Below are 56174 nucleotides of genomic sequence, written 5' to 3' on the forward strand. Positions count from 1 at the left end.
GCTCCCCAGTCCTGCGAGAGGCGCTCATTTCGTTGTGTCTTAATTCTTTCAGCCGTTCAAGTCTCTGTCAAATTGACCGGACTCGCTCGACCTGCGGGAATTTCGACGCCCCGCTAACTTACCAGCCATTCGGACAGCTTTGAACCGTCCGGATGTCTCGCCAGAGAGTGGGACTCGCCGGGCACCTCCGGAGCTTGATCAGCCCCTCGTCGCCCGCGCCTCAGCAACTCTAGCAGCCCCCAAGACCACCGTGGCCCGTCTCGGGTAATCATGACGTTCTTCCCTCCCCAGGCAACCGCCAAACCTCTCCACGCGCATGGCAAGGGTCGGCCCGGGGGCGCACCCCCCGGATCCGGCGGAGCGCGCAAGTGCCCGGCAAGTCATCCGCAATCGCTCCCAGGTACGAAGTACGTACGAGCAGACTGCGCTCTCGGAGGTATCCGCCATGACCCGCTCGGAGTTCGACGACATCCGCGCCTTCCTCGCCGACGACGCCACGCAGCCGGAGGATCTCCTGCGCATCGCGCGGACGCTCGTCGACGACCTTGAGCACGCCCGGATGCGCGAGGCCGTCATGCGCACCCACTACCTGCGGCTGCTGACCGCCGCCCGCGCCACGGTGGCGGCCGACTCGGTGGGGGCGCCCGAGCCGATGGCGTTCCTCACGCACGAGCTGGGCGAGCACGGCCAGCTTCCGGCGAACGGCGAGGCCGTGCAGCGCATCCTGTCCGACGCCCGCACGGCGGCGGCGCTGCTGGCCTGCCTGGAGCAGCATGCTCGGCCGAGGCCCCGCGCCGGCATCCGGCTGCGCCGCTGCGTCGGCTCCGTCCGTACTCTGCCGCGCTGACCCCGACGCGCCCCTTTCCGGACCGGTCGGGGAGGGGCGCCACGCCGGGTCGGTCAAGGGGGAGGCGCCACCGGGGGGCCGAGGAAAGAGGCGCCGCTGCTGGGCCGCACCGGATGAGAAGCGTGCGACCCGGCCCGTACAGCGGCGGACCGTAGAACGGGCGCGGGATAGAGCGCGTGTATCACCGGATGACGACCTGGGACATACCCGCGCTTGGCGGACGGCCTGGGAGACTGCGCATATGTGGCAACGCGGGATGAACTGGGCGGCAATCGCCTTTGTCGGGACATTCAGCGTTATGTGGCTGGGTGTCGTGGTGTACGCGGACGTGGCCTCTGCCTTTTGGATGCGCGCCGGTCAGGTGGTGTTCGCCCTGTTCCTGCTCGGATGGGCCGGGTGGAAAGCGGCCATCATGATCGGCAAGGCGTGAGTTCGATGAGCGAGCAACCGTACGAGGTCAGTCAGGACCTGGGGGACGACCCGCAGGCGTCGTTCGCGGCGATGTACCTGGACCGGCTCCCGCAGCGGCATCGGATCGACGAGATCGACGACGCGGCCGCCCGCGGGATCTCCCGGTGGACGCGCGAGGAGGACGTGCGCGAGTCCGACGCGCACGTCGACCCGCTCGCCGAGCCGGAGTGCTACTTCGAGTGACTACGGCGTGTACGGCGGCGCGACTCCCCAGCCCCAGTGGGGCACGGGCGCCTGGGGCGGAGGCGTGGCGCCGGGCTGGGAGTTGTGCCGGGCGATGCGGGTGCCCCATTCGATGTAGCCGAAGAACGCGGCCCTGAACTCGGGGTCGTCGGGCAGCGCGACCTCGTCGGCGGCGTCCATGAGCAGGCTGACCCAGCGCCGGCGCTGCGGCTCGGTGATGGCCTTGCCCAGGTGGTAGGAGAGCATGTGCGCGTATCCGCCGCGTTCGTCGGTGTAGCGCGACGGGCCGCCGAACACCTCGGCCAGCCACATGGCGACGTGCTTGGGGTGCCCCGGGTCCATGTGCGCGAACAGCGGCCCGATGAGCTCGTCCTTGACGACGTGTCCGTAGAAGACCTCGGTGAGCCGTTCCAACGCCTCGATGCCGCCGGCCCATTCGTAGAGCGTCGGCACGTTCTCTTCAGTCATGTAATCATGTAATCATTGATCAACAATGGCGGACAAGCCCATAATTCCGAGATGTTCGACCATAACGACCACTACCACGGCCTGCTGCTGAAACAGCTTCCGCAGGGCGCGCGGCACGCGCTCGACGTGGGGTGCGGCACGGGGGCGTTCGCGCGGGCCCTGGCCGCGCGCGGGCCGGCGGTGGACGCCGTCGATCCGGACGAGGCGGTCATCCGGGCCGCCGGTCAGGCTCCCGGGGTGACGTTCACGCACGGCGACATCACCGCGATGGAGCTGCCGGGCGGGCGCTACGACTTCGTGTCCTGCCTGGCGAGCCTGCATCACGTGCCGTTCGGCACGGTGAGCCGGCTGCGGGAGGCGCTGGCTCCCGGCGGGGTGCTGGCGGTGCTGGGCTGTTATCGCGAGAGCACCTGGTCCGACCGCCTGGTCAGCGGGGCGGCCGTCCCGGCGAACGCCGCCATCAGGCTGGCCCTGGCAGGCAGGGCGGCGCACTCGCCGGTGCGGGCGCCGGTCAGGCCGCCCGCGATGACGCTGCCGGAGATCAGGGAGCGGGCCGCCGAGCTCCTGCCCGGGGCCCGGATCCGCCGTCTGCTCTTCTGGCGGTATCTGCTGGTCTTCAGAAAGCCTCGCACGTGACGTACCAGCGGCCCGAGAGATGGTCGGCCGACGTGGCGCGGATGGTCCCGGTGGAGTAGGTGAGCCCGCAGAACTCCAGCCATCCCCCGGAGCCGACGACGCCCAGGTCGGTGCTGCCGACATGGCGTACGGCACGGCCGACGGGGAACAGGCCGACCCATTCGACGCCCAGCCCGGCCTCGACGTCGCCCACGGTGACGCTCTCCGGATGCATGGGCAGGGACCGTACATAGGTCGACAGGGCGTGCTCGGAGACGGCGAACGCGAACCTGATCGGCAGGTCGGCGGCCACGACGGCGAAGGTGGCGACGGCGAGCAGCGGGCCGACGGCGGACAGCTTGCGGTAGCGGCGCAGGAAGAACAGCACGCCCCAGGCGACGGCCGCCAAGATCCAGAACATCAGCGCATAGGACCAGATATATAGGCTGCCGCCGGGAAATATCGCCCCGATCACGCTCGCCGTGGCCGCGATGCTCGGTGGCACCACCAGCCACAACCACCGCATATCCCTACGCCTGACCGGTCCCCCTGGCCCATGCACACCAGGGACCATAGCAAGGCGGCTGCTGAAAGTTTCACCCTTCCGCACAGCCGAACAGCCTGTCCCGCCTGTGACTTTCGCCGGACGCCCTCGTCGCGGCCGGTGCGGACCCTTCTGGGAACGGCGACCGGCTCCCTACCATCCGAGTGAACCCCGTGGGAGCGCTCCCACATCACCGGACGGAGTATCCATGTCTCGCAGCAGGCCCTTGGTGGCCGCCATCGTCGCCGCGGCCGTCACGGCGGTGGCGGGGGCGGCCGTCTTCACCTCCTCCGCCGTCCAGGCCGCCGACTCCGCGTTCTACGTCGACCCGCAGACCAACGCCGCCAAGTGGGTGGCCGCCAACCCCGGCGACAGCCGCGCCGCCGTGATCAGGGACCGGATCGCGGCCGTGCCGCAGGGCCGCTGGTTCGCCAGCTACAACCCGTCGGCCGTGCGCGGCCAGGTGGACGCGTACGTGGGCGCCGCCGCGGCGGCCGGCAAGATCCCGATCATGGCCGTGTACGCGATGCCGAACCGCGACTGCGGCGGCCCGAGCGCCGGCGGCGCCCCCGACCACGCGGCCTACCGAGGCTGGATCGACCAGATCGCCGCCGGTCTGGGCGGCCGCCCGGCCACGATCGTGCTGGAGCCCGACGCGCTGGCCATCATGTCCAACTGCATGAACTCCGCCGAGCAGGCCGAGGTCAAGGCCTCGATGGCCTACGCCGGGCAGCGGTTCAAGGCGACGTCCTCGCAGGTCAAGGTGTACTTCGACATCGGGCACGACGCCTGGCTGTCGCCGTCGGAGGCCGCCTCGCGGCTGAACGGCGCCCAGGTCGGCACCAGTGCCGACGGCATCGCGGTCAACACCTCCAACTACCGCTCGACGCCCGGCCTGGTGTCCTACGCCAAGAGCGTGATCGCGGCGACCGGCGTCTCCGGGCTCGGCGCGGTGATCGACACCAGCCGCAACGGCAACGGCCCGGCGGGCAGCGAATGGTGTGACCCGGCGGGCCGCGCCACCGGCACCTGGAGCACGACGGACACCGGCGACCCGGCGATCGACGCGTACCTGTGGGTGAAACCGCCCGGCGAGGCCAACGGCTGCATCGCCTCGGCGGGACAGTTCGTGCCGCAGCGGGCGTACGACCTGGCCATGGCCGCGCCGCAGCCGACCGTGTCCCCGACCGTCACCGTCACGCCGACGGTCACCGTCTCCCCGACGGTCACCCCCACGGGCACGCCCGGCTGCACCGCCACGTACAAGCTGGTCAACAAGTGGCAGGGCGGGTTCCAGGCCGAGGTGACCGTGCGCAACACCGGCACGGCGCCGATCAGCGGATGGCGGGTCGGCTGGACGTTCGCCGGCGGTCAGTCGATCTCGCAGCTCTGGAACGGCTCGGTGTCCGGCAGCGGCGGCAACGTGACCGTCTCCAACCTGGGCTGGAACGGCTCGGTCGGCCCCGACGCGACCACCACGTTCGGCTTCCTGGCCAACGGGGACGGCACGAGCACGCCGTCGCCGATCAGCTGCACGACGTCCTGACGGCTACCTCCGGCTCACCGCGTGGGTGACGAGCGTGGTGAGCACGTCCTTGACCGAGGCGCGGTTGCGCGCGTCGCACAGGACGACCGGGGTGCCCTCGTCCAGCCCGACGGCCCGCCGTACCTTCGCAGGATCGTGACGGCGGGCCCCGTCGAAGCAGTTGACCGCGACCACGAACGGCAGCTTGAGCTGCTCGAAGTAGTCCACAGCCGGGAAGCAGTCCTGCAGGCGGCGGGTGTCGGCCAGGACGACGGCGCCCAGCGCGCCGAGCGCCAGCTCGTCCCACATGAACCAGAACCGGTCCTGGCCCGGCGTGCCGAACAGGTAGAGCCACAGGTCCTCGCGGATGGTGATGCGCCCGAAGTCGAGCGCCACCGTCGTGGCGACCTTGGTCTCCACGCCCGACAGGTCGTCCACGCCGACGCCGCGGTCGCTGAGCAGCTCCTCGGTGTGCAGCGGGCGGATCTCGCTGATGGTGCCGACCATCGTCGTCTTGCCGACGCCGAATCCACCCGCGATCAGGATCTTCAGGGCCGTCGCGGTGAGCGTCCCGCCGGAGGGCCGGGGGCGGTCAAAGCCTGCGAATTCCATGCAGTACATCCCTGTAAGTGCGTTCGTCGATCGTCTGGTCGGGAGGCTGCGGCGGGTCGATGTTCACCAGGCCCTCGCGCCGCAGGTCGCCGAGGAGCACACGGGTGATGTTGAGCGGCAGGCCGAGCTGCGCCGCCACGTCCGCCACCGGCGTCGGCCGGCGGCAGATGGCCAGCATGGCGTGGTGCTCGGGGTTCAGCCCCGGCAGCTCGAAGGGCGTCCTGATCGTCGTGACGATCGCGACCAGGTCGAACGCCTCCCCCGAGGGCCGCGCCCGGCCGCCGGTGAGCCCGTACAGCCTGATCAGCGGCCCCGGATCGTCGTCGGTCACGGTGCCGTCCCGTTCCAGACAGGCGCGGGCGCGGCTCCTCTCGGCTGGGTGGAGAGGTGCTCGCCGACGCGCTTGACGAGCAGCGCCATCTCGTACGTGATCAGTCCCAGCTCGGCGTCGGCCGCCGTCAGCACGGCCAGCCTGGCGCCCTGTCCGGCGGCCGAGACGAACAGGAAGCCGCCCTCCAGCTCGATGATCGTCTGGCGTACGCCGCCGAGCCCGAAGTGCCGCCCGGCGCCCACGGCCAGGCTGTGACTGCCCGCCGCGATGGCCGCCAGATGCTCGTGGTCCTCCCGGGTCATGCCCTGGGAGCCGCCCATCGTCAGGCCGTCGGCCGACAGCAGCACGGCGTGCCGTACGCCCGGGACCCGGTGGGTCAGGTCGTCCAGCAGCCAGCTCAGCTCAGATCTCGCGTCGGCCATGGTCATCCCTTTCATCGCGCATGTCACGGCTCTCCTCCGCCTCCCTGCGCCCCTGCCGCCAGCCCTCCTGCATGGAGGTCATCAGGTCGTGGAGCTCCTGCGGGGAGCGGGTGGAGATGTCGGGTTCCTGCCGTGGGCGCGTCTTGCGGAGTTGTGGTGCGAGGCTGGCCTGCCGTACCCGTACCGGCAGTCCGTCCAGGTCGTCGTCGGTCTCGTAGCGCGCCGGAGAGGGCGGCGGGGGCAGGGTTCGTACGGCGGAGGGCGCCGGGACCTGCCGGACCGGCGGCGCCGAGGCCGGCTCGAACAGCGAGACCGTGGTGTGCGGGCGGGCCTGCACGGGCTCGGTGAGCACGCTCACCGGGACCATCAGGATCGCCGTGGTGCCGTCGTAGGGCGACTGGCGCAGCGTGACCTTGATCCCGTGGCGGGCGGCCAGCCGGGAGACCACGAAGATGCCCATCCGGTCGCTGCCCGCCAGGTCGAACTCGGGCGGCGTGGCGAGCTGGGCGTTGAGCTCGGCCATCGTGGCGGTGTTCATGCCCAGGCCGCGGTCCTCGACCTCGATGGCGAAGCCGTTGGCCGCGGCCAGGCCGCGCACCTGGACGCTGGTGTTGGGCGGGGAGAAGGAGGTGGCGTTCTCGATCAGCTCGGCGATCAGGTGGATGACGTCGGTGACGGCGGCGCCCGCGAGCATCGGCGCCTGCGGCATCGGCTGGATGGTGACCCGCGTGTAGTCCTCGACCTCCAGCGCGGCGCTGCGGATCACGTCGTGGATCGGCACCGGGTCCCGCCAGCGCCTGCCGGGCGCCGCGTCGGACAGGATGATCAGGTTCTCCGCGTGGCGGCGCATGCGGGTGGTGAAGTGGTCGAGCTTGAACAGCCCTTCCAGCGTGTCGGGGTCCTCCGCCTTGCGCTCCATCGCGTCGAGCAGCGTGAGCTGGCGGTGCAGCAGCGCCTGGTTGCGCCTGGCCAGGTTGAGGAAGACCTGGCCGACGCCCTTGCGCAGCGTGGCCTGGCCGACCGCGGCCTCGACGGCGGTGCGCTGCACGGCCGAGAACGCCTGCACGACCCGCTCGACCTCGGCTGTCCTGGCCTTCTCCAGCTCGGCGGTCGTCTCGGCCGGGTCGACGTCCTCGCCCCTGCGCAGCCGCTCGACCAGCTTGGGCAGCCGGACCTCGGCCAGCTCGACCGCCGACGCCTGCAGCTTCCTCAGCTCGTCGATCATGGATCGGCCGAACCGGTACGACAGCACGATCGACAGCAGCACCGCCAGCAGGCCCAGGCCCAGCACCACGCCGATGCGCACCAGGCCCTCCACGACGCGGGTCTCGCCCTTCAGCGTGGCCCGCCGCACCTCCTGGCTGGAGTTGCCGCTCAGCCCGGCGAACGCCTCGGCCGCGTCGAGCCGCCAGGCCGTGGCGGTCACGGGCGGCATGCCGCGCGCGTTCCAGGCGTAGACGGCGTCCTCGGCCTGCTCGAACCGCTGGTAGGACGGGGTGGCGACGAGCCGTTCGTGCAGGGCGCGCAGCTCGGGGCCGATGTCGCGCAGCGCGTCGGCGAGCTGCACCCGCCGCGCCGTCATCGCCGCCACGAACGCCGCGTGCTCGGTCGAGGTCATCTGCCCGCGCTCCAGCGCCGGGGCCAGCACCGCGGCCTCCCTGGAGGCGTACTCGGCGGCCGAGCTGTAGGCCGACAGGCCGCGCAGCACCCGGTAGGAGTAGACCTCGGTGAGCCGCTCGGCGCCGCCGAACTGCTGGTTGGCGACGCCGATCATCACGTTGTACTTCTCGGTCGTGGTCAGCGCCGCCTCGTCGCCGAGATCGGCCGCCGCGCGCAGCCCCGCCAGCCCGTCCAGCGCCTCGAGCAGCGCCCGCACCGTCTCTGGCGCGGTGCCGGCCTGCGGCTGCTCGGCCAGCCCGGCCGCCACGTCCCGCACCCGCGCCACCGCCTGGTCGGTGACGTGCCGCTGCGTCGCGAGCTGCGTGTCACCCGCCGCCCGGCCCGCCAGCTCGGCGGTGAGCAGCCGCTCCCGCTGGAGCGCGATGATCAGCTCACGCGACGGCGCGCCGACCGCGTCCCACTCGCCCCGGCTCTGCGCGAACCCCGTCGTCTCCGACACCATGCTGTACGCGATGTAGCCCCACAGGCCGACGAGCGACACCAGAGGCACCAGGAGAATCCGCAGGATCTTGCGGCGGATCGGCGGGGCGGATCTCATGCGCTTCGTCCAATCCGCGCTTTCCTGCGCATAGTCGGTCTGCCTGGGGGCGGCAGTGCCTGAAGTGCACGCCGCGACGGATGCGCGCTGTGATCTGCACCACTATGCCGCTGTGGTCCCGCGCCGACAAGACGCCGTTTCAAAAGTTGATATTTCGATATCTCCGCGGCTATGCCGGAGTCCGCGCGGTGATTGCCAACATGCCCGGCACCGCACGCTCACCGGGCTCGCTCACTCTCGTGAGCACCAGCCCGGCGTCGAGGAAGGCGTTGATCAGATCCGGCAGCGGCGTGTGGCTCATGCCGACCCGGTCCCGGACCCCGCCCGCACGCCACCACGGCTTGCGCGGGTGCCGGCCCCGGTGCCGGTAGGTGGGGTGGATGAGGACGGCGCCATCCTCACGAGGCTCGATGTGCGGGCCGTTGAAGCACGGGTGCATGCCGTAGAACAGCAGCAGACCGCCCGGCCGTAGGACGCGGGCGGCCTCGGCCAGCAGGCCGGCGAAGTCGTCGACGTCGGAGGACACCCAGATGGCGGCGACGGCCGTGAACACCCCGGCGGCGAACGGCAGTCCGGCCGCGTCGGCCTGCAGCAGCGGGGCGGGGTCGCGGCGGCGGGCCAGGCGGAGCTGGTCGGCGGAGCGGTCGAGGCCGACCACGGTCCTGCCGGTGGAGCGGATCGCGTCCAGGTACAGCCCGGTGCCGCAGCCGAGGTCGAGACACGGCCCGTCGCCCGGGCCCAGCAGGGCGGCCACCTCGGCGGCGTTGGCGGCGGCGGCTTCGGCGTTGAAGTCGTCGTACCACTCGGCCAGGCCGTCGTAGCGGGCGGTCATGGGCGGTCGGCTGCTGCCAGTTCCGTCAGGGGGATCGGGCGGAAGGTGTCCAGCATGGCCAGCAGGGTGTCATAGGAGGCCGTCTCGCCCTCCAGCCGCACCGTGGTGCCGCCGCGGCTCGCGTACATGACCCTGTAGTCGTCCATCCAGACGCCGTCCCGCACCTGCCGGCAGTCCGCGCCGCTGTCGTACTCGCAGGCCAGGTACGGGCCGGTCAGGTCGGGCCGCAGCACCCTGACCTCGATCATCGTCCCCTCGCCCTCGTACGTGAGGTGCAGCTCCGGCTCGTCGGGATGGCCCGTGTAGTCGTCGTCGGCGTGGGTCAGGCGGAAGCCGTCGAGGCCGGGCCCGACCAGGGGCACGCCGGCGCGGTGCAGCCGCTCGGCCTGCGCGCCGGCGGCGATCAGGTCGTGCGGCAGGCCGAGCCCGAGGCAGGTCACGGCGACGAAGCCGGCGGCCAGCGACCTGGCCTTGGCCGGTCCCGGCATCACGATCGCGGCGGCGGCCACGTACCCGATGACGCCGAGCGCCATGAAGGCGGCGGTGCCGGTGACGGCGCCGAAGTCCATGGCCGTCGAGAGCGTGAGCCCGAAAGCGGCGAACGCCAGCATGAGCACGTACAGCAGGAAGGACGCCAGCGTCGACACCGCCCAGGACAGCGGCAGCCTGCCGAACCAGCTCAGGAACATGCCCAGCGGGAACGGCAGCAGGGCCATCGCGAGGACGACCGGTATCTCGTCGGCGTCGCCGAACACGTACAGCATGGCTTCGGCGATCCCGACCACGGCGCCCACGAGCGCGGCCCTGACTAATGCACTCATACACCGATCTTGCCTGATTAGTTACCGGAGTCGAAGGACAATGGGCGGATCCGCCGTTCCCAGTGGGGCCGGCCCTCGGGGGTCCCTCGCGTTCTGTCTCGGACCTGTCGCCAGCGGTCGTCGTCCCGGGGCTCCGGTGCGTGCGCGGGCCCGGCGACGCCGCACGCCGGGCAGACCCCGTCCGGCGGTCTCGACGTCGCGCACAGCACGTATGCGCCGGAGGGCGGGCCTGCCGGAGGCGTGGGCCTCGACGAGCCGCCGGATCACCGGGACGACGGCGACGTGCGACAGCCATACGCGGCGGGCGGCGGCCAGTTCGCCGACCGCCCGGACCAGTGAGACGGGGTCCCGTTCCACCTGTTTGGGGATGCGGGCGGTGAGCACCAGGTGATGCCAGGTCGCGCGGAACCCGTATCCCGTCAGCTCGGCCATTAGAGTAGGCTGTCTACATGTAGGTGGTCTACATATGGAGGAGGCTTGATCATGAGTGAGGCCCGGGAATCCGCCTGGCCGGCGGTGCGGCTCGTCATCCTCATGCTCGCGGGCGTCGTCGTCGCCAACGTGGCCCTCGCGCTGCTGACGACCAGGGACGAGGGGCTCGGGCTGGACGAGCTCGTCGCCTTCGGCGGGGGCGCGCTGGCGGGGCTGGCGGTGGAGTTCGGGGTCTTCCGCCGGGCCCGGCGCTGAAGGCTTTCAGGTGATTAAGTCGCGGAATTGCGCATACGAAAAAGTCCTCCAGGAGAAACTCCTGGAGGACTTTTTCTTTTGGTAGCGGGGGCAGGATTTGAACCTGCGACCTCTGGGTTATGAGCCCAGCGAGCTACCGAACTGCTCCACCCCGCGTCGGTGTGTGTCTAAAGACTATCCCTGACACGGGGCTTACGCAAACTGACTGACCTACGTCCCCCCGGTGGCCGTCGCCGTGGGTGAAGCCGTCGGCGTGGCGGGGGGTGAGCCGGTGGGCGTGGCCGACGGTGACGCCGTGGGCGAGGCCGTGGGTGAGGCGTTCGGCGCCGGCTGGGCGCCGAGCGACTTCAGCTTCTCCAGCGCCGCGTCGAGCCGCTCCTGGGCCTTGCCGTACGCGTCCCAGTCGGGCGGGCTGGCCTGCAGGGCCTTCTGGGCGTCTTCGTAGGCCGTCTGGGCCTCGGAGATGGCCGTCGCCAGAGCGGTGGTCTGGGCCGGCTGCTGTTGCTGGTTCTCCTCGGCGGGCTTGTTTTCGGTGGTTTCCTGCTGTTCGCCGCCGAAGACCTCGGCCAGGCCCTCCTCCAGCGTGCGGCCGACGCCGATCTTGCTGCCGAACGAGACCAGGACGCGCTGCAGGATCGGGTACGGCTCCTGGCCACCGCCTGCGGCGACCTGGACGTACACGGGCTCGATGTAGACCAGCCCGCCCGCGTACGGCAGCGTCAGCAGGTTGCCGTAGCGGACCGAGGAGGCGCCGACGCCGAGCAGGTTGAGCTCACCCGCGAAGCGGCTCTGGAAGGCGTTCTGCGCCTGGCCGGGGCCGGGGATCGGGGCGTTGGACGGCATCCGCAGGACGCGGAGCTGGCCGTAGTTGGGGCCGTCGGTGGAGTCGACCGCCATGAAGGCGGCCAGGTTGGGCCCCTGTCTCGGGACGAACGTGGTCGTCAGCGAGAACGTCGGCTGGCCGCCCGGCATCGTGGCCGTCAGGTAGTAGGGCGGCTGCTTGATGTTGCGGTCGCCCTGCGACGGGTCGTTGGGGACGTTCCAGAAGTCCTGGCCGCTGTAGAAGGCCGCGGCGTCGGTGATGTGGTAGCGCGACAGGGTGTAGCGCTGCACCTTGAACAGGTCTTCGGGGTAGCGGACGTGCGCCCTGAGGTCGGCGGACATCCGGTCCTTCGGCTGGATGACGCCGGGGAACGCGTTGCTCCACGTCTTCAGCACCGGGTCGTCAGGCTCCCAGGCGTACAGCGTGACCGTGCCGTCGTAGGCGTCGACCGTGGCCTTGACGGAGTTGCGCATGTAGTTGACCTGGTCCTGCGGCTGCTGGGCGATGACGCGCGAGCGGTCGGTGGCCGTGTCGCGGGTCATCTCGCCGAGGCTCTCGCTCTGCGAGTAGGGGTAGGCGTTGGACGTGGTGTAGGCGTCGACGATCCAGGTGACCCGCCCGTCGACGATCGCCGGGTAGGGGTTGGAGTCGAGCGTCAGGAACGGGGCGACCTTCTGGATCCTGGCGCGCGGGTTGCGCTCGTACAGGATCTTGGAATTGTCGTTGATGTCGCCCGACAGCAGGATGTTCACCTCGCCGTACTTGGCGGCGTAGAACAGCCGGTTGATGAACGAGCCGACGGGCACGCCGCCCTTGCCGGTGTAGGTGGTGTTCGCCTGGCCGGTGCCGCCCGTCTCCGGGTAGTCGAGCTCCTGCGGCCGCTGGGGGTTGCCGCCGGCGATCGCGTACTCGTTGTTGTTGGGGTGCTCGCCGAAGTAGATGCGCGATTCCTTGAGCCCGGTGGTCTGCGTCAGCGGGCCGGTGACGGGCATGTCCTTGGCGTCGTAGTCGGGCAGGCCGCCGGAGTCGACCTTGTTGCCCGGCGCGGCCACGATGCCGTAGCCGTGGGTGTAGACGAGGTGCCGGTTGATCCAGTTGTTCTGGCCCTCCGGCGGGCCGCTCAGCTCGCGGACGCCGACGATGTGGTCGACGGGCTTGCCGCTGGCGTCGGGGTAGCGGTCGACGTCGAGCTGGTCGGCGAACTCGTAGAAGCCCCTGATGCGCTGCGTCTGCTCGTAGGTGGCGGACACGAGCGCGGGGTCGAGGAGCCGCACGCCCGTCACGGACGTGTCGCCGGCCTGCTGCACCTTGGCGGGGTCGGCCTCGGCCGAGTATTGCTCGACCTTCACGTCGTCGATCCCGTACGCCTGCCGCGTGGCCTCGATGTTGCGCGCGATGTAGGCGGCTTCCTTGCCCTGCTGGTTGGGCTTGACCTGGAACTGCTCGACGAGCAGCGGGTAGACGCCGCCGATCAGCACGGCCGACAGCACGAGCAGGCCGAAGGAGACGCCGGGCAGCATGCCGCCGGGGCGGAAGATGCCGGCGAAGAAGAGCGCGGCGCAGATCAGCGCGATGATCGCGAGAATGGTCTTGGCGGGCAGCACCGCGTTGACGTCGGTGTAGGAGGCGCCGTGCACGAAGCCGCGCTCGGAGAAGACCAGCTCGTAGCGGTCGATCCAGTAGGCGATGGCCTTGAGCAGCACGAACACGCCCAGCAGCACGGACAGGTGGACCCGGGCCGCGCGCGAGGCGTGCACGCCCGGCGACTGCAGCCGGAAGCCGCCGTAGAGGTAGTGCGTGATCGCCGCCAGCACGATCGAGATGATCACCGCGGCGAACAGGAAGTTCAGCACCATCCGGATGAACGCCAGGTCGAACATGAAGAACGACAGGTCGATCTTGAACATCGGATCGGTCTTGCCGAACGTCTCGCCGTTGGCGAACTTCATCCAGGTCTGCCACTGCCCGGCGAAGGACGAGCCCGCGAAGAGCGCGAGCATCGCCATGCCGACGAGGAAGATCAGCTTACGGTGCGGGTCGAGCGCCATGCGGTAGCGGTCGGCCCCGCTCGCGCCGCCGAACATGGCGGGCCCGAACATCGGCTTGGTCCGGAAGGCCAGCAGCATGTTGCCGCCGACGATGCCCACCATGAGCACCGCGCCGATGACGAACAGCACGATCTCCGTCAGCAGCACGCCGGAGAACACCGGCATGAAGTCGATCGCGTTGAACCATAGATAGTCGGTATAAATCCCCGAAAAAAGGAAGAAAAGCGCCACAATCGCAACTAGTGCGATCGCGACAGGCAGAAGCAGTCGCGGTCGGCGGGGCAAGCGCATCGCCCTACCGGCTCCTGGGGTCCGGAAGCTCAAGGCCAACCCCTCGTCGTGATGAAGAAACGGTCCGTGTCTGGCAACCTACACCGCAGGGCCATCCGTACGGCTAACGCACGACCATCACAAGAAGTTTCATCCCGCGTCGCATGACGGCACTTTTCCCTTGCCGGTGCGCAGCGCGTCGAGCGCCTGCACCGCGCTGTGCAGCGTTTCGGCCTTGACCAGGCGCAGCCCGTCCGGCGCGCCCTTCACGGCCTCGGCGCAGTTGCCGGCGGGCGTCAGGAAGACGGTCGCGCCGGCCTTCCGCGCGCCGACCATCTTCTGCGCGATGCCGCCGATCGGCCCCACCTGCCCCTCGGGCGTGATGGTGCCGGTGCCGGCGATCTGCTTGCCGCCCGTCAGCTCGCCCTTGGTGAGCTTGTCCAGGATGCCGAGCGAGAACATCAGCCCGGCGCTCGGCCCACCGACGTCGCCCACGTTGATGTCGACGTCGAACGGGAACTTGTACTCCCGCTGCATGGTCACGCCGACCCGGCTCTGCCCCTGCTCCCCCTTGGCGGTCTGGAGGCTCACGTCCAGCTGGTCGTCGCCCCTGGTCACGGTGAACGTCACCGGTTCGCCGGGCTTGTGCTCGCGGACGGCCTTGCCGACCTCCTCGACGTCGACCATCGGCCTGCCGTCGACGGCAGTGATCTTGTCGCCGACCTTCAGCTTGCCGTCGGCGGGCTGTCCCTTCTGCACCGTGCGCACCGAGATGACGGTCGAGTAGGGGATCTTGAGCTCGTTGAGCGCGGCGGCGGTCGCGTTGTCCTGCGAGCTGGTCATCTCCGCCACGTTCTCCTCCTCGACCTGCTTCTGCGTGCGGTCGGGGGCGAAGATGGTCTCCTGCGGCACGACGGCGACCGACGGGTCGATCCAGCCGCGCAGCGCGGTCAGCAGGTCGATCTTGGAATTGGGGCCGCCCTGGTAGGCGACGGTCACGAGCCTCAGCGACCCGCTGGTCGGGTAGGTCTCCCGCCCGCTGATCGTGATCACGGGCTTCTTGTCGACCTCACCCAGCGTGTTCTCCGTCGGGCCGGGGCTCAGCACGACGTACGGCACGTCCACGAACGCCCCCACGATGCCGAGCGCGAGCACCAGGAAGCCCGATACGAGCAGGGTCAGGGCGCGTCGTGACATGGATCGAGCTTATTCGCAGGCGCCGACCCACTCGGTCGACCCGTCGGCGAACACCTGATGTTTCCAGATCGGCACCTGGGACTTGAGATCGTCGATCAGCCTGCGCGCGGCCCGGAACGCCTCGTCGCGGTGCGGGCACGCCACGGCCACGATCACGGCGACGTCGCCGAGCTCCAGGTCGCCGACGCGGTGGACGGCGGCCAGCGCGGTCACCGGGAAGTCGGAGGCCACCTTCTCCGCCACCGAGCGCAGTTCGCTCTCGGCGGAGGGGTGCGCGGAGTAGGAGAGCCTGGTCACGGCCTTGCCGTGGTCCTCCTCGCGGACGGTGCCCACGAACAGCGAGGTGCCGCCCGCCGCGTGGTCGCCCACCGCGGCCATCACCTCGTCGACGGACAGCGCGCTGTCACGAATGGCCAGCAACCGGATGACGTCCACGAAAAGAGACTACAGAGTCTTCACCCGCGACGCTTCTTGCGCACCTGCCTGACGATCGCCGCGGTGCCGATGACCGCCACGGTGGCGCCCGCCGCCGTGAGCGTCGCCTCCTTGACGGGCAGCCGCCTGCCGACCACCGTCGTACGGTTCTCGCGCAGCTCCAGGAGCTGGGCGAAGGCGGCCTCGTTCGTCCACACCGGCTTCCACCCCGCCTCGCGCAGCGCCGTGCAGTCGACGACCCACGGGTAGACCACGTAGTGCAGGTCGGTGGCGGGCGCCGGGGTGATGCCCAGCCGGTGCAGGCGCTGCGCGGTGCCGAACGTGAGCCCCGCCGGCAGCTCGAACCGGCGGATCCCGGACAGCTCCTCGACCTGCTCCTGCTCCAGCCAGCCGTCGGAGCCCACCGCCACCACGCCCGTGACCTGCCCGCGCGCGGCCAGCTCCAGCGCCGAGAGCAGGTCCTCGATGTGACAGAACTGCCAGCGCTGCTCGCAGCCCTTGACCGTCAGCAGCCGGGGCGACTCGAAGTGGCGGGTGATCACGGTGTCGACGCCGGGACCGACCACGGCCGCCGGCCGCACCACGGTGACCTCCAGGCCCGGATGGCTGCGCAGCGACCGGCGCACCAGCGCCTCGATCTCCAGGAAGTCACCGACCACGCCCGTGTCGGGCTCGGCCGCCACCGGCCCGTCCTCGGCCAGGGGCACCTCGTTGTCGGGCGCGGCCCCGTACACCATCGCGCTGGTGACGAGCACCACACGGCGCACGCGCGCGGCCGCGCTCGCCGTGAGCACGGTCTGGGCGGCGCGCAGGTTGTAGGCCCTGCGCTCCTTCGGGTCGGAGTCGACGGCGTAGTCACCCGCCAGGTGCACCAGGACGTCGATGTCGGAGATCCGGTTCGCCAAGAGCGGATCGCGTACGTCGATCACTCTCCAGGTGGCCTCCTGGATGTCGCCGCGTTCTTCGTCAATGGCCACCACCCTGCGGAAATCCGGGGCGGACACGAGCTTGGCGAGCAGCTCGCGGCCCAGACCGGAGGCGGCGCCGGTGACGGCTACGACGGGTTGGCGCGGGCGTTTCGAGGTAGGCACCAGGTCCTCACTTTGCACTGATCCGCCGTAGGACGACTAACGTGGCGGATGTGGACTCCTCCATCCTGCACGAGGTAGAGCGGTGACTGACCTGCCAGGTCGCGAAAACGACCCCAACGAGAACCCGTTCGCCATGTTCGGCAACCCTGAGCAGATGGCTCAGGCGATGCGCCAGTTCGCCGACATGCTGTCGGCGCCCCAGGGCTCCGGCCCTGTCAACTGGGACATGGCCAAGAACATCGCCCGGCACGCCGTGGTCGCCCAGGGCGATCCCAGCGTCATGGAAGGCGAGCGGCGCCAGATCGTCGAGGCGCTGGAGCTGGCCGACCTGTGGCTCAACGAGGCCACGACGCTGCCCAGCGGCGTGTCCAATCCGCAGGCGTGGAGCCGTTCGGAGTGGATCGAGAACACGATCCCCGTCTGGCGCAAGCTGGCCGAGCCGATCGCCGAGCGCATGGTCGAGACCATGGGCGGCGCGCTCGGCGGCTCGGGGCTGCCTCCCGAGGCCCAGCAGATGGCCGGGCCGCTCATGGGCATGCTCAAGCAGATGGGCGGCATGATGGTCGGCCAGCAGATCGGGCAGGCGCTCGGCTCGCTGGCGCGCGAGGTCATCGGCACCACCGACATCGGGCTGCCCCTGTCCGGCACCGCGGCGCTGCTGCCCGGCGGCATCGCCTCCTTCAGCGACGGGCTGGAGCACCCCGCCGAGGAGATCCGGCTCTACCTGGCTCTGCGCGAGGCCGCGCACCACCGGCTGTTCCAGCACGTGCCGTGGCTGCGCGGGCACCTGCTCGGCGCCGTCGAGGAGTACGCCAGGGGCATCACGGTCGACACCTCCGCGCTGGAGGAGCAGATCCGCGGCCTCGACATCAACAACCCCGAGGCGCTCCAGGAGGCGCTGAGCGGCGGCGCGCTGCTCAAGCCCGAGGAGACCGAGCGGCAGAAGGCCGCGCTGGCCCGGCTGGAGACGATGCTCGCCCTGGTCGAGGGCTGGGTGTCCACGGTGGTCGACCAGGCCGCCGCGGGCAAGCTGCCCTCCGCCGCCGCCCTGGCGGAGAACGTACGGCGACGCCGCGCGACCGGCGGGCCCGCCGAGCTGACCTTCGGCACGCTCGTCGGCCTGGAGCTGCGCCCGCGCAGGCTGCGCGAGGCGGCGGCGCTGTGGCAGGCGCTGGAGAGCGCCCGCGGGGTCGACGGCCGCGACGCGCTGTGGGGCCACCCCGACCTCATGCCGACGGCCGACGACCTGACGCACCCCGAGGTGTTCGTGGCGGGCGAGACCGCCTGGGACATCTCGCAGCTCGACAGCAAGCCCGACGACGAGCAGGGCGAGGACGGCAGGAGTTGAGCCTGCACGGCGACGCGCTGGCGGTGCTCTCCTCGTGGACGGCCCCGTCCGCCGAGGAGGAGGCGCTGCGGGAGAGCTTCGTCGAGCACCTGCGGGCGCACGACGACGCGATGCTGCGGGCGTGCGCGCCCGGCCACCTGACGGCGACCACGGCGGTGCTCTCGCACGACGGCCGGCGGGTGCTGCTCACGCTCCACCCCAAGGCCGGGATGTGGCTGCCGATGGGCGGCCACTGCGAGGCGGGTGACCGCACGCTGGCCGAGGTGGCGCTGCGCGAGGCCGTGGAGGAGTCGGGCATCCCCGGCCTGGAGCTGCTGCCCGGGCCGCTGGCGCTCGACAGGCACCAGGTCTGGTGCCATCCGCCGCACAGCTGGCACCTGGACGTCGAGTACGCGGCCGTGGCCCCCGCCGGGGCGGAGGCCGTGATCAGCAACGAGTCGCTGGACCTGCGCTGGTTCCCCGTCGAGGAGATCCCCGAGCCGTCCGACGAGGCGACCCGCCGGCTGGCGGCACGCGGGCGCGCGACACTGGCCACGCTGGGCTGACCCGTGGGCGTATCGGCGGAGAGCCCGATCGGCGGCACGATCGTCACGCCTGCCCGTCCCCGGCGCCGCGGGCGTACGGGGACCACGCTCACCTGGCTGGCCGTGACGCCGTTCGCGGCCTGGGCCGTGACCCGGCTGGCCGGCCTCGAACGCGGCTCCATCCCCACCCAGCTCATGACCGCCACGCCCTACGCGGCGGCGGGCTCACTGGTGCCGCTGCTGATCGCCGCGCTCGGACGCAGGCGAGCCGCCGCCGCGGTCGCGCTGCTCACCACCGCGGCGCTCGGGTTCAGCGTGCTGCCCCGGTGGTTCGGCACGGCGGAGGCGACGCCGGGCCGGCCGCTGCGGGTGCTGTCGGTCAACCTGCTGTTCGGCAAGGCCGACACGCGGTCGATCATGGAGCTGGTGCGCGCGTACGACGCCGACGTGCTCAACACGCAGGAGCTGACGCCGGGCGCGGTCGAGGAGCTCGACCTGGCCGGGCTCAAGGAGCTCATGCCGCACCGGGTGCTCCAGGCCGAGTGGAACGCCAGCGGGAGCGGCCTGTTCTCCAGATATCCGCTCCGGCCCCTGCCTGACGCGCTGCCGCCGCTGCCCGGACACCACATGCCCGTGGCCGCGCTAGCGCTGCCCGGAGCCGCGCCCGTCGAGTTCTACGACGTGCATCCCGTGCCGCCGCTGGGCGCCAAGCTGGCCGACTGGCACGCGGTCTTCGACGCCCTGCCCGCCGCCTCGGCCGACACCGTGCGCATCCTGGCGGGCGACTTCAACGCCTCGCTCGACCACGCGCCGATGCGGCGGCTGCTCGCCCGCGGCTACAAGGACGCCGCCGACCAGGTGGGGGCCGGGCTGATCCCGACCTGGCCGGCGAACAGGCGGATGCCGCCGATCATCACGATCGACCACGTGATGGTGGACGAGCGGGTCGGGGTCAGGGCGGTCAGCGTGCACGACGTGCCGGGGACCGACCATCGGGCGGTGTTCGCGGAGCTCAGCGTGCCGTACGGACCCGCGTAAGGCTCAGCGGGCGGCGAGGAGGGCGCGGGTGTTGTCCCAGCCTTCCAGGCCGGGATCCAGGCGGGCGGCGTCGTCCGGGACGCGCAGCCGGTGCCAGCCCGGGGTGGCGGCCACCATGCGGGGGCCGGGGGCCTGCGCGCGCAGCGCCGCCACCGGGTCGGCGGCGTCGAGGTCGGGATCGGCCCAGCCCGGCGCGGGCAGCCCGCAGGCCAGCGCGACCGCGCCGCCCCGCTCGGCCGGGCACACGGTGATCCGGGCGCGGCCCAGCTCGCGGAAGAGCTTGCCCACCAGCAGCGGCGGCAGATCCGGCGCGTCGCCCGAGATCACCGCGGCCTGCTCGCCGTCGAGCCTCTTGAGAATGTCCCGCAGCGGCTCGTCCTCGCCGATCGCGATCACCTCCGTGCCCGGCCAGACGATCTCCGACAGCTCCGGCACGCTCGTCAGCAGGACCGGCGTGACCAGCTCCAGCCCGGCGACCATCTCGTACGTGTCCTCGGCCACGGCCTCCAGCCACGCCCGGCCGTCGACGCCCGGCGGCGCCCCCTCGGCCATGCGCTGACGTACCAGGACGGCGGCGAGACGGGTCAACATTCCTCCGGTGCGGAATTGGCGGCGGCGGAGAATCCTTCGAGGAACCCACGGGCCCGCTCCGCCTTGGGATACTGTTCGACGAGCGCCCAGAAACGCGGGCCGTGGCTCGGCACCATCAGGTGCACCAGCTCGTGGATGATCACATAGTTGATGACCCACTCGGGCAGGCCCTTGATGCGGGTCGAGATCCGGATCGTGCCGTTCTCCGGCGTGCAGGAGCCCCACCGGTGCTGCTGGTTGTCGACCCAGCGCACGCTCGCGGGGACGGCCCGGCCGTCGAGATATTTCGCCGACAGCTCCTTGGCCCGCTCCAGCAGGGCCTCGTCGGTCGGACGTCGCCGGCGTTCCTTCGCCGCAAGCCGATCGAGCATCCGGCTCACCCATTCATCCGCGTCTTCGCCGCTCAGCCAGGCGGGCAGGAGCACGATCGTCTTGTCGCCGTCGCGGTAGGCGGAGACCGTACGCCGGCGACGAGAACTGCGACGGACCTCGACTGTCTCGGGGGGCACATATGCACGTTAGCCGAGACTGGCGGAATTCCACAGAGGGCGAGCGTTGTTTTCGCTGGTCAGATGATTAAGAGCCGGTGAATTTGGGCACACGCCTTTCCCGATGCGCCGCCAGGCCCTCGATCATGTCCGCCGAGGTCATGGTCACGGGCTGGGCCAGGGACTCCCAACTGAGCGCGGCTTCCAGGTGTTGGTGATCCTGTTTGAGTGCGGCTTTGGTGAGCCTGGTGGCAATGGGGGCGTTCGCCGCGACCTGCCGGGCGATGGTCATCACTTGTGCCAGCAGATCATTTCTTGGGAAAGCTTGATTTACCAGACCTTTATCTGCGGCCTCCGTTCCGCGCAGCGTACGGCCGGTCAGCAGCATCTCCCGCGCCAGCGCCGTGCCCGCGCGCCGGGGCAGCAGGTAGGTGGCGGCCATCCCCGGGTGCAGGCCCAGCGAGGTGAACGGGGCCAGCAGCTTGGCCTCGTCCGCCGCGTACACGAGATCGCACGCCAGCGCCACGCACAGCCCCGCGCCGACCGCCGCGCCGTTGACGGCGGCGATCGTCGGCACCTCCAGCTCCGTGACGGACAGCCAGGAACGGTAGAAGGCGAGCATCCTGTCACGCAGCTCGGGGACCGGCTCCACGCCGCGCTCGCCGAGCCAGGACAGGTCTCCCCCGGCGCAGAACGCCGTCCCCGCGCCCGTCACCACCACGCAGCGGACGTCACGGTCGGCGGCGAGTGCGGTCATGGCGTCACGCCAGGCGGCGGTCATGCCGTCGGTCATCGCGTTGCGCACGTCGGGGCGGTTGAGGGTGACCAGCACGACGCCGTCGTCGTGGCGGTCGATCAAGAGCTCGCTCATGCGGGAGAGCGTAACCCGGGGCGGCGGAGGTCGGTCGTCTGGAGATCTCCCGCCGTACGCGCGGTTGTCCTCAGGAGGGTGGGCCGGGGGCGGGTTGCCTCGGGAGGTCGGGGCGGGGGCGCGATTGCCCCAGGGGCGGGCCCGGTGCGGGGTTGGCCACAGGGGGTCGGATCGGGTGCGGGGTTGTCCACAGGGGTCGGGGCGGGTGCGGGGTTGTCCACAGGCGGCGGGAAAGCCGCTCGGGATCTTGACGCGGCGTGCGAATCTTCGCGGCATGAGGCCACGAGTGAAACCCGCCCTCCTCCGCATCGACCACGACGAGCGCACCCTCCAGCTCGGCGCGCACCCCGGCCGGGCCGTCGTGCTGCGCGACCTCACCCGGCGGGTCCGCAGGTGGATCGACACCCTCGACGGCACCCGCGACCTTGACCAGGCCCTCCGGGAGGGCGCCGCCGCGGGCGTGCCGGAGCCTGCCGCCTTCCTCGACTCGCTCACGCGTACGGGGGTGCTGCACGACGCCTCGGTGACGCCGCCGTCGTTGCCGCTGGCCGAGCTCGACCGGCTGCGACCGGACCTCGACGCCCTGGACCTGGCCTCCCAGACTCCCGGCGGCGGCGTGGAGGCCCTGCGCCGCCGGCGACGTACGCATGTCCGCGTCTACGGCGCCGGACGAGTGGGCGCCCAGGTCGTCGGCCTGCTCGCCGCGGCGGGCGTCGGCACGATCCGGGTGATCGACCCCGGCACCGCCCGCCCCCAGGACCTCACCCCCGGCGGGCTGAGCTGGGAGGAGGTGGGGAGCTCGCGCGAGGAAGGCGCCGTACGCGCCGCCCGCCGTCTCACCTGGTCGGAAGGCGGCCACGCCGACGAAGGCCCCGACCGCCAGCCGCACCCCGCCGTCGCCACCCCGAGACGCGGCAGCGCCCATGCCCCCGAGCTGCGTGAAGGGCCAGAGGCGCACCGCCTCGCCGGTGCATCCGCAGGGCGCAGGGGCACGGAGGCCCGCAGCCACTCCGGCGTGCCGAAGGGGCCCAGCGGCGCTGGTGTGCCTGATCGGTCCGGCGTGCCGGGCGAGAGGGACGACGTGCCGGGCGGGAGGGACGGCGTGCCGGGCGGGAGGGACGGCAAGCGGGGGCGCCGGGCGGGCCGGGCTGCCGGGCGGCGGTACGAGCCGGGGGCCGATGTGCGGGCGGGCGGGCCGCCGTTGAGCGATCGATCGCACCGGCCCGACCTGGTGATCCTCACCCCGGTGCGACCGCTCGACGGCGTGCTGGTCAACGAGCTGAACGAGCTGGGCCTGCCTCACCTGCTGGGCTCGGCGTTCGAGGGGCACGGGAGCGTGGGGCCGCTGGTCCTGCCCGGACAAAGCGCTTGCTTGCACTGCCTAGACTTGGCGCGTCGCGACCACGACCCCGACTGGCCGATCGTCACCGCCCGGCTCGGCGGCTATCCGCCAGGCGAGATCGCCTGCGACACCCCTCTTGCCGGCCTGGTGGCGGCTGCGGTGACCGGTCACGCCCTGGCGTATCTGGACGGCCGGGAGCCCGTTGTGACCAACGGCACAGTGCACGTCTTGCCTGATTGGCAGTGGAAAAGGCAAGCATGGGACAGGCACCCGCAATGTCGTTGTATGCGAAACAATCCATATCCGCTAACAATGGTCATGTCGGCTTCAAGCGGCTGACGTGCAGAGCTGCCAACCACGAAGGGGGGAAGTGGCATCCCTGCCAGGGATACCGCGCATCAGTGTGAGCGATCTTCCGCGTCGCGCCGTCACGCGCTCGGCGAAGCTGGCCTCCCTTCCGCTCGGGTTCGCCGGGCGTGCGGCTCTGGGGCTCGGCAAGCGCATCGGCGGCAAACCGGCCGAGATCGTCGCCGAGGAGATCCAGCAGCGCACCGCCGAGCAGATCTTCAAGGTCCTCGGCGAGCTCAAGGGCGGGGCGATGAAGCTCGGCCAGGCGCTGTCCATCTTCGAGGCGGCCCTGCCCGCCGAGATCGTCGGCCCCTACCGGGCGACCCTCACCAAGCTCCAGGACGCCGCGCCCCCGCTCCCCGCCTCGACGGTCCACAAGGTGCTCGCCCAGCAGCTCGGCGACAACTGGCGTGACCACTTCCTCTCCTTCGACGACCAGCCCACCGCCGCCGCCTCGATCGGCCAGGTGCACCGGGCCGTGTGGCACGACGGGCGCGAGGCCGCGGTCAAGATCCAGTACCCGGGCGCGGGCAAGGCCCTGCTGGGCGACTTCGCCCAGCTCGCCCGCCTCGGCAAGCTGTTCGGCGCGCTGCTGCCCGGCCTCGACATCAAGGCGGTGCTGGCCGAGCTGCGCGAGCGCATCGCCGAAGAGCTCGACTACCTGCGCGAGGCCGAGGCGCAGCACGCCTTCGCCCTGGAGTTCCACAACGACCCCGACTTCCACGTCCCCGACGTGATCGCCGCCAACGAGATGGTCCTGGTCACCGAGTGGATGGACGGCACCCCGCTGTCCCGCATCATCACCGGCGGCACCCAGGAGGAGCGCGACCGGGCGGGCCTGCTGTTCGTCCGCTTCCTCTTCTGCTCCCCCGCCCGTGTCGGCATGCTGCACGCCGACCCCCACCCGGGCAACTTCCGCATGCTCCCCAACGGCAAGCTCGGCATCCTGGACTTCGGCGCCGTCAACCGCATGCCCGACGGCTACCCCATGGTGTTCGGCCAGCTCACCCGCATCTTCAACCAGGGCGACATGGCCACCGTGGTCCAGGGGCTGCGCGACGAGGGCTTCATCCGGCCCGGCATCGAGGTCGACCACGACGCCCTGCGCGCCTTCCTGTCGCCCTACGTCGAGCCGACGGCCGTGGAGGAGTTCACGTTCAGCCGGGAGTGGCTGCAGGACCAGTTCGCCAGCGTCACCGACCTGCGTCCCACCAACGTGGTGCGCCAGCTCAACCTGCCGGTCTCGTACGTGCTCATCCACCGGGTGCACGCGGCGGGCGTGGGCGTCCTCTGCCAGCTCGGCGCCACGGCCCGCTTCCGCGACGAGGTCGTCCGCTGGGTCCCGGGCTTCACCGACGACGACACGGACACGGACGACAAGGAAGCCCTCGTCACCACCTGGCCTGGGCGGCGGTTCGGCCCGTCCTGACGCGGCGGTGGTGCGTCCACCTGCGGCGGAGCTCGGGCACTTGCGGCAGCGCTTGGGCAGGGGCGCCGCTCGGGCAGGGGTGGCCGCGTGGCATGAGGCTGCCCCTGGTGGGGCGGCGGTTCTGGAGTGCGCGGTATCAGGGCGATGCCTTGCGTGGGGTGGGCGATAAATCGTTCGAATGCGTGACGGCTGGCGTGCTTGCATGGTGGTGCGCGAGGTCTGGGTGCTTGGTGGAGTGGCGTCGTCTGGGGGTGAGGGCGTGGAGGAGCCTCGGCCGGTGGAGCGGGGGGCTGGGCGCATCATCATGCTCAACGGCGCATCCAGCTCGGGGAAGACGACGCTCGCCAGGGTGGTGCGGCGGGCGATGGACGGGCCGTTCCTGTACGTGTCGTCCGATCAGCTGGTGGCGGCCGGGATGTTGCCGGAGCGGCGGGAGCCGGAGGGGCCGTTCGCGTGGTGGGAGGTGATGCGGCCTCGGTTCTCCAAGGGCTTCCACCGGTGCCTGCCGGCGCTGGCCGGGGCCGGGAACGACCTGATCGTGGAGCATGTCATCGAGTTCGCGGCCTGGCGCAGGGAGCTGGCGGAGTTGCTGGGCGGGTTCGATGTGTTCCTGGTGGGGGTGCACTGCTCGCTCGACGAGATCGATCGGCGGGAGTTGGCTCGTGGGGATCGGCGGGTCGGGGAAGGGCGGTCTCATGTCGAGCAGGACGGCATTCACGGGTTCGGGCCCTATGACTTCGAGGTCGACACCACGGGTGGGGTGGATGCTGCCATGGCCGAGTCGGTGATCGCCGCGTGGCGCGGCCGAGGGCGGCGGCGAGCGCTCACGCACGGCTGAGGGCCGCGAGGCGGGGGCCCCGCGGCCACGTCGGCAACGGACCGCCCGATGGTGGCGGGCGGTCAGCGGCCCCCGCCCTGGACGGCCGACCAGCCATAGGCCGGGTGGCAGCCGAGCCAGCCTGTGGCGGGCCAGCCGGTTGCAGGCGCTCACGTACGGCGGAGGGCCGCGAGACGAGGGCCCCGCGACCGCCTCGGTAACGGCCGATGATTCGGGCGGTCAGCGGCCCCGCCCCTTGAGCCGTAGGCCGTCAGTGGCGAGCCAGTCGGTGGTGGGCCAGCCGGTGGTGGGCCAGCCGGTGGTGGGCCAGTTGGAGGTGGGCCAGTTGGAGGTGGGCCAGTTGGAGGAGACCTCCGGGGTGCGTGTGCTGGTCGCCGCCGAGGTCCTTGTCGGCGGCGGGGTGGTCAGTGGGGGGTGGCTACTTCGCCTGATGGGTGGAGGGCGGTGCGGAGGGCGGTGGTGGCTAGGTCCAGGGCCGTCTGGTTGGCGTGCGTGTCGCGGAGCAGGTCGACCATGGCGAAGTCGTGGATGATGCCGCCGAGGCGTACGGCGGTGACCTCGACGCCGGCCTCGCGGAGCTTGGCCGCGTAGGCTTCGCCCTCGTCGCGCAGGACGTCGGCTTCGCCGGTGAGCACCAGGGCGGGCGGGAGGTCGCGGAGCTGGTCGGGGGTGGCGCGCAGGGGTGAGGCGTGGATCTCGGCGCGCTGGGCGGGGTCGGTCGTGTACTGGTCCCAGAACCACTTCATGCCGTCGCGGTTGAGGAAGTAGCCGGTGGCGAACTGCTGGTAGGACTCGGTGTCGAAGTTCGCGTCGGTGACCGGGTACCACAGCACCTGGGCGCGCAGGTGCACGTCGCCGCGTTCCTTGGCCATGATCGCCAGCACGGCTGACATGTTGCCGCCGACCGAGTCGCCGGCGACGGCCATGCGGGAGGCGTCGAGGTCCTTCTCCTCGCCGTGTTCCATGACCCAGCGGGCGGCGGCGTAGTTCTGTTCGATCTGAGTGGGGTATTTGGCCTCGGGCGCGCGGTCGTACTCGGGGAAGACGACGGCGGCGTTGACCCGGGTGGCGAGCTCGCGGACGAGCCGGTCGTGGGTGCGGGCGGAGCCGAACACCCAGCCGGCGCCGTGGATGTAGAAGATCACGGGGAGCGTGCCGGTGCTGCCTCTGGGCTTGACGATGCGCACGGGGACGACGCCGGTCGGGCCGCCCTGGATCTGGATCCATTCCTCGTCGATGTCGGGGCGCGGCACGGCGGGGTCGGACTGGAGCTTCTCCAGGATCTCCCGCCCCTGCTCCGGCGGCAGCTCGTAGATGAACGGCGGCTTGGCGTTGGCGTCGGCGAAGTCCTGGGCGGCCTTCTCCAACACCACGCGCCTGCTGATGGTGCTGGTCATGGTGCTCTCCTCGTGACGGGTCGACGGCTGCGGGCAGCGTCACGCACGGCACGGGTCCCCGGCCGGCGCTGGTTCGGGCGGGGGGACCGAGCGGTGACCTACCCCGATATGCGGCGGTTCCAACGCTGGGCGGGACGGTCGTGGGAGTCCTTTCGGGGTGCTTACGGAGGGGCGTGAGCTCTCGGCCCGGGCGCTGCGGGCGCGGATGATGGCGGGCAGTCCCCCAGTCCTCCCGCTGGTCCCCCAGTCCTCCCGCTGTCCCGGGAACTCTCCCGGGGAACTCCCCACGGAACTCTCCACGGAACTCTCCAGGAAAGGGTGAAAGATCGTGCTTCTGTTTCGTACGAGTGCCGCCGCCGGGTTCGTCTGCGCGGCGCTGCTGGTCGTGAACGTGCTGCGGCGGGGCGGCGTCCTGCCGGAGAACGCCGTCACGCACGCCATCGCGCCGTTCGCCGCGCTGACCGGGCTGTTCGCGATCACCGGGCTCTATCTGCTCATCCGTGACGCGGCGGGCGGGCTCGGGCTGGCCGGCTACCTGCTCAACACGGCGGGGCTGGCCGGGGCCTTCGCCATCGAGTACACGCTGCACTTCGTCTTCCCGGGGCTCGGCGGCGCCACGGTGATGGGGCTGCTCGCGGGCGGGACGGGCATGGCGTTCCTGGTCACGTCCGCGGTGCTGGTGGCCGGGGTGCTGGTGTTCGCGGCGACGGCGGTCAGGAGCGGGGCGCTGCCGTACGCGGCGGTGGGGCTGTATGCCGTGGGGATGGTCCCGGGCTCGCTGCGCAACCTCGTGCCGGAGCCCGTCTACCTGGGCGGGCTGGTCGTGGCGGCGGCGGGTGTCGCGTGGATGGCCGCCCAACTGTGGAGCGCCGCCGAGGAGCCGCGGCCCGTACCGGCCCGCTGACCCCGGAGAACCGTGCCGGCCCGCTGGCCTCAAAGCACCGTTCCGGCCTGCTGACCTGGAGAAACCGTACCGGCCCGCTGCGAAGCGGAGGGCCGGTCGGAGGGCCGGAAAGGCGGAAGCCGCCCCGGGCGGGTGCCCGGGGCGGCTGATGGGTCGGGGGAGGGATCCCGGGAGATCCTGCGCCGGCGGCAGGACCTCCCGGATCAGCCCTCCAGGCTCAGGGCGCGCAGAAGGCGTTCGTTCGCCTTCCGGACCCCGCGCCGCGCCCGCTGTACTCGGCTGATGCGGGCGGCGAGGCGGTACTCGCGCGCCTCGCGGTGAAGGGTTTGTATTCGGTCGTTGACCAGTTCTTGGTAAAGATACGGCGCGGTCAGGTCGGTCGTCGGGAAGGTGTTCATCTCTGTCTTCTTTCTGTGCGAAGCGGACGTGCGGAAGGTCAGGCAGCGACCGGGTGCTTGCGCGGACGGCCGCGCGGACGCTTGCGAGGAACGACGGTCCCGCGGAGGATCAGCTCCCCGCCCCAGACGCCCCAGGGCTCCTCGCGCTCCAGCGCGCGGGCCAGGCAGGCCTTCTGGATCGGGCAGCCACCGCAGAGCGCCTTGGCGAACTCGACGTCGTCCGGCGACTCGGCGAACCACAGGTCAGGGTCGGTACGACAGGGGATCTCGGCTTCGTCGATCAGGTCCATGATCGTCTTCGCCCCCATCTGGTTTCTCCTTTTGATCGGGCTGTTTGCTCTGGTTCGGGCACCTCGTGGGTGTTGGGGGATCACGGACAAACAAAGAGGCCGCGGATCCTGTGTGCGGATCCGCGGCCTGGGGGCTGCTATGTGCCGGTCAGGTTATGACCGGCGCATCCCTCCAGGGTTGCGGACCGCGCACTCCACCCTTGGTGTTCGGCTGGGTCGGCACTTCGGCGCCTGCGATGCGGACAGGAGCGCTCATGGCGGCGGCGCCCGAGTGGGCGTGCGCGTAGAAAGCCATCTCCTGGCGGCGGGCAGACTTCGGCTGCCGCAGCTTGGCCGGCCCATCGGCGAGCCTGACCGCGTCACGGCATGCGGAAGCGAGCCACTGCGTGGCCGGCATCATGTTGCTGCTGATCACTGGGACTCACCTCCGTCTGAAGATCGTCGAGCTGATTGCCCGACTCGCTTGACCATGACCCTAAACCGGTAGCCCAGGACTGGGCAACTTATTTTCTACCTGCGATTTTGTTACTTTGTCACGCGGATCATGGCCTCCTGCACCACGGACACCACGAGTTCGCCGGAGGCGGTGAACATCTCGCCACGGGCGAGCCCGCGGGCCCCTCCCGACCAGGGCGACTCCTGGGCGTACAGCAGCCAGTCGTCGGCCCGGAACGGCCGGTGGAACCACATGGCGTGGTCGAGCGAGGCGCCCATGACGTTGGAGGCGCCCCAGGCCATTCCGTGGGCCAGCAGGATCGTGTCGACGAGCGTGAAGTCGGAGGCGTAGGCGGCCAGCACGACGTGCAGCAGCGGGTCGTCAGGCAGGTCGGCGTCGTAGCGGAACCACACGTTGGTCGTGGCGCTGCGCAGCTCCGGGTTCTCGTACGCCTCCCACGTGAGCGGCGAGGCGTAGCGGGCGTCGACGGGACGCGGGCGCGACAGCCACTCGCGCAGCTCGTGGTGTTCGCCGACCAGCTCGACCATCCGGTCCTGGAACGTGGGCAGCGTCGCCGGGTCGGGCACCACCGGCATGACGGACGCCTGGTGCTCCACGCCCTCCTCGAACAGGTGGAACGAGGCCGACATCGAGAAGATCGCCTTGCCGTGCTGGATGGCCAGCACCCGGCGGGTGGTGAACGACCTGCCGTCGCGGACCCGTTCGACGTTGTAGACGATCGGCACCGAGGGGTCGCCGGGCCGGATGAAGTAGGCGTGCAGCGAGTGCACGTTGCGGTCGGCGGGCACCGTGCGGCCGGCCGCGACCAGCGCCTGCGCGGCGACCTGCCCGCCGAAGACGCGCTGGATGCGCTCCTCGGGGCTGCGGCCCCGGAACATGTCCAGCTCGATCTGCTCCAGGTCGAGCAGGTCGAGGAGCTCCTTCAGCGCCTCGTTCACCTATCCCCCTCGGGTATGACCAGGTATATGGTCGCACGCCCGTTGCGGAGGCGGCAGCACAGCCTACGCGACGGCCGAGCGGCACAGGTCAAGGACCGCCTCCCCGTAGCGGTCGACCTTGACGCGGCCGATGCCGGTGATCGACAGCAGCTCCGCCTCGCTGGTGGGCACCCGTTCGGCGATCGCCTGGAGCGTCACGTCCGTGAAGACCACGTACGGGGGGATCTTCGCCTCCTTGGCGGTCGCGGTGCGCCACGCCTTGAGGCTCTCCAGCAGGCCCTCGTCGTAGTCGGCCGGGCAGGTCGCGCACCGGCCCAGCTTCTGCTCGGCCGCCGCGCTCAGCGTCTTGGCGCAGATCCGGCAGCTCACCGGCGCGGCGACGGCCCGGCGTTCGCGGGCGGGCGTGGCCGCCGGGCGGGACGCGGCGGCGGAACGGCCGGTGAGCCCGTCGAGGAACCGCGACGGGCGGCGGCCCTTGCGGCCCCCCGGGGCACGCGCCAGCGCCCAGGAGATCGTCAGGTGCTCGCGCGCCCGCGTGATGCCCACGTAGAGCAGGCGGCGCTCCTCCTCGATCTGCTCGGGCGTCTCGGCGTAGATGATCGGCATCATCCCGTCGGTCACCCCGACCAGGAAGACCGCGTCCCATTCCAGGCCCTTGGCGGCGTGCAGCGAGGCCAGCGTGACGCCCTCGACGGGCGGCGCGTGCTGCTCGGAGGCGCGGCGCTCCAGCTCGGCCACGAACGCGGGCAGGTCGGCGCCCTCGGCCGCCATGTCCTCCGCCAGGTCGGCCAGGGCCTTGAGCGACTCCCACTTCTCGCGCGCCTTGCCGCCGCCGGGCGGCGACGGGGTCAGGCCGATGCCGGTGAGGATCTGGTGGACCTCCGAGGCCAGCGGCTCGTGCGCCGCCGACCGGGCCGCGCCGCGCAGCAGCACGACCGCCTGGCGCACCTCGGGGCGTTCGAAGAAGCGCTCGGCGCCGCGAAGCACGTACGGGATCTCGGCCTTGGACAGCGCCTCCTCGTAGGACTCCGACTGGGAGTTCGTCCGGAACAGGACGGCGATCTCGCGGGACGGGACGCCCCGGTCGAGGAGTTTCCTGATGGCGCGGGCGACCCCGGCGGCCTCGGCGGGCTCGTCGTCGTAGTCGGCGAACACCGGGCGGGGGCCGTCGGGGCGCTGGGCGACCAGCTCCAGGCGGTGCGGCGAGCGGCCCTTGGCGATCACCAGGTTGGCCAGGTCGACGACCTGCGGCGTGGAGCGGTAGTCGCGGACCAGCTTGATGACGGCCGCGCCGGGATGCTCGACGGCGAAGCCGGTCAGGTAGCGGGGGCTGGCGCCGGTGAAGGAGTAGATGGTCTGGTTGGGGTCGCCGACCACGCACACGTCGTCGCGCCCGCCGAGCCAGGTGTCGAGCAGGAGCTTCTGCAGCGGGTTGACGTCCTGGTACTCGTCGACGACGAAGTAGCGGTATTGCTGGCGGATCTGGCTCGCGACCTCCTGGTGCTCGGTCATCACCGCGGCGGTGAGCTCCAGGATGGTCTCGAAGTCGACCAGGTGGCGCTCGCGCCGGATCCGCTCGTACGCCTCGTACAGCCGGGCCACCTCGTCGGCGGGCACCGGCGGGGTGCGGTTGTGCTTGGCGGCGGCGGCCACGTAGTCGTCGGGGCCGATCTGGGTGACCTTGGCCCATTCGACCTCGGCGGCGATGTCACGCAGCTCGGACCGGTCCGGATTTTTCCGGATCTGGCGGCAGGCTTCCACGAGCACCGGCAGCTTCGACTCGATCACCGACGGCGCCTCGCCGCCGATCACCCTCGGCCAGAAGTACGTCAGCTGCCGCAGCGCCGCCGCGTGGAACGTACGCGCCTGCACCCCCGGCGCGCCCAGCGCCCGCAACCGCTGCCGCAGCTCCCCGGCCGCCCGTGTGGTGAACGTCACGGCCAGCACGCTGCGCGCGTCGACCACCCCCGACCGCACCGCGTGGGCGATGCGATGGGTGATCGCCCTGGTCTTGCCGGTGCCCGCGCCCGCCAGCACGCACACGGGCCCACGCAGGGTCTCCGCCACCTCCCGCTGCTCCGGATCGAGCCCGGCCAGCACGTCATCCACGCCGTTCACCCCACCATCCTCCCAGCAGGTGGCGCTCCGGGCGCCATTCTGGCAGCATGCGGCAGTCAATCGTTTCAATGTCGCTGAGATGCAAAGAAGTGGTCTCTTCCATCACAATGGGGCCGACCTGAGCATGGGAGAGAAGGGCAGGCTGTGCGAACCGCGGTTTCCCTGAGCGCTGTCGCGCTCGCTTTAGTCGCGCTGACTCCCGTGGCCGCGCACGCGTCGGGTGACCCCGCACCGGGGCCGACCACGATCACCGACCCCGACGGCATCGGCGGCCTTTCCAGCGAGACGATCGCGTACGGCAGGCATCGCCACCAGCAGATGGACGTGTGGTGGACCCCCGACGGGATGAAGCGGCCGGGGATCTTCCTGATCCACGGCGGCTGGTGGTCCAGCGGCGACAAACGGCAGATGACGGCCATCACCCGCGAGTACGCCGACCGCGGCTACACCGTCTTCAACCTCAACTACCGGCTCTCCACCGAAGCGGCCTGGCCCGCGCAGCGCACCGACGCGCTCGCCGCCATCGCCAAGGCCAAGAAGCACGCCGAGCGCTGGGCGCTCGACCCCGACAACTACGTCGTGGTCGGCTTCTCGGCCGGCGGCCACATCGCCGCCTCGGTCGGCACCTACGGCAACGGGATGACGGGGCTCAAGGGCGTCGTCGGGCTGTCGCCGATCATCTCGCCGCTGCGCGCGTTCAAGGACGGCGAGAAGTCGCTCGACCCCTACAAGCGCAAGCTGCGCTCGGCCGCCGTCCAGCTCGCCGGCGGCTGCGCCCCCAAGGGCAAGTGCTCGCGCGTGTGGGCCAGCATGGAGGTCGCCTGGCACGCCAGCGCCAAGGACGCGCCGATGCTGACCGTCCACTCGCAGGACGAGTTCGTGCCGCCGGTGCAGAGCCAGCTGCTCAAGCAGATGCTCGGCAAGGCCGGGGTGGCCGTCACGACCTGGAGCGTGCCGGGCATCGCCCACAGCAGCGCCCTCTACCGCACCCCCGGCGTGGCCGAGCGCGTCCACGAGTGGATCACCTCGCACGTCGGGTAGGGATTAACCGGGGCACCGGGGTTGTTGCACGGAGCGCCTGTTTCCTTGACCTTGGAGGGAATCGCTGACATGGCGCTCACGGTCTACAGCACCACCTGGTGCGGCCCCTGCAAGCGGCTGAAGTCCCAGCTGGCCCGCGAGGGCATCGCTTATGCCGAGATCGACATCGAACGTGACCCGGAGGCGGCCGCGTTCGTGATGAGCGTCAACGACGGCAACCAGACGGTGCCGACTGTCGTCATCGACACGCCGAAGGGGCGTGTCGTGCGGACCAACCCGTCGGCCCGCGAGGTCAAGGACCTCCTGGGCGTCTCCTGACACACCTGACCCATCACGAGCCCCCGGACCACTGGCCGGGGGCTCGGACGGTTTTACGATGAGTCACCAATCTCCGGTGAGGGGTTCGCCGTACCAGGTTTCGATGAGGCGGCGGGCGATGGAGACCGGGGGCGGGAGGCGTACGTCGCCCTTTTCGATGGCCTTGGCCAGGTCGGCGCGGGAGAACCAGTGGGCCTCGGCGATCTCCTCGGGGTCGAGGGTGAGCTCCGTGGTGAGGGCGTCGGCGAAGAAGCCGAGCATGAGGCTGCGCGGGAACGGCCAGGGCTGGCTGCCGAGGTAGCGGGGCCGGGTGACGGTGACGCCGACCTCTTCGGCGACCTCGCGGGCGACGGCCGCCTCCAGGGACTCGCCGGGCTCGACGAAGCCGGCGAGGATCGACAGGCGGCCTTCGGGCCACTGGGGGCCGCGGGCGAGCAGGCAGCGGTCGTCGGCGTCGCGGACGAGCATGATGACGGCCGGGTCGACGCGGGGGAAGTGCTGACTGGAGTCGTGCGGGCAGACGCGGATGTGGCCGCCCGCCTGGACGGCGGTGCGGGTGCCGCAGCGGGGGCAGAACTCGTGGGTGGCGTGCCAGGCCTCCAGGGCGACGGCGTAGACGAGCAGGCCGGCGTCGCGGTCGCCGAGCAGGCCGCCGGCCTGGCGGAGGCCGGCCGGGACGGGCTGGCCGTCGGGGGTGTCGCGCAGGCTCATGGGGACGGCGACGCGGCCGTTGACGTCGCCGGCGGGCGTGCCGGGCAGCGGCGCGGCGACGGCGAAGTAGGCGACGCCGTCCTCGACGCCGAGCAGGTAGCGCTCGCCGTCGGGGGCGTCGGCGGTGGGGTAGAGGACGGCGTGGACCTCGTCGCCGTCGCGGCGGACGAGCGTGTGGCCGTTGTCGATGATCAGCACCCGGGTCGAGGGGTCGGCCCAGGCACGTTCCAACCAGGCGCGGTCCGCTCTGAGCGCCGCCGATCTGTCGATGGTGCCGCGTGCGAGGAGCAGCGGTCCGATGAGTTGGTCTTCCGCCCTCGTATCCAAGGCCCCACCCTTCCCAAATCCCATGTCATCCTATGACCTCAGGGTTAGCCGCCGATTACGGTTTCCCTGCAGCGGTGGGATCTTGGAGGGGCTAGGATCTTTCGGGTTAGGTTAGCCTTACCTGATCATCCGGGGGTGCCTTCGCGTTGCGGCTCTACCTGACCGCGCTCAAACCGACCGATTCGGTGACCGACGGGTTCCTGCCCGCCGCCCGCGCGCTGGGGTGCGAGGTGACGATCCTCACCGACCGGCCGGAGCGGCATCCGTACGCCGTCGGTTGTGACGTGCGTGACCCGCGCGCGCTGATCGACGCGATCGAGCACCTCGGCAGGCCGGACGCGATCTTCTCCAACTCCGACCACCTCCAGGCGGAGACCGCGCTGGCCTCCGGCTACTTCGGGCTGCCCGGCAAGGACTGGCGGGCCTGCCTGACGGCCAAGAACAAGTTCCTGACCCGGCGCAGGCTGGCGGAGGCGGGCGTGGAGCGGGTGTTCTCGGCGCGGCTGGCCCCGGGCGACCCGGTGCCCGACGACCTGCCGTACCCGCTGGTGGTCAAGCCGCGCGAGGGGGTGGCCAGCGAGGACGTGCTGCTGGTCGAGTCGGACCTGGCCAAGGCCGTGGAGGCGGTCCGGGCGCGGCGGCCCGGCGAGGCGGTGGTGGTCGAGGAGTACCTGGAAGGGCCGCTGCGCACGCTGGAGACGCTGGGCGACGGCTCGCGGATCGGCGTGCTGGGCGGGTTCGCGACGACGCTCGGGCCGCTGCCGCACTTCGTCGAGGAGCGTCTCGACTGGGCGCCCGAGGGGCCGCACGAGCACGTGCTGGCGGCGCTGCGGGCGATCGGGGCGGGGTTCGGCGCGTGCCACACCGAGTACGTCGTCACGCCGGCCGGGCCCCGGATCGTCGAGGTGAACTACCGGGTGATCGGCGACCACTGCGACTTCCTGCTGGCCGACGTGCTGGGGGTGCCGCTGTTCGAGTGGATCCTGCGCGTGCACCTGGGCGAACCCATGCCCGCGATGCCCGAATCCTCCAGGTATGGGACGGCGGTCAGCCTGGTGGCCGACCGGCCGGGCACGATCCTCACGGCGCCCGGGGCCGAGGAGACCGAGCACGACGGCGTCAAGCTGTGGCACCGGCCGCTGCGCCAGGCCGGCGAGCGGGTGGAGCTGACTCACACCAACCGCGACTACCTGGGCGTGATCAGGGCCGTCGGGCCGGACCGGGCCCGCGTCGAGGCCGCCGTCGAGGGCTACCGGGCGTCCAGGCCGTGGGTCGTCGGATGAGCTCCCGCGACTCCTACCTGGCCGCCCGGGTGCTCAACGCGCTGCTGCGCGAGGACTACGGCAGGCTCTCCTCCCGCGTCACCCGCGACCGCGACGGCGTCGCGCTGACGATGGCCGACGGGCGGCTGGTGCGGCTGGCTCCCGGATCGCTCTTCCAGGACTTCGTGGTGGCGCCGGGCGAGCTGCTGGGCCTCGAACAGGTGCTGGAGACGCTGGCGGAGATCGCCGACCCGGCGGACGCCGAGGGCGTGGCCGCGTTCTTCGACGAGTGCCTGGCCGCGCTGGCCGCCCTGGAGCTGCACGACGCCCATCTGCCCGGCGTGCTGGCCAGGAAGCCGTCATACGAGTCGCTGGCCGCCTTCACCGACCACCCGGTCTATCCAACGGCGCGGGCGCGGACGGGTCTGTCGGAGGCGGACCTGCTGGCGTACGCGCCGGAGTTCGCGCCGTCGTTCCCGCTGCGGTGGGCGCGGGTGCCCGGCGAGCTGCTGATGGCGGGGTCGTCGCCGCTGCCCGCCGACGTGCTGCCGGACGGCGACGGGCTGTTCCCGGTGCACCCGCTGACCGTCGCCGAGGTCGCCAAGATCGACGGGGTGCGGGTGCTGGACGAGCCGCGCGTGACCGTACGCCCGACGCTGTCGATGCGGACGGTGGAGGTCGGGCCGCGCGTCCACCTCAAGCTGCCGCTGCCCACGGCCACGCTGGGCACCCGCAACCGGCGCTCGATCAAGCCGGGCACGCTGCGCGACGGCGCGCGGGCCGAGCTGCTGCTCCGCGAGCTCGCCGGCCCGGACGTGCTGATCGCCGACGAGCAGGCGTACGCGCACGCCGGGCACGAGTACCTGGCCTGGATGGTCCGCAGGCTGCCGCCCGGCAAGATCGTGCCGGTGGCGGCGCTGGCGGTGCCCGGGGTGCTGGCCGAGCTGGGCGACGTGCTGCCCGCCTACCTGCGGCTGCTGTTCGGCTGGAACGTGCGGCTGTTCGTCGAGTACGGCGTCGCGCTGGAGGCCCACCAGCAGAACCTGGCCCTGGTCTTCGCCGACGGCGCCATGAAGCTGCTGGTCAAGGACAACGACGGGCTGCTCGCCTCCCCCGCCAGGCTGGCGGCGGCCGGGGTGGCGGTCCCCGCGTTCGGCGACGCGCGGATGCTGACCGACGACCCGCACGCGCTGGCCGACGTGTTCGTGACGATCACGCTGCACCTGGCGGCGGCCGCGATCACGTTCGGCGCGCTGCCCCACGCCGAGGCGTCCGCGCTGCTGCGCGACACGCTGGCCGCGGCGCTCGAGCCCTACGGCGACGACCCGATGGCCAGGCTGCTGCGCGCCCGGACGCTGGAGGCGGCCAGGCTCACCGGCAAGTCGATGGTCACCGCCGGGACCCTCGTGGCCAAGCAGCGGTCGGGCGCGCGTGACATCAACAAGTTCTACGGCACCAGCGGGCCCAACTACCTGAGGAGAGCTTGAATGCACGGTCTGGCCCTCACCTCGTCTGCCGGGCCGGCCGAGGAGGCGACGCTCGCCGCGCTGCTGCGCTGCTGCGTGCGGGAGGTGGCCGGACCGCGCGGCCTGGTCTGGCCGGCGCCGCCGTTGCTGCTGCTGCGCGTGGGGGGCACGCTGCTGCGGGTGCGCACCCACGGCGGGGCCGCGCTGCGCTTCGACGGCCGTCCCGAACGGCTCGACGCGGGCGCCTGGCATCCGCTGACGTCCGCCGAGCTGGTCCGGCTGGCCGAGGCGGAGCTGGGCGCGGGGCGCAACGACGAGTTCGCCGGGCAGGTGGCCGCCAGCCGGGAGGCGGTGGCCGCGATCCTGCGGGCCAGGGCGGAGGCCGTGCCGCCCGCCGATCCGTGGCTGGCCTCGGAGCAGGCGCTGGTGTACGGGCACCCGTTCCATCCGAGCCCGAAGGCGCGCGGCGGCGACGGCTGGCTGGCCTACGCGCCCGAGGCGCACGCCGAGTTCCCGCTGCGGCTGCTCGGCGTGCGGGACGACGCGGCCGCCGAGGAGGGCGACGTGCGCGCGCTCGACGCGCTGGGCGAGGCGCCGCCCGGCTACCGGCTGCTGCCGGCGCACCCGTGGCAGCTCGGCCTGCTGCGGCCCCGGCTGGGCGGCGAGCTGATCGACCTGGGGCCGGGGCCGGTCGTGATGCCGACCTCGTCGGTGCGCACCGTGTACGCCCCGGCGGCCGGGGCGTGCCTGAAGTTCAGCCTCGACGTGCGGATCACCAACTGCGTGCGCAAGAACGCCTGGTACGAGCTGGCCGGGGCGGTGGAGCTGACCTCGCGGCTCACGCCGGTGTTCGCCGAGGTGGCCGCCAAGCATCCCGGCGCCCGATGGCTGCCCGAGCCCGGCTACCGCTCCGCTACGCCGCTGCTGGAGGGGCTGGGCGTGATCGTCCGCGCGAGCCCGTGGGCGGCCTGCTCGCCCGGCGTCACCCCGGTCCTGGCCGGGGCGCTGGCCGCCGGGCCGCCGCCGCCCGACCCGCTCGCCTGGTGGACGGCGTACGTGACGGCCGTGGCGCCACCGGTGCTGGAGCTGTACTTCACGCACGGCGTCATCCTGGAGCCGCACCTGCAGAACGTGCTCGTCGGTCTCGACGGCTCCGGCCTGCCCGTGGAGGCCGTCTTCCGCGACCTGGAGGGCGCCAAGCTCGTCACCGGCCGCCACGACCTCACCGGCGTGCCGGCCCGGGTCGCGGAGGCCATGTCCTACGACGCCGGGCGCGGCTGGGCCCGGGTGGTCTACTGCCTGCTGGTCAACCACCTGGTCGAGATCGCGGCGACCGTCTCGGACGGCGACGACGGGCTGCTGCGCCAGCTGTGGCGGGCCGCCCGCGAGGTGCTCGCCAAGCAGGCCGCCGAGCTGGGCGGGCCGGTGCCGCTGTCGGACCTGCTCGCGGGTGCGCCGCTGCCGGCCAAGGCCAACCTGGGCGTGCGCTGGGCCAGGGCCGCCGACCGGTCCGCCGGTTACGTCCCGATCGCGAACCCGCTCGCATGATCACCGCGAGGGTCCTGGAGGCCGCCCCCCGCCTGGCCGCCCCGGCCTACCTGTACGACCTGCCCGCCCTGGACGAGCACGCGGCCGCGGTACGGGCCGCGCTGCCCGGCGTCGAGCTGTACTACGCGGTCAAGGCCAATCCGGACGCCGAGCTGCTGCGGGTGCTCGACGCGCACGTCGACGGGTTCGAGGTGTCGTCCGGCGGCGAGCACGCGCACGTGTCGGCGCTGCTGCCGGGCAGGCCGCTGGCCCTGGGCGGCCCCGGCAAGACCGACGCGGAGCTGCGGCTGCCGCATCACCGCATCCACGTGGAGTCCCCGTACGAGCTGCGGCGACTGGTGGCGACCGGGCTGGAGGCGGACGTGCTGCTGCGCGTCAGCCCGGACCTGGCGGTGGAGGGCGCGGCGCTGACCATGAGCGGCCCGTTCGGGATGGACGAGGCGGGGGTCGAGGAGTGCCTGCCGCTGTTCACGGACCGGGTGCGGCTGCGCGGCCGGCACACGCACCTGGCGAGCGGGCTGGCCGCGCCCGAGCTGCTGCGGCTGGCGGCGGTGCTGCTGGACACCGGTCAGCCCGAGGTGAACCTGGGCGGCGGCATGGCGGTCTCCTACGGCTCGCCGGAGCGCTTCGACTGGGCCGCCTACGGCGCGGGGCTGGCGCGGCTGCGGCGGCCGGGACAGCTCGTCAGGATCGAGCCGGGGCGGGCGCTGACCGCCTACTGCGGCTTCTACGTGACCCGGGTGGTGGACGTGAAACGGGTGCGCGGGGAGGCGTACGCCGTCCTGCTGGGCGGCACCCACCACCTGCGGACCCCGGTGACCAAGGGCCACGACCAGCCCTTCACCGTGCTGCCCACGGGCGACGGGCCGGGCGTGGCGGACGAGCCGGTCACGCTCGTCGGCCAGCTCTGCACCCCGAAAGACGTCTTCGCACGAAAAATCGTGACAACGGTACGGGTGGGGGACACGGTGGTGTTCGGGATGGCCGGGGCCTACGCCTGGAACATCTCACACCACGACTTCCTCATGCACCCGAAGCCCGGCTTCCACCATCTGCGCGGCTGACCTCCGGCACCGCCTCGATGAGCGCCACCAGGCCGTCGGCGTCGAGCAGGTCCACCGGGCGCACGGTGCGGTTGGCGCGCACGTAGTGGAAGGCCGCGCTCACCCGCTCCAGCGGCACGCCCGCCAGGTGCGACCAGGCCAGCCGGTAGGCGGCGAGCTGCACCGAGGCGGCCCTGGCCTTCTTGCCGGTCGGCGGGTCGCCGGTCTTCCAGTCGACGACCTCGTAACGCCCGCCGGGCAGCTCGAACACCGCGTCCATGCGGCCGCGCACCAGCCGGTCGGCGATCATGGTCTCGAACGGCACTTCCAGGTCCACCGGACGCCGCTCGGCCCACTCGCTCTCCTCGAAGCGCTCCTGCAGCTCCGCCAGCCGCACGTCCGCCTCCTCCGGCTCGTGCTCCAGGTCCAGGTCGAAGTCGTCGATGAGCCGCTGCTGGTCCCAGCGCGTCTCCAGCCACTTGTGGAAGGAGGTGCCCCGGCGGGCCAGCGGCGCGGGCTTGACCGGCACCGGGCGGCGGATCCTGCGCGCCAGCTCGCGGGCGTCGGTGGCCAGCGTGACCAGCGACGACACGGTCAGCTTGGACGGCAGCTCGACGGTCGTGGAGCCGCGCCGCCGATGCAGCTCCCGCTCGCGCAGCAGCAGCTCGGTGTCGCGGTCCCAGGCGCGCACCCGCTCCTCCTCGAAGGCGCGCAGCGGCTGCTCCTCCTCGTCGTCCTCCAGGGTGCCCGCCAGCGCGTCCTCCACCAGGCGGGCGCCGTCGAGGACGGACTCGTACCGCAGCCCCTCGGGCGTGACCGGCCACACGGCGGCGGCAGGCTCGGCCAGCAGCGGGTTCGTGGCCCCCTCGGCGAGCTCCGGCGCCCAGAACGCGATCCGGTCGGCGCTCTGCGCGATCTCCCGCAGGAAGTCGGACGGCTCCAGCGGCTTGGACGCGCTGCCCCACCGGTAGCCGGAGGCGATCAGGTGGTAGTGGGCGCGCGTCACCGCCACGTACGCCAGCCGCCGCTCCTCCATCAGGTCGCGCTCGCGGCACCGCTCGTCGAACGCGGCCAGCTCGTCCTTGCTCAACCCCGTCAGCCGGGGCAGGTCGGCGGCGTCGCCGCGCAGCGGGTAGGGCAGCTTGCGCGGGTTGTCGGTCCAGCGGCTGTTCATCACCGGCGTGGCCGGGAACACGCTGCCCGTCGCGACCGCGCCCTTCGTGTTGAGGACCTGCGACAGGCCCGGCACCACCACGACCGGCCACTCCAGGCCCTTGGACGCGTGCACGGTCATCAGCTTGACGCTGTTGCTGTCGCCGACCCGGCCCGCCTCCAGCCCGAACTCCTCGCTCTCCGCCGCCTGGAGATAGGCCAGGAACGCGCCCAGCGTCGGATCCTCGGCGTCGCCCGCGAACCGGGACGCCGCGTCGAGGAACGCGTCGAGGTCGGCCCTGGCCGCGAACGCGCTCACCGTGCCGCCCCGCGCCGCCACCTCGACGTCCAGGCCGAGCTTGCGCTCCACCTCGCTGATCAGATCGGGCAGCGGCTGCGCCGTGTGCGCCCTGAGCTGGCGCAGCTCGTGGGCCAGCGCCACCAGCCGGGTAGCGGCCAGCGGCGAGAACGCCTCCAGCCACTCCTCCCGGTCGGGCAGCTCGTCGAGCGCGTCGACCAGGCTGCCGCGCTCCTCCGCCAGATCGGCCACCACCTGGTCGAGCGGGTCCTGCACGCGCTGCCCGTCACGCATCTCCCGGTTGAGCTCGCGGGCGCACTCCCCCAGCGCCCGCAGGTCCGCCGGGCCGATCCGCCAGCGCGGCCCCGCCAGCAGCCTGGCCAGCGCGTCACCCGCCGTCGCGTCGTAGAGCACGCGCAACGTGGCCACGATGTCGGTCACCTCGGGCACCGTCAGCAGCCCACCCAGCCCCACCACCTCGACCGGGATGTCACGATCCTCCAGCGCCCTGCGCAACGCCGGGAACTGCGACCGCTTGCGCGCCAGGATCGCCACGTCCTGCGGCTGCAGCGCAAGGGTCTTCTTGCGCTCCTTGTCCCCCCACGGCAGGCCGTCCGGGGCGATCTCCTGGCCGAGCAGCCGGGCGACGCAGTCGGCCACCCACTTCGCCTCGTCCTCGGCCGTCTCGTGGAAGGCACAGGTGACGCGGCCCCGGTCGACCCGGTTCGGGCCCGGGACCAGCACCGGCACCTCACGCGCCTCCATCCGCAGCGGCAGCTGCACCCGGGCGGCCACGTCGAGCACCCGGTCACCGTTGCGGAAGCTGACGCTGAGCTGCCGCACCGGAGCCGGATCGCCCGCCCCCGTCCGGAAGTCCTCGGCGAACCGGCGCAGGTTGCCCGCCGACGCCCCCCGCCAACCGTAGATCGACTGGCACGGGTCGCCCACCGCCGTCACCGGATGGCCGCCCCCGTACAGCGAACGCAGCAACACCAGCTGCGCGTGGCTGGTGTCCTGATACTCGTCCAGCAGCACCACCGCGAACCGCTCCCGCTCGATCTGACCGACCTCGCGGTGATTGGCGGCGATCCTCGCCGCCAGCGACATCTGGTCGCCGTAGTCGATGACCTCCCGCCGCCGCTTCAACCTCTCGTACGCCTCCACCAGCGGCAGCAACTGCTCCCTGGCCGCCTGCACGGCGATCGGCTTGCGCTGCGCCTGCACCGTGCGGCCCGGCAGCTCGGCCAGACGCTCGTCCAGCCACTCCCCCACCCGCCGCACGTCACCCGGAGCGCGCAGATGCTCCGACAGCTCACCCGCCAGCTCCAGCACCGCCGCCGTCACCGAAGGCGGGCCCAGCTCCACCCGGTCCATCGGCCCGTCGTACATCGCCACCACCCGCGACGCGAGCTGCCACGACACCGCCGGCGTGACCAGCCGCATCGTCGGCTCCAGCGCCTCACGCAGCGCGTGATCGGTGACCAGCCGGGCCGCGTACGCGTGATAGGTCGAGACCGTCGGCTCCTCGTCCAGCATCGACGGCTCCACCAGGCCCGCCTCCGCCAGCCCCGCCAGCCGCTCCCGCACCCGCGTCGCCAGCTCCGCCGCCGCCTTGCGGGTGAACGTCAGACCCAGCACGTTCGACGGCTTCACCAGACCGTTGGCCACCAGCCAGACCACCCGCCCGGCCATGGTCTCGCTCTTGCCCGAACCCGCCCCGGCCATGACGACCATCGGCTCCAGCGGCGCTTCGATGACGGCGGCTTGCTCCCGGGTGGGCGGCAGGATGCCGAGCTTGCCGGCCAGCTCGACCGGGGTCAGCACACCTGTCCCCCGCTGTCGTTGACCGGGCAGCTCGCCCTGGCCGCGCACGTACGGCAGCCGTCGTTGACCTTCGCCTGGAAGAACGGGCCCGACATGCCGATCGCCACCGTGTCGACCAGATCCCGCGCCCAGCCCGGGTTCGCGTCGTCGGCCAGCGCGCCCTGCTTCTGCTCCACCGCCGCCGTCTTGCCCGCCGCCTTGCCGAGCTGCACCAGCGCCGCCCCGCCGGGCTCCGCCATGCCGTGCCGGGCGAACGCGCCCAGCAGCGCCGCCAGCTGATAGACGCCGAGCTGCGGATGGCGGTCGAGCTCGCCCGGCTTGGGCTTCGAGCCGCCCGTCTTGAGGTCGATGATCACCGCCCGGCCCTCCGCGTCCTTCTCCACGCGGTCGACCCGGCCCTTGATCTGGACGCCGTCGCCCACCATGGCGACGAACGCCTCCTCCAGGGCGACGAGCTCCCGCGGGTTGTCCTGCTGCCAGCGGAGGAACCGGCCGATCATCTGCTCGGCCACCCGGCGCTGCTTGCGGTTGAACCATACGCCACCGAAGTCGAGCTCGTTCCAGATGCCGTCCAGGCGGTCGCCGAGCGCGTTCTCGTCCGACAGATCCGTGGCGCCCAGCACCGCCAGCGCGTGGATGACCGTGCCCAGCCCCTGCGCCGTGCTCGTCCCGGCCGCGCCCACCGCCGTCTCCAGCAGCCAGCGCAGGCCGCACTTGGTGAAGCTCTCCACCGCCGACGGGGAAATGCTCACCACGTCGTCCGGCCAGCTCAACGGCCGGTCATCGGTCATCGTCGTCAACGCGTACCAGTCGTTCGGATGCGCGCCCTGCACCCCCGCCGCCGCCAGCCTCGCCAGCTGCCTGGCCGCCCTGCGCCGCATCGACGCCGGCTTCGTCGGATCCGTCACCGCGCTCCGCAGATCGGCCACCAGCGACGGCATGCTCAGCCAGCGCGACCGGTCCTCCACCGTCGCCTCGTCCACCGCGCCCGGCATCAGCTCCGACAGGAACCGCGACGGCCGCTCGTCGGTGTCCTCACCGCCCACCGCCGTCACCACCAGCCGATGCCGCGCCCGCGTCGCCGCCACGTAGAACAGCCGCCGCTCCTCCGCCAGCAGCTTCGACGCCAGCGACGCCGCACTCGGCCTGCCCCCCTCGGCCACCTCCGCCAGGTCCTCCACGCCCAGCATCGTGCCCCGCAGCCGCAGATCCGGCCAGACGCCCTCCTGGACGCCCGCCACGACCACCACGTCCCACTCCAGGCCCTTCGAACGGTGCGCCGTCAACACCCGCACCGCGTCGCCGTCCGGCGCCCGCTCCGCCAGCGTGTCACCCGGGATCTCCTGCGACGCCAGATCGTCCAGGAACACCTCCGGGCCCGCCTTCGGCATCCGGTCCACGAACTTCGCCGCATGATCGAACAGCGCCACGACCGCGTCCAGGTCCCGGTCCGCCTGCGCGCCCCGCTGGCCGCCGCTCAGGCTCAGGTCCGTCCACCGCTCCGCCAGGCCGCTGCCCTGCCACACGGCCCACAGCACCTCCTCGGCCGTCGCGCCCTCCCGCAGCACCTCCCTCGCCGTGGCCAGCAACCTCGCCACCCGCTCCGCCGGAACGGCCACGTGCGGCTCCACCCGTACCAGCTCCCGCGGATCGTTCACGGCCGCCACCAGCAACTCCCCCGACGACCGCACCCCCTCCCCAGAGCCCGCCACCGCCCCTTCCTCCGCCCCTCCGGGCCCGGCCGAGTCGCCCTGCGGCGCGACCGCCTCCGCTACGGCGGCACGGGGGGAATCCACGGGCGCCGGATCCTCCTGCGGAGCCTGCGGGCCGCCCTGCGCCGCACCAGACGGCGCCGCGCCGGACGCGCGCGCCGGCGCGGCTTCGGGGCCGGCCGGGACGCCGTCCTGTGGCGCAGCGGCCTCCGGCGCTGCGGCACGGGCCGGGTGCTCCTCCGGAGCCTGAGGGCCGTCCTGCGGCTCACCCGGTGGCGGCGCGGTGGGCTCGCGGTCCGGTGCCGCCTTGGGGTCCGCCAGGGTGCCGGTCTGCGGGTCGCTCTGGGGTGCGCCGGCCTGTGCGCCCGGCTGGGGGGCGTCATCTTCCGGGGTTGCGGAGGCCGGGGGGTCTGCCGGGGTCGGGGCGGAGGGGGTGAGGGCGGTGTGGGCCTCGTTTTCGGCGATCTTGAGGGCGCGGCGGAGGCGGCGGACGCCGATCATGTCGGTGCCGCCGAGCGGGCCGGTGAGGAGCTCCTCGGCGACGCCCTCGTCCAGGGCGGCGGGGTCGAGGGCGACGCGCAGCAGCGTGAGGAGGGGGCGGACGCCGGGCTCCTGGGCGATGGGCACCTCGTCGCCGGCGATCATCGTGGGGACCCCGGCGGTGACGAGGGCGCGGCGCAGCAGCGGCACCTGGCGGGTGGCGGAGCGGACCAGGACGGCCATGCGGTGCCAGGGCACGCCGTCGATGAGGTGGGCCCGGCGCAGGGTGTCGGCGACGACGGCGGCTTCCTGGCTGGTGCTGTCGGCGAGCAGCACCCGTACCTCGCCGGAGGGTGTGTCGGGCAGCGGGACGAGGTCGCGGTGGCCGCGCGCCCGGGGGATGCCGTCGGCGGGAGGGCCGGCCGAGGGGGCGGGGGTGGCGGGGAGGCGGTCGGCGACGCGGCGGGAGGCCTCCAGGAGGTCGGCGCCGCTGCGGCGGCAGACGCGCAGGGCGACGATGGGCGCGTCGTGGCCGGACCGGGTGCGGAAGCGCTGGGGGAAGGCGAGGATGCCGCGTACGTCGGCGCCGCGGAAGCCGTAGATGGACTGGTCGGGGTCGCCGACGGCCACCAGGTCGCGGCCGTCGCCGGCGAGCTGCTGGAGGAGGAACTCCTGGGCGGGGTCGGTGTCCTGGTACTCGTCGACGAACAGCGCGTCGTGGGCGGCGCGTTCGCGGCGGCGTACGTCGGGGTCGGCGAGCAGTCCGGCGGCGGTGCGGATCAGCTCGGCGTAGTCCATGGCCGGGTCGGGGTCGAGGTCGAAGCGGAGCTGGTAGCGCTGGGCGAAGCGGCCGGCGGCGACCCAGTCGGCGCGGCCGTGCTGCCGTCCGAGCTCCTGTACGCGCTCGCCGTCGAGGCCGCGTTCGGCGGCGCGGGACAGGAAGTCGCGCAGCTCTTCGGCGAAGCCGCGGGTCTTGAGCGGTTCGCGCAGGTCTTCGGGCCAGTCGAGGGCGCCGTCCTCCAGTTCGCCGTGGAGGAGGCGGCGGACTTCGAGGAGTTGTTCGGGGCCGGTGAGGAGGCGGGGCGGCGGCTCGCCGGCGAGGACGGCCTCGCGGCGCAGCAGGGCGTAGGCGTAGGAGTGGAAGGTGAGCGCCAGCGGGGTGCGGGTGGTGCGGCGGAGCCGGCCGGTGACGCGTTCGCGCAGCTCGCCGGCGGCCTTGCGGCTGTAGGTGAGGATGAGGACGCGTTCGGGGTCGGCGCCGCGTCGTTCGATGCGGTCGACGACGCTCTCGACGATGGTCGTCGTCTTGCCGGTGCCGGGCCCGGCGAGGACGAGCAGGGGGCCGCCGGGGTGCTCGACCACGGCGCGCTGATGTTCATCAAGCACAGGGGCCTCAACAGGCCTCCCGCTGCCGCGGCGCACCAATCGCCAGGTCTGACCACTCACAGCACTAGATTCCACCAGACCACAGGGGTAGATCGTGCCGACTTGCCCGGTCTCCCCGCGCGGACGCCCACGTTATCGGGGCAGAGCGGGGCAAATTTCAGGATTCGCCCCGACACGCCGACGTCAGTACGCGCTCAGAAAACGTGGTCGACCACGCGGGCCGTCGCCTTGCCGTCGTCGCGCGGCGCGAACGTGGCCCGGAAGGCGTCGTAGCGGTCGGCGTGGGCGGCCGCGACCTCGTCGATGGAGCGCAGCGCCTCGACGACCTCGCCGGAGGTCGACAGCACCGGCCCGGGGGCGACCTCGGGCAGGTCCACGTAGATGCCGCGCTTGGCGGAGTATTTGGCCAGGTCGTAGCCGTACAGGACGATCGGCCGCCCGGTGACCGCGAAGTCGAACATGACAGACGAGTAGTCGGTCACCAGGACGTCGGCCACGAGCAGCAGATCCGCAATATCCGGATAAGTCGTGACGTCACGCGCGATGTCGGGAACGGCGGGCATGGCCTGCATGGGATGCGCCCGTACCAGCAGCTCGTGGTCGGCGCCCAGCGCCTCACGCGCCTTGGCCAGGTCGAGCTTGACCATCGCGTTCTTGCGGTCGTAATCGCGCCACGTGGGCGCGTACAGGACCACGCGCTTGCCCTCGGCGAGCCCGAGCCGCTCGCGCACGGCGGCGGCGAGCTCGTCACGGTCGGGCGAGGTGAGCACGTCGTTGCGCGGCAGCCCGCTCTCCAGCACCTCGCCCTGGTAGCCGAACGCCTTGCGCAGCACCGGCGTGGCCCACGGCGACTGCGACAGCAGCACGTCCCAGCCGCGCACCTCGGCGGCCTGGCGGTGCCAGACCGGCGGCTTGGGGTCGCGCCGCATGTGGGCCTGGTCGTTGCCGATGTGCTTGACCGGGGTGCCGTGCCAGGTCTGCACGACCACCTGGCCCTCGCGCGAGCGGAACCAGACGGGCAGGAAGGCGTTGGTGACGATGTAGCGCGAGCGGGCCAGCGCGGCGTGGTGCTCGCGGCTGCCCGCGCGCACCGAGGTGGCGCCGTCGGGCGGGGTGAACGCGCCGTCCTTGACGATCCAGATGTGCGGGCGGTCGTCGCCGCGCCGCACCCGCTCCTCGTAGATGGCGCGGACGCTGTCGGCGTACAGGCGGCCGTCGTTGACCACGTAGACGGTGGCCTCGTCGAGCGGCTCGGTGCGCTGGGCCGGGTAGAAGACGCGGCGCAGCACGTGGGTGCCGGCGACGCCCTTCTCGGCGGCGGGCCGCTCCTCCTCCGAGACGACCACCGGCACGTCGAAGCGGGTGGAGACCATGCGGAAGGAGTGGCCGCCGAGCACGCGCGGGTCCTCGTCGAGGGTCTCCAGCGCGGCGTGGTCCATGCGCACGGGCACGATCTCGCCGGACGGGTGCCGTACGGACATCTGCCAGGTGCCGGACGACAGCGGCACCGCCTCGCCGAAGCGGTCCATGAACCCGGGCTGGACGCGCACGGTGAACTCCTCGCCCGCGCGCTCCATCGGGACCTGGTAGGCCAGACCGGAGCGGTGGCGCAGGGTGAGCGAGCGCGGCCCTTCGGCGTCGGGGTAGTGGCCGCGCAGGACGAGCGTGGGCCCGTCCCAGACGGCCGAGGAGATCACCGGGCGGATGCGGTGGGCGGAGACGACCACGCGGTCGCGGCGGTCGCCGAGCACGGTGATCTCGCGGTCGCCGGCCACGGCCCTGGTGCCCTTGAGGTCGCCGAGCATGACGGAGGCCGCCGGGTCGCCCTTGGGCTCGACCCACAGCCGCCGCCCGTCCTTCTCCTGCAGCAGCGCGGGCACGGCGAGCGTGAGCAGCACGTCGGTGCCCTTGCCCGCCGGGCTGAAGTCGGCGGCGATGCGGTGGCCGCCGAGCCGGGCGTGGCCCTTGGTGACGACGCGGTCGGGCAGGTGGATCTTGAGCTGGAGGCGCTCGTCGTCGACGGTGACGCCGGTGAGCTCGGCCCGGTTGGGCTGGAGCACCACCTGGAGGGCGCGGTCGGAGGTCCAGACGGGCCTGGCCCACCAGCCGGGCTTGAGCCGGCGGCCGGCGGGGCGCTCGCTGCGGCCGATGGACGCGCCGCGCAGCAGGCCGGTGGCGCGGGCGCCCCGGCTCCAGAACACGATCTCGGCCCGCCACGTGGTGGTGTCGCGCACGGCGGGACGGCGGCGCAGGCGGCGGCGCACGCCGGAGACCAGGCCGCGGACGGCGCCGCGCCAGCGCAGCGCCCACGGGCTCAGCTCGGCGTGGAAGCCCGACCAGTCGTAGTTGCAGCCGGGCTCGCGCGCCCCGTGGGTGGCCTCGGGGGCGAGCACGCGGCGGGTGCGCAGCCGCACCGGCGGCAGCCAGCGCGGGCCGCGCAGCACCACGGTCGCGCGGTTGAAGCGGCGGCTGCGCACCGACAGGCCGGCCAGGTAGGCGAAGCCGGTGATGCGCAGCTTGCCGTCGACCCACACGATGTCGTCGATGTGCGTGACGGGCACCAGGTCGGCGCGGCGCAGCCGGAACAGCTCGGCGGGCAGCTCGTCGCGGAACGGCAGGTCGGCGTACCAGCGCAGGCCCTTGCGGATGCGCTTGGACGGCTCGGCGGCGGCCGCCACGACCTTGGCGAGGGTCTCGCCCTCGACGAGCTCGTCGTCGGGGCGGTGCTCGATCAGGTGGCAGATGAGGCGGCGGGCCACGGGCAGCTCGCGCTTGACCCCCGCGGCGACGCCCGCCAGGTAGGGGCGCACGAGGTCGACGAGCTCGCGCCTGCGGGCGGCGCCGCGCTTGACCGCGAGGTCCATCCGCGCGCCGAGCGGCCCGCTGAGCACCTCGGCGTCGAACGCCGCGTCGCGGCCGCCCGGCCCGACGGCGCGCATGACCGCGTCGAGTGGCTCGCCACGGTCGCAGAGGTCCTGGACGGCCTTGAGTCGGTCGGGGACCGCATCGCCGCCCGGGCTCTGGGCAGTTACGCCGGTAGCCATCGGGGAGGCACCGCCTTTCAGGCTGCCGTCAGTGTTCTGCCCATGGTAATAGGAGTCACCTACTACCAAATCGCCCATTCAGGGAACCGGCAGGTCAGCGGCCTTCCTGAGAATCGGCTGAACGCCCGTCCCAGCGGGCGCCGCGCATGTCCACGCGCTCCCCCCGCAACGGGGTGCCCTCCTCGCGCCAGTGCGCCAGGCAGCGTTGCAGGTGGTCAGGGGCCACGCCGCTGCCGTCGGCGTGCACCACGCGCCACCACGGGACGCCGCCGCCCCACACGGACATCACGCGCCCCACCTGCCGGGGGCCGCCCTCGCCGAGGTATTCGGCGATGTCGCCGTAGGACATGACCTTGCCGGGCGGGATGCGCTCGACGAGGTCGAGCACGCGCTCGGCGAACGGCTTCAGCGGCTCCACGCCGCCGGTCCCGCGTCGATCATCTCGTCCAGCTTGCCGAGCTCGATCACCGACCCGTCGGCGACCACCTCGACCACGCCCTCACGCAGCCCGTAGACCTCGCCGTCCTCGCCGATGAGCCGGGCGCCGAGCACGCCCGCCAGCCGGACGAGCTGGGCCACCTGCCAGTCGGAGCCGGGCGCCCCGATCACCTGCTCACGCCATGCTCCCACGGCGTGCGTGCCGTCGCCGTGCCTGGCGACGATCTCGTGCGATCCGCGCAGCTCGAAACCCGCCGGCGCGATCGCCTTCGCGACCTCCGCGAAGGCCAGCGGCGCCTCACGAACCACGCGTAGCTCGTATCCCATGACGGGGGACCATAGCGGATCTTTACTCCCTCCGCTGATTGAGGAGCACGATGGCCCCGCAGAACATGACGAGGGCCACGAGGACGCCGATCCCGTACAGCCAGAGCCGCCACGGGTCGGGTCCCGGGGCCGACGGCTGCGGGGTGTCCTCGCCCTGCCCGAAGTGCTGGTCAGCGGGTACGGGGACCTGGCGTTTGTGGCCGGTGAGCCGTTCGGCGGCGTTCAGCGCGGCGCCCGCGTCGACCACGCCGAACCCGGTCCTGTCGTCGTACCCGGCGGCGGGGCGGCCCCGCGCCCCGGTGGCGAGCGCCTGCGCGACCTGCTCGGGCCGCAGGTCGGGGTAGCGCGCCTTGACGAGCGCGGCCACCCCGGCCACCAGCGCCGCCGCCGAGCTGGTGCCGTCGGACAGCGCGTAGCCGCTGCCGCGCTGGACCACGGGCACCCCGGAGCCGGGCGCGGCGACGAGCACGGACAGGTTGTCGCTGCTGTACGGGGCGGGCTTGCTCGTCTTGTCCACGGCCGCGACTCCGATGACGCCCGGGTAGCCCGCGGGGAAGCTCCAGTAGGAGGTCTCGTTGTCCTTGGTGTAGGTGGTCTGCCCGTCGTTGCCCGCGGCGGCGACCAGGACGACGCCCTTGCCGAGCGCGTAGGAGACGGCCTCGCGCTCGGACTTGTGCGGCCCGTAGTTGCCGATCGACATGCTGATGACCTTGGCGCCGTGGTTGGTGGCGTAGCGCAGGGCGCGGGCGAGCGGGCTCTCGGTGGCGCCGGGGTCGGTGAGCAGCGGCGGGGCGATCTGGTCCTCGGGGTTCTCGTCCAGGGCCAGCGGCAGTGACAGCACCCGGGCCTCCGGGGCGACGCCGACGAACCCGTTCCCGGCTCCCGATCCGGCGATCAGCGCGGCCATGGCGGTGCCGTGCTCGCCGGGCTCGACCTCGCGCGGGCGGGCCGCGCCCGAGCTCATGTCGGGGCCCACGGTGACGCGCCCGCGCAGCTCCTTGACCCGGGTGTCGACGGCGCTGTCGATCACGGCGACGGTGACGCCGGCGCCTTTGGTGACGTTCCACGCCTGCTCGACGTTGAGCGCGTCGAGCACCCACTGCTGCTGCTCGCGGATGGGCGGGTCGGCGGGGGCGTGCAGGGCCAGCATCGCGGCGGTGAGGACGCGGACGACGGTCAGCACACGTTCCCCTGGGTGCAGGGCGGGACCTTGGGCGGGTCCGCCAGGAAGTAGGCGATCTGGTTGCCGACGGACTTGGCGGCGGGCCAGAGCTCGGGGTGCAGGATCTCCTCGGGCGGGACCGCGGCCCTGGTGCGGCCGTCGGCGTAACCGGCGGTCGAGAACACGATGTACGGCCCGGCGCCCACCCAGCCGGTGCGCTGGCGCTGCTGCACGCCGAACCGTTCGGTCACGGTGCCGGGGAAGGCGACGGGCAGCACGCCGACGCGGTCGTCCTGGCTGAGCTGGTCGGTGACGGACGCCCTGGCCGCCTCGTCCTTGAGCACGGCCACGCCGACGGTCATGACGAACGTGGAGGTCTGGTCGACGTAGGTGGCGCGCAGCATGGAGACGCAGCCGTACTCGTCGAGGACGCCGGCCACGGACGGGTCGACGGCGTCGCGGCAGGCGGTCTCGGGGGCGATGCCGACGCGCCTGGCGTACTGCTGGGCGCGGTCGAGGCCGAGGTACTTGACCTCTTCGGGGAAGACGCCGGTGGTGGGCCACGCCTGCCAGCGGCGGGCGATCTCCTCCTGCTTGTAGCGGTTCTGCTCCTCGGCGGTCAGCGGGCGCGACCGGGTCTCCTTGAACAGGCCGGCGGTGCCGAGCAGCACCACGACGGCCGAGACGGCCACGATGACGGTGAGGAGCGCGACGAACATGCGCCGGTAGCGGACGCCCTGCTGGAGGGAGTCGGTCTCGGCGCGTTCGGCCGCCGCCCGCCTGCTCCGCATGCCCGCCGTGGGCCAGTCGCGCACGCGCGACCGGCGGCCGGTGGTGGCGCCGAGCGGATTGCTCCGTCCCGGCGTGGATCGTCCCCCGACGCGCGGTAGTCCTGAGGTGGGCCTACGTGCCTTCACCACCGCCTCGTTCCCAGCTCGGCTTCGTGTCTATTTCGTCCCCCTAACGGGGCGGATCATGCCTCTTGGTCATTGTGTGGGCGTCGGCCCCTTCTGACCAGGGCGACGATGGCTCCCAGCGATCCCAGCGCCACCACGGCCAGCGCCGCCGCGAGGCTCCCATGCAGCAGGATGTGCGCGCCGTCGCGGTGCACGACCTGGATCGGGGCGGGCGGCGCCTGGCCCAGCGGCCTGTCCGGGTCGGCCGCCTGCGCGCCCGCCGCTGTCTCGGTGTGCCCGGCCAGCCGTCCGGCCTCGGCCAGCGCCCTGGCGGCGTTGACGACGCCGAACCCGGTGCCGGTGTCGTAGCCGCCCGGCGGCCGGTCGTCGGCGCTGGCGGCGAGCGCCCGCACGACGAGCGGCGGCGACAGGTCCGGATACTCGGCCTTGATCAGGGCGGCCACCCCCGACACCAGCGCGGTCGCCTGCGACGTCCCCCGGCCCACCCAGTAGGCGTCGCCCGGCCCCGCGCCCATGATGTCGACGCCCGGCGCGGCCACCACCACCGAGGAGTTCCAGTTGGAGAACGTCGCCCGCCGCAGCCTCCCGTCGGTCGCCCCCACCGACACCACGCCGGGGAAGGCCGCCGGGTAGGAGTACGGCGCCGCGCCGCCGCCCTCGACCTCGCGGGTGCCCTCGTTGCCCGCCGCCGCGACCACCACGACCCCCTTGGACACCGCGTAACGCACGGCCGCCCGGTCCTGGCGGGTCGCCAGCTCCTTGGAGATCGACAGGTTGATCACGTCGGCCCCGCGGTCGACGGCGTAGCGGATGCCGCGCGCGACCACGTTCTCGAACCGCTCGTCGGTGTTGAACGTGCGGAACCCCGGCTCCTCGTCCTCCAGGATCACCCGCACCGACAGCACCCGGGCGCGCGGCGCGACCCCGATGACGCCCAGCTTCCCGTCCGGGCCGTGCCCGTGCCCGGCGATCAGCGAGGCCATGTACGTGCCGTGCAGGCGGCGGGGCGTGACGCCCGGCGGGTTCGCCCCCGCGGTGAAGTCGCGGCCGACGGTGACCGAGCCCGCCAGGTCGCGGTGGCCCGGGTCGACGCCCGAGTCGAGCACGGCCACGGTGACGCCGTCGCCCTCGCTGATCCGCCACGCCTTGGCCAGGTCCAGCGTCCTGATGACCCGCTCCTGCCCGGACCGTACCTCGTCCGCCCACGCCGGGGCCGTGACCGCCGGCAGCAGCCCGGCGAGCAGCGCCGCCCGCACGAGCGGCCCGCGGCTCAGCACCGCCACTCCTCGGCCGCGCAGTTGGGCATCCGGGGCCTGCTCAGGTCGGCCAGGACGCGCTCGGAGATCTCGGTCGCGAAGGCGAAGACCGCCGGCCGCTGCTCGCCCGACTTGCTCGCCGGCCGGCCGTCGACCTGGCCCGCCGTGGTCAGCACCAGGTACGGGCCCGCCTGCCGTACCGAGCCGGACTGCCGCACGGCGGGGGTGAACCGGTCGGACACCGTGCCGCGGAAGGCCAGGGGGCGCAGGCCGGGAACGGGCGCGCCGCTGCCCGGGAAGGCGGACCTGGCGCGGGCGGCGCGCGGCTCGTCGGGCAGCGCGACCACGCCCACGGTGACGAGCACGCCGCGCAGGGCGTCGATGTAGGTGGCGCGCAGCACGGCGCGGCAGCCCGCGGCGGCCAGCGCGGCGGCGGCCTCGGCGTCGACGGCGTCGTGGCAGGCGGTGCGCGGCGAGATGCCGATCCGGCGGGCCCGCTCGCGGCCGCCCTGCTCGGCCGAGTAGGCGAGGCTGGACGGGAAGACGCGCCCGGCCGCCCAGGTGCGCCAGCGCTCGGCGACCTCGCGCTCGGCGGCGGCCCTGAGCTCGGCCGCGGTGGGACCCCGGGTCAGCTCGCCGCTCGCCGAACCGGCCGCGACCCCGGCGGCCACCGCGCAGACCAGAGTCAGCGCGGAGGCCACCAGCAGGGAAGGCCAGAGGCGGGCGTTGTCCACGGGATCGACCTTAATGCGGGCGACCCCGTGTCATCCGTCGGAAAGCAGACTCAGTAAGACGGCAGGCTCGGGTCGACGGTCTTGACCCAGCTCAGCACGCCACCGCCGACGTGGACGGCGTCGGCGAAGCCCGCGTTCTTGACGACCGCGAGCGCCTCCGCCGAACGGGCGCCGGACTTGCAGTGGAGCACGATCCGCTTGTCCTGCGGCAGCTTCTCCAGGGCCGAGCCGTTGAGGAACTCGCCCTTGGGGATCAGCGTGGCACCCGGGATGGAGACGATCTCGTACTCGTTCGGCTCGCGGACGTCGACGAGGAAGATGTTCTCGCCGTTGTCCTGCATGGCCTTGAGCTCCTGGGCGGTGATCGTGGAGCCGCTGACCGCCTCGGCGGCCTCGTCGGAGATCGCGCCGCAGAACGCCTCGTAGTCCTCCAGGAGCTGGGTGACCGTCGGGTTCTTGCCGCACAGCACGCACTCGGGGTCCTTGCGGACCTTGACGTCGCGGTACTTCATCTCCAGGGCGTCGTAGATCATCAGGCGGCCGACGAGCGGGTCGCCGATGCCGGTGAGCAGCTTGATCGCCTCGTTGACCTGGATGGAGCCGATCGACGCGCACAGCACGCCGAGCACGCCGCCCTCGGCGCACGACGGCACCATGCCGGGAGGCGGGGGCTCCGGGTAGAGGCAGCGGTAGCAGGGGCCGTGCTCGGCCCAGAACACGCTCGCCTGGCCGTCGAAGCGGTAGATCGAGCCCCAGACGTACGGCTTGCCCAGCAGCACCGCGGCGTCGTTCACCATGTAGCGGGTGGCGAAGTTGTCGGTGCCGTCGAGGATCAGGTCGTAGCCGGAGAAGATCTCCATGACGTTCTCGGTGGTCAGCGCCGTGTTGTGGATCACGACGTCGATCAGCGGGTTGATCTCCCGGACGGACGCCGCGGCGCTCTCGGCCTTCAGCCGGCCCACGTCGGACTGGCCGTGGATGACCTGGCGCTGCAGGTTGGACTCGTCCACGACGTCGAAGTCGACGACGCCGAGCGTGCCCACACCCGCCGCGGCGAGATAGAGCAGCGCCGGCGACCCGAGACCACCGGCGCCGACACACAGCACCTTGGCGTTCTTGAGCCGCTTCTGCCCGGCCATCCCCACGTCGGGAATGATCAGGTGACGCGAGTAACGGCGCACTTCGTCGACGGTGAGCTCGGCGGCCGGCTCTACCAGCGGTGGCAACGACACTTTCTACGCTCCCGTTTCAGGGGGTCTCTATCTCCATGTGAAACCTAGCCGGGCAGTGGGGCATTCCCCAATCGCGTCTCACGGATCAGACGGCGCGCCTCGGCGGCCACCACGCGAGGCACCTCCATCATCGCCACGTGCCCGGCCCTGGGCAGCAGCACCAGTCTCAGATCACGGAACGCGCGCGCCGCCCTGGCGGCCATCGCGGGCCGGACGAGCCGGTCGTGGCGGCCGTGGATGATCAGCGTGGGGGCCTGGACCTTCTCGGCCTGGCGCCACAGGTTGTCCGCCCCGCGCCGGAAGTACTCCGCCACGATGCCCCGGGCCGAGCCGATCATGGCGGCCGCGGAGTACGGCAGTTCGTCGCGGCGCCGCTGCTCCTCGATCGCCTCGCGCAGCCGTACCGGATGCACGGCGGCCATGTCCGCCCAGACCACCGCGAACGAGGCGTTGATCCGCTGTTCGGCGGGGATCAGCTTCAGCCGGCTCGCCACCCACTCGCCCAGCCGGGGCGTCGCGGCGGCGGCCACCCGCACCGGGCCGGAGCGGGGCAGCAGGTCCGGCAGCGCCGGCGAGATGAGCGTGAGCGAGCGCACCAGCTCGGGGCGTCCGGCGGCGACGCGCACGCAGACCGCGCCGCCCATCGAGTTGCCGAACAGGTGCGCCGGGCCGACCTGCTCCAGCAGCCGGACGACCGCGGCCGCGTGCGCGGCCACGCTGTAGTCGCCGTCGGCGGG

52 protein-coding genes and 1 tRNA gene (1 of these 53 running past the window's edge) are annotated in these 56174 nt (G+C 72.3%); 19 read left to right on the forward strand and 34 right to left on the reverse strand.

Going from position 1 to position 56174, the window contains the following annotated elements; genetic code table 11:
• Positions 1-445: 445 nt before the first annotated feature.
• From AB0J53_RS25365 to AB0J53_RS25375, 3 genes are all read left to right on the forward strand, one after another.
• Entirely contained in the window at positions 446-847 is a 402-nt protein-coding gene (locus AB0J53_RS25365; RefSeq protein ID WP_219504897.1) for a hypothetical protein, read from the forward strand.
• 241 nt (positions 848-1088) lie between these two features.
• Entirely contained in the window at positions 1089-1277 is a 189-nt protein-coding gene (locus tag AB0J53_RS25370) for a hypothetical protein (protein WP_219504895.1), read from the forward strand.
• Between the two features lie 5 nt (positions 1278-1282).
• Positions 1283-1501 (forward strand): hypothetical protein, encoded by a 219-nt coding sequence (locus AB0J53_RS25375; protein WP_219504893.1) that lies wholly within the window; start codon positions 1283-1285, stop codon positions 1499-1501.
• Here the strand turns inward: AB0J53_RS25375 and AB0J53_RS25380 are convergent, their stop codons facing one another.
• The gene (locus AB0J53_RS25380) at positions 1502-1969 is read right to left on the reverse strand and encodes a group II truncated hemoglobin (protein WP_219504890.1); all 468 of its coding nucleotides are present in this window, start codon (positions 1967-1969) and stop codon (positions 1502-1504) included.
• 51 nt (positions 1970-2020) lie between these two features.
• On the opposite strand from AB0J53_RS25380, the gene AB0J53_RS25385 reads away from it, so the two are divergent.
• The gene (locus tag AB0J53_RS25385) at positions 2021-2605 is read left to right on the forward strand and encodes a class I SAM-dependent methyltransferase (RefSeq protein WP_364176485.1); all 585 of its coding nucleotides are present in this window, start codon (positions 2021-2023) and stop codon (positions 2603-2605) included.
• Here the strand turns inward: AB0J53_RS25385 and AB0J53_RS25390 are convergent.
• Positions 2586-3005: a hypothetical protein gene (locus AB0J53_RS25390; protein WP_364176488.1), complete on the reverse strand. Its 420-nt coding sequence runs from the start codon at positions 3003-3005 to the stop codon at positions 2586-2588. The genes AB0J53_RS25385 and AB0J53_RS25390 overlap by 20 nt on opposite strands.
• A 331-nt stretch (positions 3006-3336) precedes the next feature.
• Between AB0J53_RS25390 and AB0J53_RS25395 the strand changes: the two genes are divergently transcribed.
• Positions 3337-4674, forward strand: coding sequence for a glycoside hydrolase family 6 protein (locus tag AB0J53_RS25395; RefSeq protein ID WP_364176491.1), 1338 nt, complete (start codon positions 3337-3339; stop codon positions 4672-4674).
• Positions 4675-4677: 3 nt separating this feature from the next.
• On the opposite strand, the gene AB0J53_RS25400 is transcribed toward AB0J53_RS25395, so the two are convergent.
• The 6 genes from AB0J53_RS25400 to AB0J53_RS25425 all read right to left on the reverse strand — a co-directional run bounded on the left by AB0J53_RS25400 (position 4678) and on the right by AB0J53_RS25425 (position 9889).
• Positions 4678-5265, reverse strand: a complete 588-nt coding sequence (locus AB0J53_RS25400; protein ID WP_219504881.1) for an ATP/GTP-binding protein — start codon at positions 5263-5265, stop codon at positions 4678-4680.
• The gene (locus tag AB0J53_RS25405; protein WP_219504879.1) at positions 5246-5596 is read right to left on the reverse strand and encodes a DUF742 domain-containing protein; all 351 of its coding nucleotides are present in this window, start codon (positions 5594-5596) and stop codon (positions 5246-5248) included. Before AB0J53_RS25405 ends, AB0J53_RS25400 begins: the two co-directional genes overlap by 20 nt.
• The gene (locus AB0J53_RS25410; protein WP_364176495.1) at positions 5593-6018 is read right to left on the reverse strand and encodes a roadblock/LC7 domain-containing protein; all 426 of its coding nucleotides are present in this window, start codon (positions 6016-6018) and stop codon (positions 5593-5595) included. The genes AB0J53_RS25405 and AB0J53_RS25410 overlap by 4 nt, the downstream gene beginning before the upstream one ends.
• Positions 5999-8236 carry a nitrate- and nitrite sensing domain-containing protein gene (locus AB0J53_RS25415; protein ID WP_364176498.1) on the reverse strand — a complete coding sequence of 746 codons (2238 nt, stop codon included), beginning with the start codon at positions 8234-8236 and terminating at the stop codon, positions 5999-6001. The genes AB0J53_RS25410 and AB0J53_RS25415 overlap by 20 nt, the downstream gene beginning before the upstream one ends.
• Before the next feature lie 169 nt (positions 8237-8405).
• Positions 8406-9068, reverse strand: coding sequence for a class I SAM-dependent methyltransferase (locus tag AB0J53_RS25420; RefSeq protein ID WP_364176501.1), 663 nt, complete (start codon positions 9066-9068; stop codon positions 8406-8408).
• Positions 9065-9889: a hypothetical protein gene (locus tag AB0J53_RS25425; RefSeq protein ID WP_364176504.1), complete on the reverse strand. Its 825-nt coding sequence runs from the start codon at positions 9887-9889 to the stop codon at positions 9065-9067. The genes AB0J53_RS25420 and AB0J53_RS25425 overlap by 4 nt, the downstream gene beginning before the upstream one ends.
• A 483-nt stretch (positions 9890-10372) precedes the next feature.
• Between AB0J53_RS25425 and AB0J53_RS25430 the strand changes: the two genes are divergently transcribed.
• A complete protein-coding gene (locus AB0J53_RS25430) occupies positions 10373-10576 on the forward strand; it encodes a hypothetical protein (RefSeq protein ID WP_364176507.1) in 204 nt (67 codons plus the stop codon).
• Between the two features lie 79 nt (positions 10577-10655).
• Here the strand turns inward: AB0J53_RS25430 and AB0J53_RS25435 are convergent.
• From AB0J53_RS25435 to AB0J53_RS25455, 5 genes are all read right to left on the reverse strand, one after another.
• A tRNA-Met gene (locus tag AB0J53_RS25435) sits at positions 10656-10732 on the reverse strand.
• A gap of 54 nt (positions 10733-10786) precedes the next feature.
• Positions 10787-13738 carry a UPF0182 family protein gene (locus AB0J53_RS25440; RefSeq protein ID WP_364176510.1) on the reverse strand — a complete coding sequence of 984 codons (2952 nt, stop codon included), beginning with the start codon at positions 13736-13738 and terminating at the stop codon, positions 10787-10789.
• 129 nt (positions 13739-13867) lie between these two features.
• The gene (locus AB0J53_RS25445) at positions 13868-14914 is read right to left on the reverse strand and encodes a PDZ domain-containing protein (protein WP_364176512.1); all 1047 of its coding nucleotides are present in this window, start codon (positions 14912-14914) and stop codon (positions 13868-13870) included.
• 9 nt (positions 14915-14923) lie between these two features.
• Positions 14924-15349, reverse strand: a complete 426-nt coding sequence (locus tag AB0J53_RS25450; RefSeq protein WP_219504862.1) for a molybdenum cofactor biosynthesis protein MoaE — start codon at positions 15347-15349, stop codon at positions 14924-14926.
• A gap of 20 nt (positions 15350-15369) precedes the next feature.
• Positions 15370-16443, reverse strand: coding sequence for an NAD-dependent epimerase/dehydratase family protein (locus tag AB0J53_RS25455; protein ID WP_364177276.1), 1074 nt, complete (start codon positions 16441-16443; stop codon positions 15370-15372).
• Between the two features lie 130 nt (positions 16444-16573).
• Between AB0J53_RS25455 and AB0J53_RS25460 the strand changes: the two genes are divergently transcribed.
• From AB0J53_RS25460 to AB0J53_RS25470, 3 genes are read left to right on the forward strand one after another with little or no spacing between them, the layout of a single operon-like run.
• Positions 16574-17788: a zinc-dependent metalloprotease gene (locus tag AB0J53_RS25460; protein ID WP_364177279.1), complete on the forward strand. Its 1215-nt coding sequence runs from the start codon at positions 16574-16576 to the stop codon at positions 17786-17788.
• Complete coding sequence (locus tag AB0J53_RS25465; RefSeq protein WP_364176515.1) at positions 17785-18333, forward strand: NUDIX domain-containing protein; 549 nt, start codon at positions 17785-17787, stop codon at positions 18331-18333. Before AB0J53_RS25460 ends, AB0J53_RS25465 begins: the two co-directional genes overlap by 4 nt.
• Before the next feature lie 3 nt (positions 18334-18336).
• Positions 18337-19350: an endonuclease/exonuclease/phosphatase family protein gene (locus tag AB0J53_RS25470; protein WP_364176518.1), complete on the forward strand. Its 1014-nt coding sequence runs from the start codon at positions 18337-18339 to the stop codon at positions 19348-19350.
• A 3-nt stretch (positions 19351-19353) separates the two neighbouring features.
• Here the strand turns inward: AB0J53_RS25470 and AB0J53_RS25475 are convergent, their stop codons facing one another.
• From AB0J53_RS25475 to AB0J53_RS25485, 3 genes are all read right to left on the reverse strand, one after another.
• Entirely contained in the window at positions 19354-19941 is a 588-nt protein-coding gene (locus tag AB0J53_RS25475; protein ID WP_364176521.1) for a hypothetical protein, read from the reverse strand.
• Positions 19935-20450, reverse strand: coding sequence for a M48 family metallopeptidase (locus AB0J53_RS25480; protein ID WP_219504858.1), 516 nt, complete (start codon positions 20448-20450; stop codon positions 19935-19937). Before AB0J53_RS25480 ends, AB0J53_RS25475 begins: the two co-directional genes overlap by 7 nt.
• Positions 20451-20517: 67 nt before the next feature.
• Entirely contained in the window at positions 20518-21300 is a 783-nt protein-coding gene (locus AB0J53_RS25485) for an enoyl-CoA hydratase-related protein (protein WP_364176525.1), read from the reverse strand.
• Between the two features lie 274 nt (positions 21301-21574).
• Here AB0J53_RS25485 and AB0J53_RS25490 point away from each other — a divergent pair, with 274 nt between their 5' ends.
• The 3 genes from AB0J53_RS25490 to AB0J53_RS25500 all read left to right on the forward strand — a co-directional run bounded on the left by AB0J53_RS25490 (position 21575) and on the right by AB0J53_RS25500 (position 25257).
• Positions 21575-22981: a ThiF family adenylyltransferase gene (locus AB0J53_RS25490; protein ID WP_364176527.1), complete on the forward strand. Its 1407-nt coding sequence runs from the start codon at positions 21575-21577 to the stop codon at positions 22979-22981.
• A 64-nt stretch (positions 22982-23045) separates the two neighbouring features.
• On the forward strand, positions 23046-24419 hold the full coding sequence (locus tag AB0J53_RS25495) for an AarF/UbiB family protein (RefSeq protein ID WP_364176530.1): 1374 nt from the start codon (positions 23046-23048) through the stop codon (positions 24417-24419).
• Positions 24420-24678: 259 nt separating this feature from the next.
• A complete protein-coding gene (locus AB0J53_RS25500) occupies positions 24679-25257 on the forward strand; it encodes an AAA family ATPase (protein WP_364176533.1) in 579 nt (192 codons plus the stop codon).
• Between the two features lie 404 nt (positions 25258-25661).
• Here the strand turns inward: AB0J53_RS25500 and AB0J53_RS25505 are convergent, their stop codons facing one another.
• Positions 25662-26654, reverse strand: coding sequence for an alpha/beta hydrolase (locus AB0J53_RS25505; RefSeq protein ID WP_364176536.1), 993 nt, complete (start codon positions 26652-26654; stop codon positions 25662-25664).
• Positions 26655-26982: 328 nt separating this feature from the next.
• On the opposite strand from AB0J53_RS25505, the gene AB0J53_RS25510 reads away from it, so the two are divergent.
• Positions 26983-27558 (forward strand): hypothetical protein, encoded by a 576-nt coding sequence (locus tag AB0J53_RS25510; RefSeq protein ID WP_364176539.1) that lies wholly within the window; start codon positions 26983-26985, stop codon positions 27556-27558.
• A 203-nt stretch (positions 27559-27761) separates the two neighbouring features.
• Here AB0J53_RS25510 and AB0J53_RS25515 read toward each other — a convergent pair whose 3' ends face one another.
• The 5 genes from AB0J53_RS25515 to AB0J53_RS25535 all read right to left on the reverse strand — a co-directional run bounded on the left by AB0J53_RS25515 (position 27762) and on the right by AB0J53_RS25535 (position 31750).
• Entirely contained in the window at positions 27762-27956 is a 195-nt protein-coding gene (locus AB0J53_RS25515) for a hypothetical protein (protein ID WP_219504847.1), read from the reverse strand.
• Positions 27957-27994: 38 nt separating this feature from the next.
• Positions 27995-28264 (reverse strand): WhiB family transcriptional regulator, encoded by a 270-nt coding sequence (locus AB0J53_RS25520; RefSeq protein ID WP_049571282.1) that lies wholly within the window; start codon positions 28262-28264, stop codon positions 27995-27997.
• 130 nt (positions 28265-28394) lie between these two features.
• Positions 28395-28661 carry a hypothetical protein gene (locus AB0J53_RS25525; protein ID WP_219504845.1) on the reverse strand — a complete coding sequence of 89 codons (267 nt, stop codon included), beginning with the start codon at positions 28659-28661 and terminating at the stop codon, positions 28395-28397.
• Positions 28662-28771: 110 nt separating this feature from the next.
• The gene (locus AB0J53_RS25530) at positions 28772-29641 is read right to left on the reverse strand and encodes an acyl-CoA thioesterase II (protein ID WP_219504843.1); all 870 of its coding nucleotides are present in this window, start codon (positions 29639-29641) and stop codon (positions 28772-28774) included.
• A gap of 63 nt (positions 29642-29704) precedes the next feature.
• Positions 29705-31750, reverse strand: a complete 2046-nt coding sequence (locus tag AB0J53_RS25535; RefSeq protein ID WP_219504916.1) for an ATP-dependent DNA helicase UvrD2 — start codon at positions 31748-31750, stop codon at positions 29705-29707.
• 153 nt (positions 31751-31903) lie between these two features.
• On the opposite strand from AB0J53_RS25535, the gene AB0J53_RS25540 reads away from it, so the two are divergent.
• Together AB0J53_RS25540 and AB0J53_RS25545 are read left to right on the forward strand one after the other, a co-directional pair.
• Positions 31904-32800, forward strand: coding sequence for an alpha/beta hydrolase (locus tag AB0J53_RS25540; protein WP_357589994.1), 897 nt, complete (start codon positions 31904-31906; stop codon positions 32798-32800).
• A gap of 69 nt (positions 32801-32869) precedes the next feature.
• On the forward strand, positions 32870-33118 hold the full coding sequence (locus AB0J53_RS25545) for a mycoredoxin (RefSeq protein ID WP_246644793.1): 249 nt from the start codon (positions 32870-32872) through the stop codon (positions 33116-33118).
• 63 nt (positions 33119-33181) lie between these two features.
• Here the strand turns inward: AB0J53_RS25545 and nudC are convergent, their stop codons facing one another.
• Complete coding sequence (nudC, locus tag AB0J53_RS25550; protein WP_364176545.1) at positions 33182-34156, reverse strand: NAD(+) diphosphatase; 975 nt, start codon at positions 34154-34156, stop codon at positions 33182-33184.
• Positions 34157-34302: 146 nt separating this feature from the next.
• Between nudC and AB0J53_RS25555 the strand changes: the two genes are divergently transcribed.
• Genes AB0J53_RS25555 through AB0J53_RS25570 form a run of 4 tightly spaced genes read left to right on the forward strand, consistent with a single transcriptional unit; the run spans position 34303 to position 39496 of the window.
• A complete protein-coding gene (locus AB0J53_RS25555) occupies positions 34303-35439 on the forward strand; it encodes a siderophore biosynthesis protein (protein ID WP_364176548.1) in 1137 nt (378 codons plus the stop codon).
• The gene (locus tag AB0J53_RS25560; RefSeq protein WP_364176551.1) at positions 35436-36905 is read left to right on the forward strand and encodes an IucA/IucC family protein; all 1470 of its coding nucleotides are present in this window, start codon (positions 35436-35438) and stop codon (positions 36903-36905) included. Before AB0J53_RS25555 ends, AB0J53_RS25560 begins: the two co-directional genes overlap by 4 nt.
• Complete coding sequence (locus AB0J53_RS25565) at positions 36906-38432, forward strand: IucA/IucC family protein (protein ID WP_364176554.1); 1527 nt, start codon at positions 36906-36908, stop codon at positions 38430-38432.
• Positions 38429-39496 (forward strand): type III PLP-dependent enzyme, encoded by a 1068-nt coding sequence (locus tag AB0J53_RS25570; protein ID WP_364176557.1) that lies wholly within the window; start codon positions 38429-38431, stop codon positions 39494-39496. The genes AB0J53_RS25565 and AB0J53_RS25570 overlap by 4 nt, the downstream gene beginning before the upstream one ends.
• On the opposite strand, the gene AB0J53_RS25575 is transcribed toward AB0J53_RS25570, so the two are convergent.
• The 11 genes from AB0J53_RS25575 to AB0J53_RS25625 all read right to left on the reverse strand — a co-directional run.
• Positions 39456-42749: an ATP-dependent DNA helicase gene (locus AB0J53_RS25575; protein ID WP_364176560.1), complete on the reverse strand. Its 3294-nt coding sequence runs from the start codon at positions 42747-42749 to the stop codon at positions 39456-39458. The genes AB0J53_RS25570 and AB0J53_RS25575 overlap by 41 nt on opposite strands.
• Entirely contained in the window at positions 42743-46327 is a 3585-nt protein-coding gene (locus AB0J53_RS25580) for a UvrD-helicase domain-containing protein (protein ID WP_364176563.1), read from the reverse strand. Before AB0J53_RS25580 ends, AB0J53_RS25575 begins: the two co-directional genes overlap by 7 nt.
• 194 nt (positions 46328-46521) lie before the next feature.
• Positions 46522-49371 carry a CDP-glycerol glycerophosphotransferase family protein gene (locus AB0J53_RS25585; protein ID WP_364176566.1) on the reverse strand — a complete coding sequence of 950 codons (2850 nt, stop codon included), beginning with the start codon at positions 49369-49371 and terminating at the stop codon, positions 46522-46524.
• Positions 49372-49465: 94 nt separating this feature from the next.
• Entirely contained in the window at positions 49466-49789 is a 324-nt protein-coding gene (locus AB0J53_RS25590) for an MGMT family protein (protein ID WP_219504827.1), read from the reverse strand.
• Entirely contained in the window at positions 49777-50136 is a 360-nt protein-coding gene (locus AB0J53_RS25595; RefSeq protein ID WP_219504825.1) for a hypothetical protein, read from the reverse strand. The genes AB0J53_RS25590 and AB0J53_RS25595 overlap by 13 nt, the downstream gene beginning before the upstream one ends.
• A 22-nt stretch (positions 50137-50158) precedes the next feature.
• Positions 50159-51319 (reverse strand): S8 family serine peptidase, encoded by a 1161-nt coding sequence (locus AB0J53_RS25600; protein WP_364176570.1) that lies wholly within the window; start codon positions 51317-51319, stop codon positions 50159-50161.
• Positions 51313-52215, reverse strand: a complete 903-nt coding sequence (locus AB0J53_RS25605; protein WP_357589980.1) for a hypothetical protein — start codon at positions 52213-52215, stop codon at positions 51313-51315. The genes AB0J53_RS25600 and AB0J53_RS25605 overlap by 7 nt, the downstream gene beginning before the upstream one ends.
• 56 nt (positions 52216-52271) lie before the next feature.
• Complete coding sequence (locus AB0J53_RS25610; RefSeq protein ID WP_364176573.1) at positions 52272-53492, reverse strand: S8 family serine peptidase; 1221 nt, start codon at positions 53490-53492, stop codon at positions 52272-52274.
• Positions 53486-54205, reverse strand: a complete 720-nt coding sequence (locus AB0J53_RS25615; protein WP_364176576.1) for a hypothetical protein — start codon at positions 54203-54205, stop codon at positions 53486-53488. The genes AB0J53_RS25610 and AB0J53_RS25615 overlap by 7 nt, the downstream gene beginning before the upstream one ends.
• 50 nt (positions 54206-54255) lie before the next feature.
• Positions 54256-55437, reverse strand: a complete 1182-nt coding sequence (gene moeZ, locus AB0J53_RS25620; protein ID WP_219504820.1) for an adenylyltransferase/sulfurtransferase MoeZ — start codon at positions 55435-55437, stop codon at positions 54256-54258.
• A gap of 44 nt (positions 55438-55481) precedes the next feature.
• Positions 55482-56174, reverse strand: the 3' portion of a protein-coding gene (locus AB0J53_RS25625; RefSeq protein ID WP_364176579.1) for an alpha/beta fold hydrolase. 204 nt of this gene lie beyond the right edge of the window; 693 of the gene's 897 nt are visible here — the last part of the coding sequence; its start codon lies beyond the right edge, outside the window — the gene reads right to left on this strand; its stop codon occupies positions 55482-55484.

The sequence above is a fragment of the Nonomuraea sp. NPDC049725 genome, assembly GCF_040674795.1.
GTDB lineage: Bacteria > Actinomycetota > Actinomycetes > Streptosporangiales > Streptosporangiaceae > Nonomuraea > Nonomuraea ceibae.

Excerpts from the sequence above, each read along its gene's own strand:
- AB0J53_RS25365 (WP_219504897.1), top strand. The coding sequence starts at position 446 with ATGACCCGCTCGGAGTTCGACGACATCCGCGCCTTCCTCGCCGACGAC.
- AB0J53_RS25370 (WP_219504895.1), top strand. The coding sequence starts at position 1,089 with ATGTGGCAACGCGGGATGAACTGGGCGGCAATCGCCTTTGTCGGGACA.
- AB0J53_RS25375 (WP_219504893.1), top strand. The coding sequence starts at position 1,283 with ATGAGCGAGCAACCGTACGAGGTCAGTCAGGACCTGGGGGACGACCCG.
- AB0J53_RS25380 (WP_219504890.1), bottom strand. The coding sequence starts at position 1,969 with ATGACTGAAGAGAACGTGCCGACGCTCTACGAATGGGCCGGCGGCATC.
- AB0J53_RS25385 (WP_364176485.1), top strand. The coding sequence starts at position 2,021 with ATGTTCGACCATAACGACCACTACCACGGCCTGCTGCTGAAACAGCTT.
- AB0J53_RS25390 (WP_364176488.1), bottom strand. The coding sequence starts at position 3,005 with ATGTTCTGGATCTTGGCGGCCGTCGCCTGGGGCGTGCTGTTCTTCCTG.
- AB0J53_RS25395 (WP_364176491.1), top strand. The coding sequence starts at position 3,337 with ATGTCTCGCAGCAGGCCCTTGGTGGCCGCCATCGTCGCCGCGGCCGTC.
- AB0J53_RS25400 (WP_219504881.1), bottom strand. The coding sequence starts at position 5,265 with ATGGAATTCGCAGGCTTTGACCGCCCCCGGCCCTCCGGCGGGACGCTC.
- AB0J53_RS25410 (WP_364176495.1), bottom strand. The coding sequence starts at position 6,018 with ATGGCCGACGCGAGATCTGAGCTGAGCTGGCTGCTGGACGACCTGACC.
- AB0J53_RS25415 (WP_364176498.1), bottom strand. The coding sequence starts at position 8,236 with ATGAGATCCGCCCCGCCGATCCGCCGCAAGATCCTGCGGATTCTCCTG.
- AB0J53_RS25420 (WP_364176501.1), bottom strand. The coding sequence starts at position 9,068 with ATGACCGCCCGCTACGACGGCCTGGCCGAGTGGTACGACGACTTCAAC.
- AB0J53_RS25425 (WP_364176504.1), bottom strand. The coding sequence starts at position 9,889 with ATGAGTGCATTAGTCAGGGCCGCGCTCGTGGGCGCCGTGGTCGGGATC.
- AB0J53_RS25430 (WP_364176507.1), top strand. The coding sequence starts at position 10,373 with ATGAGTGAGGCCCGGGAATCCGCCTGGCCGGCGGTGCGGCTCGTCATC.
- AB0J53_RS25440 (WP_364176510.1), bottom strand. The coding sequence starts at position 13,738 with ATGCGCTTGCCCCGCCGACCGCGACTGCTTCTGCCTGTCGCGATCGCA.
- AB0J53_RS25445 (WP_364176512.1), bottom strand. The coding sequence starts at position 14,914 with ATGTCACGACGCGCCCTGACCCTGCTCGTATCGGGCTTCCTGGTGCTC.
- AB0J53_RS25460 (WP_364177279.1), top strand. The coding sequence starts at position 16,574 with ATGTTCGGCAACCCTGAGCAGATGGCTCAGGCGATGCGCCAGTTCGCC.
- AB0J53_RS25475 (WP_364176521.1), bottom strand. The coding sequence starts at position 19,941 with ATGTTGACCCGTCTCGCCGCCGTCCTGGTACGTCAGCGCATGGCCGAG.
- AB0J53_RS25485 (WP_364176525.1), bottom strand. The coding sequence starts at position 21,300 with ATGAGCGAGCTCTTGATCGACCGCCACGACGACGGCGTCGTGCTGGTC.
- AB0J53_RS25490 (WP_364176527.1), top strand. The coding sequence starts at position 21,575 with ATGAGGCCACGAGTGAAACCCGCCCTCCTCCGCATCGACCACGACGAG.
- AB0J53_RS25505 (WP_364176536.1), bottom strand. The coding sequence starts at position 26,654 with ATGACCAGCACCATCAGCAGGCGCGTGGTGTTGGAGAAGGCCGCCCAG.
- AB0J53_RS25515 (WP_219504847.1), bottom strand. The coding sequence starts at position 27,956 with ATGAACACCTTCCCGACGACCGACCTGACCGCGCCGTATCTTTACCAA.
- AB0J53_RS25520 (WP_049571282.1), bottom strand. The coding sequence starts at position 28,264 with ATGGGGGCGAAGACGATCATGGACCTGATCGACGAAGCCGAGATCCCC.
- AB0J53_RS25545 (WP_246644793.1), top strand. The coding sequence starts at position 32,870 with ATGGCGCTCACGGTCTACAGCACCACCTGGTGCGGCCCCTGCAAGCGG.
- AB0J53_RS25560 (WP_364176551.1), top strand. The coding sequence starts at position 35,436 with ATGAGCTCCCGCGACTCCTACCTGGCCGCCCGGGTGCTCAACGCGCTG.
- AB0J53_RS25565 (WP_364176554.1), top strand. The coding sequence starts at position 36,906 with ATGCACGGTCTGGCCCTCACCTCGTCTGCCGGGCCGGCCGAGGAGGCG.
- AB0J53_RS25570 (WP_364176557.1), top strand. The coding sequence starts at position 38,429 with ATGATCACCGCGAGGGTCCTGGAGGCCGCCCCCCGCCTGGCCGCCCCG.
- AB0J53_RS25585 (WP_364176566.1), bottom strand. The coding sequence starts at position 49,371 with ATGGCTACCGGCGTAACTGCCCAGAGCCCGGGCGGCGATGCGGTCCCC.
- AB0J53_RS25595 (WP_219504825.1), bottom strand. The coding sequence starts at position 50,136 with ATGGGATACGAGCTACGCGTGGTTCGTGAGGCGCCGCTGGCCTTCGCG.